The sequence below is a fragment of the Corynebacterium sp. 22-2729 genome, from assembly GCF_053479475.1.
Map to the genome: position 1 here is coordinate 56,353 of NZ_JBRBCA010000010.1, position 50,852 is coordinate 107,204.

Annotated in this window: 44 protein-coding genes and 1 tRNA gene (1 of these 45 running past the window's edge); 24 read left to right on the plus strand and 21 right to left on the minus strand. The window is 58.3% G+C overall.

Annotated elements, in window-relative coordinates:
• The 4 genes from recA to ACUY2T_RS08395 all read left to right on the plus strand — a co-directional run.
• Positions 1-902: the 3' portion of a recombinase RecA gene (recA, locus tag ACUY2T_RS08380; RefSeq protein WP_448308250.1), read on the plus strand. The gene continues 226 nt to the left of window position 1, outside the view; only the last 902 of its 1,128 coding nucleotides appear in the window; its start codon lies beyond the left edge, outside the window; its stop codon occupies positions 900-902.
• Entirely contained in the window at positions 886-1,482 is a 597-nt protein-coding gene (recX, locus tag ACUY2T_RS08385) for a recombination regulator RecX (protein ID WP_448308251.1), read from the plus strand. The genes recA and recX overlap by 17 nt, the downstream gene beginning before the upstream one ends.
• Positions 1,483-1,549: 67 nt before the next feature.
• Positions 1,550-3,076, plus strand: coding sequence for a tRNA (N6-isopentenyl adenosine(37)-C2)-methylthiotransferase MiaB (gene miaB / locus ACUY2T_RS08390; RefSeq protein ID WP_448308252.1), 1,527 nt, complete (start codon positions 1,550-1,552; stop codon positions 3,074-3,076).
• Complete coding sequence (locus ACUY2T_RS08395; RefSeq protein ID WP_448308253.1) at positions 3,069-3,779, plus strand: Rv2732c family membrane protein; 711 nt, start codon at positions 3,069-3,071, stop codon at positions 3,777-3,779. Before miaB ends, ACUY2T_RS08395 begins: the two co-directional genes overlap by 8 nt.
• Here the strand turns inward: ACUY2T_RS08395 and ACUY2T_RS08400 are convergent.
• Positions 3,776-5,095, minus strand: a complete 1,320-nt coding sequence (locus ACUY2T_RS08400) for a DUF349 domain-containing protein (RefSeq protein ID WP_448308254.1) — start codon at positions 5,093-5,095, stop codon at positions 3,776-3,778. The genes ACUY2T_RS08395 and ACUY2T_RS08400 overlap by 4 nt on opposite strands.
• A 96-nt stretch (positions 5,096-5,191) precedes the next feature.
• On the opposite strand from ACUY2T_RS08400, the gene miaA reads away from it, so the two are divergent.
• Together miaA and dapF are read left to right on the plus strand one after the other, a co-directional pair.
• The gene (gene miaA, locus ACUY2T_RS08405; RefSeq protein ID WP_448308255.1) at positions 5,192-6,118 is read left to right on the plus strand and encodes a tRNA (adenosine(37)-N6)-dimethylallyltransferase MiaA; all 927 of its coding nucleotides are present in this window, start codon (positions 5,192-5,194) and stop codon (positions 6,116-6,118) included.
• 15 nt (positions 6,119-6,133) lie between these two features.
• Positions 6,134-7,000 carry a diaminopimelate epimerase gene (dapF, locus tag ACUY2T_RS08410; RefSeq protein ID WP_448308256.1) on the plus strand — a complete coding sequence of 289 codons (867 nt, stop codon included), beginning with the start codon at positions 6,134-6,136 and terminating at the stop codon, positions 6,998-7,000.
• Here dapF and ACUY2T_RS08415 read toward each other — a convergent pair.
• Positions 6,997-7,782 (minus strand): hypothetical protein, encoded by a 786-nt coding sequence (locus ACUY2T_RS08415; RefSeq protein ID WP_448308257.1) that lies wholly within the window; start codon positions 7,780-7,782, stop codon positions 6,997-6,999. The genes dapF and ACUY2T_RS08415 overlap by 4 nt on opposite strands.
• 68 nt (positions 7,783-7,850) lie before the next feature.
• On the opposite strand from ACUY2T_RS08415, the gene hflX reads away from it, so the two are divergent.
• Positions 7,851-9,296, plus strand: coding sequence for a GTPase HflX (gene hflX, locus ACUY2T_RS08420; RefSeq protein ID WP_448308258.1), 1,446 nt, complete (start codon positions 7,851-7,853; stop codon positions 9,294-9,296).
• Here the strand turns inward: hflX and ACUY2T_RS08425 are convergent.
• Both ACUY2T_RS08425 and lexA read right to left on the minus strand, forming a co-directional pair.
• On the minus strand, positions 9,293-10,093 hold the full coding sequence (locus ACUY2T_RS08425; protein ID WP_448308259.1) for a DeoR/GlpR family DNA-binding transcription regulator: 801 nt from the start codon (positions 10,091-10,093) through the stop codon (positions 9,293-9,295). The genes hflX and ACUY2T_RS08425 overlap by 4 nt on opposite strands.
• 60 nt (positions 10,094-10,153) lie before the next feature.
• The gene (gene lexA / locus ACUY2T_RS08430) at positions 10,154-10,939 is read right to left on the minus strand and encodes a transcriptional repressor LexA (RefSeq protein ID WP_448308260.1); all 786 of its coding nucleotides are present in this window, start codon (positions 10,937-10,939) and stop codon (positions 10,154-10,156) included.
• 713 nt (positions 10,940-11,652) lie between these two features.
• On the opposite strand from lexA, the gene nrdR reads away from it, so the two are divergent.
• A complete protein-coding gene (gene nrdR / locus ACUY2T_RS08435) occupies positions 11,653-12,144 on the plus strand; it encodes a transcriptional regulator NrdR (RefSeq protein ID WP_293790228.1) in 492 nt (163 codons plus the stop codon).
• Here nrdR and hrpA read toward each other — a convergent pair.
• Positions 12,141-16,076 (minus strand): ATP-dependent RNA helicase HrpA, encoded by a 3,936-nt coding sequence (hrpA, locus tag ACUY2T_RS08440; RefSeq protein ID WP_448308261.1) that lies wholly within the window; start codon positions 16,074-16,076, stop codon positions 12,141-12,143. The two genes, nrdR and hrpA, sit on opposite strands and share 4 nt — an antisense overlap.
• A gap of 321 nt (positions 16,077-16,397) precedes the next feature.
• Between hrpA and ACUY2T_RS08445 the strand changes: the two genes are divergently transcribed.
• Both ACUY2T_RS08445 and ACUY2T_RS08450 read left to right on the plus strand, forming a co-directional pair.
• The gene (locus ACUY2T_RS08445) at positions 16,398-18,416 is read left to right on the plus strand and encodes a neutral/alkaline non-lysosomal ceramidase N-terminal domain-containing protein (RefSeq protein ID WP_448308262.1); all 2,019 of its coding nucleotides are present in this window, start codon (positions 16,398-16,400) and stop codon (positions 18,414-18,416) included.
• A gap of 71 nt (positions 18,417-18,487) precedes the next feature.
• Positions 18,488-19,450 carry a hydrogen peroxide-inducible genes activator gene (locus tag ACUY2T_RS08450; RefSeq protein WP_448308263.1) on the plus strand — a complete coding sequence of 321 codons (963 nt, stop codon included), beginning with the start codon at positions 18,488-18,490 and terminating at the stop codon, positions 19,448-19,450.
• 10 nt (positions 19,451-19,460) lie between these two features.
• Here ACUY2T_RS08450 and ACUY2T_RS08455 read toward each other — a convergent pair whose 3' ends face one another.
• Complete coding sequence (locus ACUY2T_RS08455) at positions 19,461-22,019, minus strand: DEAD/DEAH box helicase (protein WP_448308264.1); 2,559 nt, start codon at positions 22,017-22,019, stop codon at positions 19,461-19,463.
• 6 nt (positions 22,020-22,025) lie between these two features.
• Positions 22,026-23,099, minus strand: a complete 1,074-nt coding sequence (locus tag ACUY2T_RS08460; protein ID WP_293790243.1) for a PAC2 family protein — start codon at positions 23,097-23,099, stop codon at positions 22,026-22,028.
• A gap of 208 nt (positions 23,100-23,307) precedes the next feature.
• Between ACUY2T_RS08460 and ACUY2T_RS08465 the strand changes: the two genes are divergently transcribed.
• Positions 23,308-24,765: a DUF4192 domain-containing protein gene (locus ACUY2T_RS08465; RefSeq protein WP_448308265.1), complete on the plus strand. Its 1,458-nt coding sequence runs from the start codon at positions 23,308-23,310 to the stop codon at positions 24,763-24,765.
• On the opposite strand, the gene galE is transcribed toward ACUY2T_RS08465, so the two are convergent.
• From galE to ACUY2T_RS08495, 6 genes are all read right to left on the minus strand, one after another.
• The gene (galE, locus tag ACUY2T_RS08470) at positions 24,722-25,756 is read right to left on the minus strand and encodes a UDP-glucose 4-epimerase GalE (RefSeq protein WP_448308266.1); all 1,035 of its coding nucleotides are present in this window, start codon (positions 25,754-25,756) and stop codon (positions 24,722-24,724) included. The two genes, ACUY2T_RS08465 and galE, sit on opposite strands and share 44 nt — an antisense overlap.
• Positions 25,757-25,770: 14 nt before the next feature.
• On the minus strand, positions 25,771-26,493 hold the full coding sequence (locus tag ACUY2T_RS08475; protein ID WP_448308267.1) for an iron dependent repressor, metal binding and dimerization domain protein: 723 nt from the start codon (positions 26,491-26,493) through the stop codon (positions 25,771-25,773).
• A gap of 109 nt (positions 26,494-26,602) precedes the next feature.
• Positions 26,603-27,637 carry a sigma-70 family RNA polymerase sigma factor gene (locus ACUY2T_RS08480; RefSeq protein ID WP_293790254.1) on the minus strand — a complete coding sequence of 345 codons (1,035 nt, stop codon included), beginning with the start codon at positions 27,635-27,637 and terminating at the stop codon, positions 26,603-26,605.
• A gap of 231 nt (positions 27,638-27,868) precedes the next feature.
• Positions 27,869-28,321, minus strand: coding sequence for a D-aminoacyl-tRNA deacylase (gene dtd, locus ACUY2T_RS08485; protein WP_448308268.1), 453 nt, complete (start codon positions 28,319-28,321; stop codon positions 27,869-27,871).
• A 65-nt stretch (positions 28,322-28,386) separates the two neighbouring features.
• Positions 28,387-30,021: a DUF7782 domain-containing protein gene (locus ACUY2T_RS08490; protein WP_448308269.1), complete on the minus strand. Its 1,635-nt coding sequence runs from the start codon at positions 30,019-30,021 to the stop codon at positions 28,387-28,389.
• 12 nt (positions 30,022-30,033) lie between these two features.
• The gene (locus tag ACUY2T_RS08495; RefSeq protein WP_448308270.1) at positions 30,034-30,504 is read right to left on the minus strand and encodes a DUF3099 domain-containing protein; all 471 of its coding nucleotides are present in this window, start codon (positions 30,502-30,504) and stop codon (positions 30,034-30,036) included.
• 59 nt (positions 30,505-30,563) lie between these two features.
• On the opposite strand from ACUY2T_RS08495, the gene ACUY2T_RS08500 reads away from it, so the two are divergent.
• From ACUY2T_RS08500 to ACUY2T_RS08510, 3 genes are all read left to right on the plus strand, one after another.
• Positions 30,564-30,806 (plus strand): DUF3039 domain-containing protein, encoded by a 243-nt coding sequence (locus ACUY2T_RS08500; protein ID WP_005295046.1) that lies wholly within the window; start codon positions 30,564-30,566, stop codon positions 30,804-30,806.
• Positions 30,803-32,521, plus strand: coding sequence for a DEAD/DEAH box helicase (locus ACUY2T_RS08505; protein ID WP_448308271.1), 1,719 nt, complete (start codon positions 30,803-30,805; stop codon positions 32,519-32,521). Before ACUY2T_RS08500 ends, ACUY2T_RS08505 begins: the two co-directional genes overlap by 4 nt.
• Before the next feature lie 92 nt (positions 32,522-32,613).
• Positions 32,614-32,988, plus strand: a complete 375-nt coding sequence (locus tag ACUY2T_RS08510; protein ID WP_448308272.1) for a DUF308 domain-containing protein — start codon at positions 32,614-32,616, stop codon at positions 32,986-32,988.
• Positions 32,989-33,030: 42 nt separating this feature from the next.
• Here ACUY2T_RS08510 and ACUY2T_RS08515 read toward each other — a convergent pair whose 3' ends face one another.
• Together ACUY2T_RS08515 and ppgK are read right to left on the minus strand one after the other, a co-directional pair.
• Complete coding sequence (locus ACUY2T_RS08515) at positions 33,031-34,737, minus strand: RNA polymerase sigma factor (RefSeq protein ID WP_448308273.1); 1,707 nt, start codon at positions 34,735-34,737, stop codon at positions 33,031-33,033.
• A gap of 191 nt (positions 34,738-34,928) precedes the next feature.
• On the minus strand, positions 34,929-35,702 hold the full coding sequence (gene ppgK / locus ACUY2T_RS08520) for a polyphosphate--glucose phosphotransferase (protein WP_293790275.1): 774 nt from the start codon (positions 35,700-35,702) through the stop codon (positions 34,929-34,931).
• 62 nt (positions 35,703-35,764) lie between these two features.
• Here ppgK and ACUY2T_RS08525 point away from each other — a divergent pair, with 62 nt between their 5' ends.
• Positions 35,765-36,784 carry an inositol monophosphatase family protein gene (locus tag ACUY2T_RS08525; RefSeq protein ID WP_448308274.1) on the plus strand — a complete coding sequence of 340 codons (1,020 nt, stop codon included), beginning with the start codon at positions 35,765-35,767 and terminating at the stop codon, positions 36,782-36,784.
• 177 nt (positions 36,785-36,961) lie between these two features.
• Positions 36,962-37,261, plus strand: a complete 300-nt coding sequence (locus tag ACUY2T_RS08530) for a DUF4193 domain-containing protein (protein WP_293790281.1) — start codon at positions 36,962-36,964, stop codon at positions 37,259-37,261.
• Between the two features lie 60 nt (positions 37,262-37,321).
• Here ACUY2T_RS08530 and ACUY2T_RS08535 read toward each other — a convergent pair whose 3' ends face one another.
• Positions 37,322-37,807 carry a DUF3093 domain-containing protein gene (locus ACUY2T_RS08535; RefSeq protein ID WP_448308275.1) on the minus strand — a complete coding sequence of 162 codons (486 nt, stop codon included), beginning with the start codon at positions 37,805-37,807 and terminating at the stop codon, positions 37,322-37,324.
• A 163-nt stretch (positions 37,808-37,970) separates the two neighbouring features.
• Between ACUY2T_RS08535 and dut the strand changes: the two genes are divergently transcribed.
• From dut to dxs, 5 genes are all read left to right on the plus strand, one after another.
• A complete protein-coding gene (gene dut / locus ACUY2T_RS08540) occupies positions 37,971-38,405 on the plus strand; it encodes a dUTP diphosphatase (RefSeq protein WP_448308289.1) in 435 nt (144 codons plus the stop codon).
• 76 nt (positions 38,406-38,481) lie between these two features.
• Positions 38,482-39,213: a DUF3710 domain-containing protein gene (locus tag ACUY2T_RS08545; RefSeq protein WP_448308276.1), complete on the plus strand. Its 732-nt coding sequence runs from the start codon at positions 38,482-38,484 to the stop codon at positions 39,211-39,213.
• A 3-nt stretch (positions 39,214-39,216) separates the two neighbouring features.
• Positions 39,217-39,912 carry a DUF3159 domain-containing protein gene (locus ACUY2T_RS08550; protein WP_448308277.1) on the plus strand — a complete coding sequence of 232 codons (696 nt, stop codon included), beginning with the start codon at positions 39,217-39,219 and terminating at the stop codon, positions 39,910-39,912.
• Entirely contained in the window at positions 39,899-41,242 is a 1,344-nt protein-coding gene (locus ACUY2T_RS08555; protein ID WP_448308278.1) for a class I SAM-dependent RNA methyltransferase, read from the plus strand. The genes ACUY2T_RS08550 and ACUY2T_RS08555 overlap by 14 nt, the downstream gene beginning before the upstream one ends.
• 137 nt (positions 41,243-41,379) lie before the next feature.
• Entirely contained in the window at positions 41,380-43,290 is a 1,911-nt protein-coding gene (dxs, locus tag ACUY2T_RS08560; RefSeq protein WP_448308279.1) for a 1-deoxy-D-xylulose-5-phosphate synthase, read from the plus strand.
• Here dxs and ACUY2T_RS08565 read toward each other — a convergent pair.
• On the minus strand, positions 43,272-44,561 hold the full coding sequence (locus tag ACUY2T_RS08565; protein WP_448308280.1) for a ribonuclease D: 1,290 nt from the start codon (positions 44,559-44,561) through the stop codon (positions 43,272-43,274). The genes dxs and ACUY2T_RS08565 overlap by 19 nt on opposite strands.
• 57 nt (positions 44,562-44,618) lie before the next feature.
• Entirely contained in the window at positions 44,619-45,245 is a 627-nt protein-coding gene (locus ACUY2T_RS08570; protein ID WP_293790300.1) for a DUF3000 domain-containing protein, read from the minus strand.
• 129 nt (positions 45,246-45,374) lie between these two features.
• On the opposite strand from ACUY2T_RS08570, the gene hemE reads away from it, so the two are divergent.
• The 3 genes from hemE (at position 45,375) to hemQ (ending at position 48,824) form a co-directional block, all read left to right on the plus strand.
• Positions 45,375-46,532, plus strand: a complete 1,158-nt coding sequence (gene hemE / locus ACUY2T_RS08575; protein WP_448308281.1) for a uroporphyrinogen decarboxylase — start codon at positions 45,375-45,377, stop codon at positions 46,530-46,532.
• On the plus strand, positions 46,529-47,983 hold the full coding sequence (hemG, locus tag ACUY2T_RS08580; protein WP_448308282.1) for a protoporphyrinogen oxidase: 1,455 nt from the start codon (positions 46,529-46,531) through the stop codon (positions 47,981-47,983). Before hemE ends, hemG begins: the two co-directional genes overlap by 4 nt.
• A 124-nt stretch (positions 47,984-48,107) precedes the next feature.
• Complete coding sequence (hemQ, locus tag ACUY2T_RS08585; protein WP_448308283.1) at positions 48,108-48,824, plus strand: hydrogen peroxide-dependent heme synthase; 717 nt, start codon at positions 48,108-48,110, stop codon at positions 48,822-48,824.
• 81 nt (positions 48,825-48,905) lie between these two features.
• Here hemQ and msrB read toward each other — a convergent pair whose 3' ends face one another.
• From msrB to ACUY2T_RS08600, 3 genes are all read right to left on the minus strand, one after another.
• The gene (gene msrB, locus ACUY2T_RS08590) at positions 48,906-49,331 is read right to left on the minus strand and encodes a peptide-methionine (R)-S-oxide reductase MsrB (RefSeq protein WP_448308284.1); all 426 of its coding nucleotides are present in this window, start codon (positions 49,329-49,331) and stop codon (positions 48,906-48,908) included.
• A complete protein-coding gene (locus tag ACUY2T_RS08595; RefSeq protein WP_448308285.1) occupies positions 49,324-50,631 on the minus strand; it encodes a glycosyltransferase family 87 protein in 1,308 nt (435 codons plus the stop codon). Before ACUY2T_RS08595 ends, msrB begins: the two co-directional genes overlap by 8 nt.
• A 95-nt stretch (positions 50,632-50,726) precedes the next feature.
• Positions 50,727-50,802 (minus strand) — tRNA-Gly (locus ACUY2T_RS08600).
• Between the last annotated feature and the right edge of the window lie 50 nt (positions 50,803-50,852).

A 50,852-nucleotide genomic window follows, 5' to 3' on the forward strand; every position in this document is an offset into this window, starting at 1 on the left:
CAGAGTCCTCCGGTAAGACGACCGTGGCGCTGCATGCGATTGCGGAGGCACAGCGTGCAGGCGGCATTGCGGCTTTCGTCGATGCTGAGCATGCGCTCGATCCGGAATATGCTCGCGCTCTAGGTGTAGATACTGACGCGCTGCTGGTATCGCAGCCGGATACTGGCGAACAAGCGCTGGAGATTGCGGATATGCTGATCCGCTCCGGCGCGATCGACATTATTGTTGTGGACTCGGTAGCGGCATTGACGCCCAAGGCGGAGATCGATGGCGAGATGGGCGATTCTCACGTCGGATTGCAGGCTCGCCTTATGAGCCAGGCGCTGCGCAAGATGACCGGTGCGCTATACCAGACAGGCACGACGGCGATCTTTATCAACCAGCTACGCGAGAAGATCGGCGTTATGTTCGGCTCCCCGGAGACCACCACCGGCGGTAAGGCCCTGAAGTTCTACGCTTCCGTACGCTGTGACATTCGCCGTATCCAGGCGCTAAAGGACGGCCAGGACGTAGTGGGTAACCGCACCCGTTTGAAGATCGTGAAGAACAAGGTTTCACCGCCATTTAAGATTGCAGAGTTCGACATCCTCTACGGTGAGGGTATTTCGCGCGAGGGCTCGATCATTGACCTAGGCGTGGAGACCGGATTGATCAAGAAGTCCGGGTCTTGGTTTACCTATGACGGAGACCAACTGGGCCAGGGCAAGGAGAAGGCCCGTGAGTTCTTGAAGAACAACCCGGATCTTTCGACCGAGTTGGAAGATCGCATCGCCCGCGAGTTGAAGATCGGCCCGTACGCGAAAATGAAGGACGAGTCGGGCGAAGGTGCTACCGACGAGCAGTTGGATGAAGATAAGCCGATCGAACTGAGCCCGAATTTCGACGATGACGGCGAAGAGTAGCGAGCGCGAACAGAAGATCGATGCCCTACGGCAGGCAATTGCCAACTATTCGCCCAGCGAAGGCGGGGGATTGGTAGATGCCGCGGAAGAGGAAAGACTTGCGCCGATCAAAGCCAAGGCTGTTCGCCTAATAAACCACCGAGCCAGATCTACTGAGGAGCTACGACGTCGACTGCTGGATGCTGACTTCGAGCCTGAGGGCGTAGAGGAGGTCATCCGCCGCTGTACCGAAAGCCGCATGCTCGACGATGCTGCCTTCGCTTGCGAATGGGTGCGCCAGCGGGAGAGAAATCAGAAAAAGTCCGTCGCTGTGCTGCGCCGAGAGCTGCAGCGCAAGGGTATTGCCCCCGCTGTTATCGAGGAAGCGCTGGATCAGGTAGACGATGACTCCCAGGAACAGATCTTGCAGGAACTAGTGACGAAGAAGGCGGCCACCATCAAACACCCGCCCGCAGATCGCAAGGAATACGACAAGGCACTTCGCCGTGTGGTCGGGGTGGCGGCCAGGCGAGGGTTTCCGGAAGGCCTAGCTCTGCAGTTTGCGCGCCACGCGCTGGATGCCCGAGTGGCGGACCTGTAGCGCGGCGTCGCCAAGCGAGCATCTGCCCTTTCGTAATCGCAGTGATCAAAGGGGTAGGGTAATCCACGTGACTCAGACGATTCAGACGCAAACGAGCCAGCCTCGCACCTACGAAGTGCGCACTTTTGGCTGCCAGATGAACGTCCACGATTCCGAGCGGCTATCCGGACTGCTGGAGGACTCCGGATACGTCCCCGCAGACGAGGGCGCAACGCCGGACGTGGTGGTGTTTAATACCTGCGCCGTCCGCGAAAACGCAGACAAACGGCTCTACGGCACGCTCGGCCAGATGAAAGCCATTAAGGACGAGCATCCGGGGATGCAGATTGCGGTTGGCGGCTGCATGGCGCAAAAGGACAAGCAAACCGTCGTGGAGAAAGCCCCGTGGGTAGACGTAGTATTCGGCACCCATAACCTGGGATCGCTGCCGACCCTGCTGGAGCGTTCCGCGCACAATCACAAGGCAGAGGTCGAGATTTTCGACTCGCTGGAAGAATTCCCCTCTGTGCTGCCCGCTAAGCGCGAGTCCGCTTATGCCGGGTGGGTATCAGTCTCCGTGGGCTGCAACAACACCTGTACTTTCTGCATCGTTCCCTCACTGCGTGGCAAGGAGCAGGATCGCCGTCCGGGGGAGATCCTCGCAGAGGTTAAGGCTCTCGTGGACCAGGGCGTAAGTGAAGTTACGCTGCTCGGCCAAAACGTCAATGCTTATGGCGTTAATTTTGCCGACGAGACCCTCGAGCGCGACCGCACCGCATTCTCCAAGCTGCTGCGCGCCTGCGGAGAGATCGAAGGGCTCGAACGCCTACGCTTTACTAGCCCTCACCCAGCCGAGTTCACCGATGATGTCATCGATGCCATGGCCGAGACCCCGGTAGTATGCCCGCAGCTGCACATGCCGCTGCAATCCGGCTCGGACAAGGTGTTGAAGGACATGAAGCGCTCGTACCGATCCAAGAAGTTCCTAGCAATCCTGGATAAAGTGCGCGAACGAATCCCACATGCCGCGATCACCACCGACATCATCGTTGGCTTCCCAGGGGAAACTGAGGAGGACTTCCAGGCCACCATGGACGTGGTTGAAAAGGCGCGGTTCTCCAGTGCATTTACCTTCCAATACTCCCCGCGCCCTGGAACTCCAGCTGCAGAGATGGAGAACCAGGTGCCCAAGGCAGTTGTACAAGACCGCTACGAGCGCCTGCTCGCGCTGCAGGAGCGCATCAGCGAAGAGGAAAACCACAAGCTAATTGGCACTACACAAGAGCTGCTTGTGCAAGCCGATGGACGCAAGAATGACCGCACTCACCGTCGCTCGGGCCGTGCCCGCGATGGTCGACTCGTGCACTTCACCCCTGAGGGTGATATTCGTGCCGGTGACGTTGTGGAAGTCGTTATTAGTGACGCCGCGCCGCACTTCCTCATCGCCGACGGCGGAGTAGCGAACCATAGGCGCACCCGGGCAGGGGATATGACGGAGCTCGGCGAAACTCCGACGACGGCGCCGGTGGGCGTCGGACTAGGAATGCCGAGTCTGAAGAAGCCCGAGCCGACAACAGCGGGCGGATGCAACACAGGAGGATGCGGCTGTGAGTAGCCAAAACGAAAGCTCGAACACACCAGAGCAGGTGGATGAGCTGGCGCAGTACCGCGACGACTTGCGCGGTGCGGAACGTCGGATCGCAGGGCGAGTGGTGTTGGGAAGCTACCTTCCCATGATCATCTTTGGTTTCGTTGTGCCACTCGTAATGATCTTCCTGCCTCACGCAGGCGAGGCGCGCGGCTTCGACGTGCTTTTTAGCACCCCGGTGGCGCAGAATGAGCAGACGGCAATGCCGGAGATTATCTTCTCCTGGCTACGCCTCACTGCCATACTGCTGACCATCGGCACGATCGTTTCGAAGTCGTGGCTGGTGGCGTGGGCTAACTGGGCTTTTGCTGGCGTTGCCTGGTGGTACAACGTGTTTGCGGTGTGGGTACGCCAAACCCAGCCGCCAACTGCATCTGGCGAGGGGCCGGCTGTGCCATTGCTGTTTAGTCTGCTTGGCCTGACGGTACTGTTTATTGCACTATCCGCGGTGGTGTTTCAGAAGAACCCGCTACAGCGAGCTTTGGCAGCAGCTCGCCGCGAGGAAGCTCACAAGGACGAGGAATCTCGTCTTGCACAGCAGCGGTTGCGCATGGGAATTGAAGAACGCGAGGATGCAGTCATCGTGGATGATCGACGCGCCCGCGCGAAGGCTCGCCGCCAGCGCAAGGCGGAACAAGAATCCGCGCGGGAATCTGGGCAGGAAGACTAATCCTCTAAGGCAGCGGCAGCAGTGTCTGCCCACTCCTGCCACTGGGCAGCTTGGCCGCGGAGCTTTTCTGCCTTAGCGGACTTGCCGGCCTTGTCGGCTTCCTCGGCCTCGCGGTTGAACTGGTCGGCCTTCGCCTGGAACTGTGCTACGCGCGCCTGTGCCTCCGGGTCGGTGCGACGCCACTCGGCATCCGCGGCCTCCTTTACGCGCGATTCGAGGGACTTGATCTTGTCCTCAAACTCGCGGACGCGACCGCGGGGAACGTAGCCGATCTGCTCCCACTTCTCCTGTAGTTCGTGGAGAACCTTGCGAGCTTTGTCTAGACCGTGAGCCTGCGGATCGATCTTGGGGGAGTACTCGTCGATGAGCGACTGCTTGGCTTCCGCGTTTGCCTCGAATTCTTTGTCGCGCTCGGCACTGTCGGCCTTACGGGCGGCGAAGAATACGTCCTGAGCCTTGCGGAAACGCTCCCATAGCTGATCGTCGACGTTGCGGGGTGCACGGCCAGCGGCTTTCCACTGGCTCATGAGGTCCCGGAACTTGGCGCTGGTCGCACCCCACTCCGTGGAATCCTGTAGCGCCTCAGCCTGCTCAATGAGTTCTTCCTTCTTCAGCCGTGCTCGCTCGCGGTTGCGGTCCAGCTGATCGAAATGCGCCTGGCGATTGCGATTGAATTCGGAGCGAGCCTTGGAGAATCGCTTCCATAGTTCGTCATCGGTGGAGCGCTCGACGCCCTTGATGCCGCGCCATTGCTCAACGATGGCGCGGATGCGCTCACCGCTGCGCTTCCAATTCACAGTGGTCGGATCGGCCGCGGCAATGCCCTCGACCTCAGTGAGCAGCTCTTCCTTTTGCGCCAGGGCGGAATCGCGGCGCTGCTGTTTAGCTTCTGCAACCTGCTGTTCCGCGGTCTCGGTGCGCTGTGAAATTTTTTCCAGGCGTGCAAAGAGCGCCGGAATATCCCCGATGACTGCGGCAGTGCTGAGCGACTGCTGCAGGATCTTCGCGTCATGGCGAATGGTCTGAGCCTGTTCCGGGTGGCTTTCCAGACGAGCCTCAAGCATTTTGACCTCGGTGCTGAGGTCATCGTATCGGGCGCCGAAGTGCGCCAGCCCCTCCTGCGGAGTGCCTGCCTTATACTCACCAATCTGGCGTTCACCGTCGGCGGTCTTTACCCACGCCACACCATCCTGATCCACGCGGCCGAACTTCGCCGGATCGTTCTTGGGGATGGTGACGCCCCCAGCCGGAGCTCCCTTCGATCCGGGCTTCGGGCCGGGCTTGGGTGCCGGGCGAGAATTCGTGGGCTCAGTCATTGCGGAAACTCCTACCTCAAACCAAAACATGCCAATCGCCTTATGCAAGGCAATGAAGTAATTATTACATCAGCTGCACCGCTACACTATGTTTCTATGAGTTCTTCCGCTCAGATTCGCCCTGTCGCCGTCGTTGGCCCCACTGCTTCCGGCAAAACGGCAATCTCCTTGGACCTTGCACAGCAGCTGGACGGGGAGGTGGTGAACATCGACTCTATGCAGCTGTACCGGGGGATGGACATTGGTACCGCAAAGGTTCCAGTGGAAGAGCGACAGGGGATTCCGCACCATCAACTGGATATCTGGCCGGTCACTAAACCTGCGAGTGTGGCGGAGTACCGGGCGGGGGCAATCGAGACGGTGGAAGATATTCTGTCCCGGGGAAAAACACCCGTCATCGTCGGTGGATCCATGATGTATGTACAGGCATTGGTAGACGAGTGGGACTTCCCGCCGACGGATCCGGCTGTGCGTGAAAAATGGCAGCGCCGTTTGGATGAACGTGGCGTCGCCGCTATGCATCAACACCTCGCGACGATAGATCCCGAGGCGGCCCGCGTTATCGAAGACAACGATCCGCGACGCACGGTCCGCGCCTTGGAGGTCATCGAACTTACGGGCAAACCTTTTGCTGCTTCCCAGCCTCCGAAGGACTCGGTGCCCCGGTGGAACATGCGCCTGCTGGGGTTGAATGCCCCCGCTGAATGGCTTAATCCCCGCATCGAAATGCGCGTGCGCCAGATGTTTGACCACGGGCTGGTGGAAGAGGTTCGATCGCTGGTCGGCGAGGGGCTGATTCGCGAGTCCACAGCCGGACAGGCTATCGGCTATGCCCAGGTGTTGGACTACTTCTCCGGCGAGCTCACCTTAGAGGAGGCCATCGAGCGAACCATCACTGGCACCCGGCGCTATGCTCGACGGCAGCGTTCCTGGTTCCGTAGGGATCAAAGAATTTTTTGGATTGACGCCTTTTCTCCCGACCCCGTCCGCGAAGCCACCGAGGCATTGGGAATGAGCAGCTAATAAGGAGTGTTCTGCATGATCGACTTTTTTAAAGCCCACGGCACGGAAAACGACTTCGTTGTCCTCATGGATGAGTCCGTCGAGGTGGATCTCACGGAGAATCGTGTTCGACAGCTCGCCGATCGGCGAGCCGGAATTGGCGGTGATGGGGTGATCCGCATAGCCACTGGAGACGCGCTCATTGGTGCGGGTGTGCTGGATGCACTTCCGGAGGGTGTAAAAGGCGAGGAATGGTTTATGGATTATCGCAACGCCGACGGTTCCCTGGCCGAGATGTGCGGTAATGGAGTGCGAGTCTTTGCCCATGTGCTGTGCTCTCAGGGAAAGGTACAGGCCGGTGAGCAGTTCGGTATTGGCACTCGCGCCGGCCGCAAGCTCGTAGAGGTGCATGAAGTTAGCGGCGAAAAACAGGAACACGCCATTGTGAGCGTGGAGATGGGCTCCCCGGAGGTATTGGGTGTGTCCACCGCGCAGGTAGGCGACGTGAAGGTTGCGGGACTCGGAGTGGATATGGGCAATCCACACCTAGCCGCTGTGGTGCCGAACCTGACCGCGCAGAAGCTTAGAGAGCTGCCGATCGAACAGCGAGTGCAGTTCGACCCAGAGTTCTTCCCGAACGGCGTGAACCTAGAGGTGCTCACTCCGCTGGACGATGCGGGAGCAGTGCACATGCGCGTTCATGAACGAGGGGTAGGAGAGACTCGCTCGTGCGGAACCGGAACTGTCGCTGCCGCTGTGGCTGCCCTTGCCGACGCCGAACGGGCCACCGGTACCGTGATCGTGCACGTTCCAGGCGGTGAAGTGCAGGTAGAGATCTCCGCGGAAGGATCCGTGCTCCGCGGCCCTGCGGCGATCGTGGCTTGGGGCCAGACGATCCTTTAGTGGCCTCCGCAGCCACAGCTGCCGGAGCCACAGGCTCCGCCACACCCGGCGGCATCGACTGTGCTGGCGGTGAACTGCACGGTACCTGAGACGATCAGCGGTGACGTGGCGCTAGCGGGGTTTATGTCCTTACCTACGGCATCTGCTGGTAGCACGACGGTGAACTCAAAAGGCGAGCTTACAGTCGCAGTCCAGAACTCTTGCCTGGTCAACGCATTGACCTTCTTGACCCATTGGGAAGCTTCAACAGCAATCTCCGCCGTTGCGTGAGGAGGCGTAGCCGGAGAATTGATGTCTTTGAGGCCGCTTGAATCGACCACGCCGACCTTGAGGCCGCCGTCCTTGGCGAACTCCGTGGAATCCGCGTAGACCCGGACGGAGCTGGCCAAAGCCCCAATCTGGAACTGGTGGTACTCCAACGAAGGGGCGTCCACAAGTAACGGGCCCTGAGCGATCGTTGCTGTAAGGGAAGAGATAGTGGGAGCTTGCTGCCCAGCGATCTGCAACATCGGACTGTCGTCAACCACATCGAGTACTCCGATGATGTCATTCAGCATCGAGAGGTGAGCAGTGGTGGCAGCCCCGCCGGAGTAGCTGGCGAAGGAGCCGAAGGGCTCGACGGCCAGGACGACCATGCGGGCGCCTGAGGGGTCATCGAACTGCAGAACCTGGCCGCCGCGAACCTCGCCTGATACACCGAGGCTGCCGGAGCCGTAGGCGGCCTCCAGCGCTTCTTGCCACTTCGGGAAATCCATGCCAATGCTGCGAAGTTCAGGAATCATGCAAACCACTCTAGTCCGCTGCACCAAATTTCCTATTTAGTGCCCCTGACAGGTAAAAATAGTCCTTAATGACGGAACAGACCGAACACACTACACACTCCTTCGCCCCTATACCTGACCCCACAGTCGGCGAGCTCGATCTCGAAGCACGCTCTAGCCTGCGGCGGCTTTCCCGCGGCGTAAGCACCTACACCGACGAGCAATCGGACGGCTACGACGTTGAGTACCGAAAGCTCAGACTGGAGAAAGTCGTGCTGGTCGGCGTGTGGACCTCTGGCACGATTGCGCAGGTGGAAGCGAACCTAGAGGAGTTGCGCGCACTGGCGGAAACAGCGGGCTCCGAGGTGACGGAGATGCTGTACCAGCGGCGCGACAAGCCGGATTCTGGCACCTATATCGGGCGCGGCAAGGTCGAGGAACTGAAGGCTGTCGTATTGGAGACCGGCGCTGATACCGTCGTCTGCGATGGTGAGTTGAGCCCCGGCCAAATGATCGCGCTGGAAAAGGCGCTCGACGTCAAGGTTATTGACCGTACCATGTTGATCCTCGATATCTTCGCCCAGCACGCGAAGTCCAAAGAGGGCAAGGCACAGGTAGCGCTTGCGCAAATGGAGTACCTCATTACGCGCGTTCGTGGTTGGGGCGGTGCGCTTTCCCGCCAGGCCGGTGGACGCGCTGGCTCCAATGGCGGTGTAGGTCTGCGCGGTCCCGGTGAGACGAAGATCGAAGCCGACCGTCGCCGCCTGCGCTCCGAGATGGCGAAGCTGCGCAAAGAAATTGCTGCAATGAAAACCTCTCGAGAGGTAAAGCGCGAGCGACGCGATGCTTCTGCGATTCCGCAGATCGCGATCGCCGGGTACACCAATGCTGGTAAGTCTTCGCTCATCAACGCATTGACGGGTGCGGGAGTACTGGTAGAAGACGCACTATTTGCCACCCTGGATCCGACCACCAGGCGGGCAAACCTGGCTGATGGTCGGTCCGTGGTTTTTAGCGACACGGTTGGATTCGTGCGTCACCTCCCCACGCAGTTGGTTGAAGCTTTCCGCTCGACCTTGGAGGAGGTTCTGGCAGCCGACGTGGTTTTGCACGTTGTGGATGGTTCCGATCCTTTCCCACTGGAGCAGATCAAGGCTGTGAACACAGTGATCGGCGGGATCGTCGAGGAATCCGGACAGGAGGCGCCACCGGAAATTCTGGTGGTGAACAAGATCGATACCGCGGACCCACTGGTGCTCGCCGAACTACGTCACCGAGTGCCGGATGCCGTCTTTGTGTCGGCGAAAACAGGTGAAGGGATTGCCGAGCTGGAGGCTCAGCTGGAGTTGTTCCTGAATTCCCTGGATTCCCATGTCACGTTGCACGTGCCTTTTGACCGCGGCGATATCGTGGCCAAAGTCCACGAACTGGGAACGGTAATTGCAGAGGACTATGACGCAGAGGGAACGAAACTAGAGGTTCGTTTGCCGAATGTAGTGGCAGGGGAGTTGCAGGAGTTCAGAGCCGCAGACTAGCTGCCAAAGCTGACGTCGATACCGAGATTGCGCAGCTCGGAAACGTAGGGCTGCGGGGCGTCCTCGTCGGTCACGACGGCACTGATGTCCTGGATAGTTGCGAAGCTCACCAGATAGTCCAGGCCAAACTTCGTGGAATCGCACAGAGCGACTACGCGGTCGGAGTTTGCCACCATAGAGCGCTTGATTGCTCCTTCTTGGGCATCGGGAGTGGATAGCCCATGATCGATAGTAAGGGCATTGGTTCCAATGAATGCAACATCGGCATGGAGGACGCCGAGGGCGCGGGTGGCAAGGTCGCCAACGACGGCCTGAGACAGGGCGCGGACGTGCCCACCGATTAGTTGGACATCGCAACGGGGGGATTCCGCCAATGTGGTGGCAATAAAGAAAGAGTTCGTGACGATATTGAGCTTCGGTGCCATCAGCTTGGGATCGTTTGTGGCATTGGCTTCGGCGATGGCCTCGGCAAAGACGCCCGTGGTGGTACCTGCATCGATGAAGATGGTGCTGCCTGTTTCCGGAAGGAGCTTTACTGCAGCTTGGGCGATTGACCGCTTGGCTCCGAGAGATGCCTTTGAACGTGTGGCAAGAGTGGTGAAGTCTGTACGGAAATCCTGCGCCGGAACCGCTCCGCCGTGGATGCGGAAGAGCTCACCGCCGTCAGAGAGAATCGCGAGGTCGCGGCGAATTGTTTCCGCGGTGACGCCGAACTTCTCCGCCAGTTCATTCACAGTAACCCTGCCGTGAATGGCGGTGAGGGAGGCTATTTGACGGCGCCGTTCTGCTGATTCCATAGGCGCTACTTTAGTGCCAAGCGGGTCGGAGACGGCGGCGTCAGAACCAATAGGGGGGAGTTAAATCTTGCGCAGAACCGCTGCGACCTTACCTAGGATGGTTGCTTCCTCGGCAGGGATAGGTTCGAACAGGGGGTTGTGGGGGATAAGCCACAGTCCGTCGGCATCCTTTTGGAACTCCTTTACGGTGGCCTCACCGTCGATCATGGCGGCGACAAAATCGCCGAACTCGGCGACGGCCTGGGAGCGAACCACGACCCAGTCTCCGTTGAAGATGCCGGCATCATGCATAGACTCGCCCACGACCTGCAACAAGAAGAGCTCTCCGTTACCTACCAACTCCTGTGGTAGTGGGAAGTGAGCCTCAACATTTTGCTCTGCAAGGATCGGGGCGCCAGCGGCGATCTGCCCCACAACCGGGACGTAGGTGGCCTCTGGCATGAGCTCTCCCTCGTCGGAAGTCGGGGGCGGAGTAGCTGCTTGCGGCGTGGGTTTAGTCTGGGCCGGGAGTTGCACGCCGTCGAAGGAGCGCACATCAACCGCGCGAGGTCGCTTGCCATCGCGGCGTAGATGTCCGCGCTTCTCCAGCTGGGTGAGATGATAAGAAACCGATGACGTCGAGTGCAGTCCTACAGCATCGGCAATTTCGCGAATACTTGGCGGGTAACCGCGGATGACCGTCGAATCGCGAATGACTTCGAGAATGCGGCGCTGGCGAGTGCTTAGGGCTGGCTTCTTGCCGTCCTTCTGAGCTTGCTTCTCCGCACGCTTGTCAGCCTCGGACTTCGGAGGACGCCCAAGCTTAGGGCGAGGGGAAGGGCTTTCGGTGGGTTGGTCGGTGGACACGGTTATACCTCATTCCGGCGGGGTCTCTTTATCGGTATTTCGCGATCTGCATCCACACTACCCGAAATAGAACGCATTTCTAGTATATGTGTTCGAAAAAGTTTAGATTTGTCTAGACATGTTCGAACATGCGTGCTAAATTTTGTGCTGTGTTCGAGATTCGAACAGATGATCTAGAAACCAGAATTTTTGAAGTTCCCTGTCGGGCGTGAATGGTTCACTAGGGCAACAGCCAAGGGAATAAGACGTAGGCGCTAAGGCGCTTTGCTGATTGGCCTTACGTCGCATTGTAAAGGAGTAGCCACATGACCACCTCGATCATTCGTCCCGCAACTACTGTCCAGTCTGCATCGCATGTCCGTGTGCTTCCTGATGATCGGGTTGCGCCACTTCGTAGGCCTCAAGTTCTTAAGCCTAATTGGGAAGCACTGGATTCTAGGGGTAATTCGAACACCTTTGGGTATTCTTCTGCACCTGTTGCGCGTTCGATTCCGCGCCGCAAGATGGATCGCATCTCCGGCGCAAACGAATGCCTGTTCGACAATCAAATGGGATGGGTAGATAGAGTTCGCGCACGAACGGAGCGAATCATTCACTCGCCTGGTGGAACCGCGGTCTCCCTTGGAGTGATGTCCACGCTGCTTGGGTTTGCGCCTCTTCTCATCCCATAGTTCAGCTTCTGTGTCGGGGGAGGGGCGACTAAGCTGAGAAGGGTGTTGTGCCCCTCCTGTAGCTCAGATTCATCCCGCGTTGTTGATTCGCGATCCATTGAGATGGGTGTTTCTATCCGACGTCGTCGCGAATGCAGTCAATGCCAGACCCGCTTCACCACTATTGAAAGGTCTGTTCTGTTGGTAGTGAAGCGCAATGGAGTGACCGAGGAATTCAGTAGAGAAAAAGTTATCAAGGGCGTGCGTCGGGCATGTCAGGGGCGCGACGTCTCCGACGACGCATTAAAGCGTCTGGCACACGAAGTGGAACAAGCCGTTCGAGTGACACATGGCTCCCAAGTACCCGCAAACCAGATCGGCCTGGCGATCTTGGATCCACTCCGAACCTTGGACGAGGTGGCTTATCTGCGTTTCGCCTCCGTGTATAAGTCTTTTAATTGTGCCGAAGACTTCGAGCAGGAAATCGAATCGCTGCGTGCCCACCGCCAGTCTCTAGCCCAGCATCCTGAAGAGTCTGAAGGCGACGACAGCTAACGGATCTTCTCCAATTTCTTACGGATACGCTGCAGGGATACCGAATGCGCTGTGCCTAGGTTCTGCGCAAAGAGGCTGACTCGAAACTCCTCGATCATCCAGCGCACCTCCTTGATCTGTGGGGAGACAGCCCTCGCCGTTGGGAGCCGCTTCTTCGTCTTTTCCAAGAGATCAAAAGCCTCTTGAACCTCTTCGTCCAGATCCTCTTCCTTGTCTGGATCCGTCTTCATCATTTCCAATCGGGCGCGCATGGCCTCTACATAGCGCGGAACGTGGCGCATGTGCTCAATGCCATTGCGGGCGATGGCATGCTTGCCCAGGAAGAAATCGAGTTGCTTACGCATATCTTCAATGGCATCTCCCGACCAGCCCTTCAGTTCCGCTGACATGTCCGCAACGGCCAGCACAGCGGGTGCGAGGGCTACTACGTATTGCCGCACGCGTCCGGGTCCCTGAGAGCGAGCTACACCCACCACCTCTTCGCACTTTTCTGGGTCGCGCACCACCGGCCCCAGCTTCATAAGCATGTCTCGGCAGGCCAGAGCCACCACATCGCTGACTAGCCCATCGACGCCCCCGTCGATCTGCTCCATAGCCACACGTTGACGTAGCGGCAAGCCCTTGATCATTTGCTTTGGGGATATCGTACAAGCGTTGACCATCATGTTCAGCACGGTCGTAAACTGCTGCCCATCCGCAGCTTGCTTGGTGGGGAAGGCTTTCAACGTCACGCCACTGTGTGAAGCGACGATAGCGGGATAGGTGTGCAGAGTTTGCCCGTCGACCACCGTTTCCACTGTCTCGGGAAGCACTCCGATGCCGTCTACTGTCCATGCCTCGGCGGTAGCCAGCACACCGCTCGACGTGCCGCCACGCTTCTTTTGTCGCTGAGGTGAATGCTGTGCAGCATCGCTGGGAGCTGCAGGCTTCGTCCGAGCTGCCGCCTGAGCAATCGCAGAAGTGACCTGGCCAGAAAGTTTGTTCTGGAGATATTGCAGGTCACGAGACTTCTCGATCACCTTTCCCCGCCGGTCAATGGCGGCAAATTGCATACGCAAGTGCTCCGGGACTCGGTTCCAATCGAAGTCCTGAGCCGTGATGCCCCGGCCTCCTAATTCGCGTAAAGCCTCTGCAAGTGCAAAACCAAACTCGCCGTCGAAGGGAACCATCTTCTTAAGGGCAGCGGCAGCAAAATTGCTGGCTGGCACGACGCTGGTGCGCAGTGGCTTCGGCAAGGAGCGGATCAGTGCGACCGCGAGTTCCTCACGCATACCGGCGACCAGCCAGCGTGTTTCGGGTTCGGAGACATTCGCCAGCAGCGGCAGGGGTACGCGCATGGTTATTCCATCGTCGGGGTCTCCCGGCAAGAACACATAGGATAGCTCGAACTCCAAGCTGCCCTGGCGCCACGCATCAGGGAACTCGTCGGCGGCCTTGGCAGCCTCTTGCGAGTCGATTAGCGCCTCAAGGGTGAAGTCCAACTGGTGTGGATCCTTGTGGCGAGCTTTCTTCCACCAAGAATCGAAATGTCGAGAGGAGACGATCTTCTCGGGCAAGCGGGCGTCATAAAAATCAAAAAGAGCTTGATCGTCGACAACGATATCGCGACGACGAGCCTTATCCTCCAGATCAGTAGCTTCGGCCAGCAGATTTTGGTTGTGGGAGAAAAAGTGGTGGCGAGTCTTCCAATCTCCCTCCACGAGGGCATGGCGGATAAAAAGCTCGCGGGCCAAAGGCCGATCCACCTTGGAGGCATTAACCATCCTGTCCGCGACAATGGGTAGGCCCAAAAGCAGAACCTTTTCATGCACCATTGCCGCACCCCGCGAGGAGGACCACACCGGCTCGGAGTAGTTGTACTTCACCATGTGTGGAGCAATTGATTCGATCCAGCTGGGGTCAATCGGCCCCACTGTGCGGGCAAAGACCTGCGACGTTTCCACCAGCTCCGCGGCCATAAGCCACTGTGGGGGCTTCTTTGACACATGCGAGGAGGGGTGCACGACGAAATGTGAGCCGCGAGTTCCGGTGAACTGTTTGGAATTTCCCTCCCGCATTCCCACGTGGGTGATCAGGCCGGTAAGAATTGACTGGTGTACCAGGTCCTCGTCGATAGCTTCTGGTTCAAAGACGAGCTCGCGCACGTGGCGAATATTCGGAATCTTCCAGCCGAGATCTTGCACGACGGAGAGCATTTGGCGTACCAGATCCATCCATTCGCGCACGCGAACATAGTGAATGAACTCGCGCTGGCACAGCTTTCTAAACTTATTGGCCGAGAGATCCTGACGCTGTTCTTGCAGATAATTCCACAGCTTCAGCAGGCTAATAAAGTCGGAGTTCGCCTTGAAACGCGCGTGCATTTCATCGGCCTGTTGCTGCTTTTCCAAAGGTCTTTCGCGCACGTCCTGAATCGACAGTGCGGAGATAATAACCGCGATCGTCTCAATGATGTTCTGCGCATGCCCCGCAACCAACATGCGGGCTAGTCGCGGATCGGTGGGGATACGCGCCATGTCCCGGCCGATGTCTGTTAGCGTTGCTTCCTTTGTTGACGCCAACGCTCCAAGCTCCTGGAGTAGTGCTACACCGTCCCGGATCGACTTATTATCGGGTGCTTGAAGGAATGGGAAGCGTTGAATATCACCCAACCCAAGGGCGGCCATCGACAGGATGACGCTGGAAAGGTGAGTGCGCAGGATTTCCGGATCCGTGAACGCCGGACGAGCCTCGAAATCCTCCTCGGAGTACAAACGAATCGCGATGCCGTCGGCAATTCGACCCGAGCGACCCGAGCGTTGCTTGGCGCTGGCCTGGCTGATGGGCTCCACCGGCAAGCGCTGTACTTTTGTGCGGTGGGAGTAGCGGGAGATACGTGCAAAACCGGTGTCCACCACGTAATGAATACCCGGCACAGTCAGGGAGGTTTCCGCGATATTGGTCGCCAGGACGATGCGGCGGCGCGGGCCGGTACGGAAGACTCGATGCTGTTCTGCATTCGACAAACGGCCGAACAACGGCAGCACATCCACCTTGCGTGCCCCTGAGGCCCCGGCGAATTCACCTTCTAAGGCTTCAGCAGCATCCCGAATTTCGCGCTCGCCGGAGAAGAAGCAAAGAATGTCGCCGTCGCCGGCGCGCATTAGCTCCTTGCACGCCGCCACGATTCCGTCCAAGGGGTCGGTCTCGACTTCCGTGATTTCGCCTGTCTTCGGGTTTTCGCGCTCGGTGATCAGAGGACGATAGCGAATCTCTACGGGGTAGGTGCGGCCAGAGACTTCGATGATGGGCGCGGGGGAGCCGTCGGCGTCAGCAAAGTGCTTGGCGAAGCTTTCCGGGTCGATCGTGGCCGAGGTGATGATCACCTTTAGATCCGGTCGCTTCGGCAGAAGCTGCTTGAGGTAGCCGAGAAGGAAGTCGATATTGAGGCTGCGCTCGTGTGCCTCGTCCACGATGATTGTGTCGTATTCGCGGAGTAGCCGGTCGCGCTGGATCTCGTTGAGCAACACGCCGTCTGTCATGAGTTTGACCGCGGTGTGCTTGGAAATTGTGTCGTCGAAGCGGATTTTGTAACCGACCAGGGAAGAATCCTCGCCGATTGTTTGGTCGAGTTCCTCGGCGATGCGTTCGGCTACGCTACGAGCCGCAATGCGACGCGGCTGGGTGTGGCCGATGACCTTGGTGCGGCCGCGGCCGATCTCTAGACACATCTTCGGAATCTGCGTGGTCTTACCCGAACCGGTTTCACCGGCGATGATGACCACCTGGTTTTCCTCAATGGCCTTTTTGATGTCCGCGCGGCGTTCCGAGACAGGAAGGTCGGGGTAGGTGATCGGCGGGATCGTGCGGACAAACTTCGGACGTCGCTTGCGTGGACGTCGACGGGGGCGCCCCTTATGAGATGAGGAAGTCGGCCCTTTCGCGTCCGTCATTGTTAAAAATCACCCGTCTTGCTTGCCGGAGAAACCTGGAATGCCCATGTTTATATGGCTCGAAAAGGTTGATTTTAGCAGCGAGTGGGGTAGGGGAAGAACTCGATCTCTTGGGACGCTTGCACCCCCAAAAGAACTTAGATTGAGGTAAATGTTTGCTTAAAGTATGAAAACCATCACATTTTTCCACAGGGTTGAGTCTAAAGTTTCGTTCGTCAAAACCATTTATGGATATACGTAGTTTTCAGAAACGAGATACCTATGTGTGAACACGCCCATCACAGCATCACTGATAGCTCGCTCAACCCTTTGCAATCACAAGTGAGCCGTCGCAGCTTTTTCCGCGGCATGGCTGCGGTCACCGGCACCGTCGTGTGGGCGTCCGCCGCCACGTCGGGCGCAGGTGCCCAAGAGGGAACAACCTCTAGCGGAGGGGGCTTCCATGTAGGCCGAGGCTTGGCGGACATGACCGGCGAGCCCTGGGGAGCGGGCATGTTTGGATATGCCGTCGATGAGCAAAAGACCGTAGGCATTCAACGCCGCCAATACGCCCGGGCGTTTATTTTTGTCGATCCCTCCCGCGAGAATTCCCGCCTGGTGCACGTTACCTGCGATGTCGGGCTGATGTTCCAGTCGATCCATTTGGAGGTATTGCGCCGTCTGAAGGAAAAATACGGCGATCTCTACAACCAGTCCAATGTGCTACTCGCCGCCACTCACACACATGTGGCGCCGGGTGGTACGTCGCAGCACCTCATGGTTGATATCACGCACGGTGGATTCCGTCCGAAGACCTTCGAGGCAACGGTCGAGGGCATCGTGACCGCCATCATCCGAGCGCATGATGACATCCAGCCATCAGAGGTGACGGTGGCGGAATCTACGGTCGCTGATGCGGGCGTCAATAGATCCAAAACCTCGTGGGACCGCAACCCCGAAGAGGATAAGAATGAACTTCCGAATGGCGTGGATACCCGCAGCGTCACCTTGCACGTCTCGCGCGGTGGACAGCAGGTGGGATTGATTAACTGGTACTCGCTGCACCCGACGAGCTTTGGGCATAAGTACAAGCACATCGCTGGCGATAACAAGGGATACGCCGCATGGGCCACAGAGGAGGCTCACGGCGTGGTGCACCGCCACCCGGAAGAAGCCCCGTTTGTCGCGGCGTTTGCAAACATGACTCCGGGAGACATCACCCCGAATATGGGTTTGACGCCTAACTCTGGGCCGGGCGCAAGTGAGCGTGAATCCGCACAGATCCTGGGGGAGCGGATGATGGAAGCCACGAAGACTGATGGCAAGGATTGGTCGGCTGGTGGCATCGATGGACGGATGAGGTGGGTGGACTGTCCCAAACTGGTCGCAAGCTCACGCTTCACCCCGGATGGCAAGGAACACAAGCTCGGTCCGGCAATCTTGGGTGCCGCCTTCGCGGCGTCTTCTCAAGAAGATGGAGGTGGAGTGCCGCTGTTGGGATTCAACGAAGGAGAACGGGGCGGAAACCCTTGGGTGCGAGACCTCAATAAAGTGTTGGCGACACAGGAAGTTAAGGACATCCACGGTGCTAAAGAGTGCCTATTGCCGATGGGATACATCGACGGGATGATTCAGCAGGTGCACCCATTTGCGATTCACCGCCTCGGTGGCTTCATTCTCGTTTCGCTGGGATTTGAGCCAACGGTGACTAGTGGCCTGCGAATCAAGCGGACGGTGGCCGCGGCACTAGGCGTGTCTGAGAACTCGATTGTCGTGCAGGGCTACACCAACGCTTATGGCCACTACCTCACCACTCCGGAGGAGTACGAGGCCCAGAACTACGAGGGTGGGGCGACGATCTTCGGGCACTATCAACTCTCAGCTTTCCAGGATGTCTTTGATGAAATGGCGCGAGCCTTGAAGGAGGGCAAGGAAGTTGAGGTAGGAGAGCCTGCGGGAGATCTCACAGGCTTGATCCCGAATGTGCCCGGAAGTGATGGGTGGATGGATACCCCGCCTATGGGGAAGAAGTTCGGTGATGTGCTGGAGGCTCCCGCAGAGGTAAAGAGTGGTACGAATGCGCGGGTTATCTTCGTCGGGGCCAATCCCAATAACAACATGCGTCATGGAGAGGGCTATGTCACGATCGAGGATGGAAGTGGCAAGGTAGTGGCAGACGATTCCAGCGAAAACACGCTCATCACTTTCGAGAATAACTTTGGGCAGACCCGCACAACGATCGAGTGGGGTACACAGGACGTTCCGCCGGGGACTTACACCGTCCGCCTACGGGGAGATTCCAAGGCGTTCTTGGGGAACCTATCGCCCTTCGAAGGTACCGCTGAACTGCGCGTAAGCTGATTTATAGTCGCCTATATTTATTTTTCCAGGTGTAATTATGCTTTTCTAAGAATGTCTGTAGAATCGCAGATGTGGTTCAAAGAGAGTATCGCCCGACCGTTGCCCAATTGCGCACCTTTGTGACCATTGCCGAACATGGTCATTTTGGTACCGCAGCCTCCCATTTAGGTATCTCCCAACCTTCCCTTTCCCAAGCGCTCGCTGCGCTCGAGGCAGGTTTGGGAGTGCAGCTTATCGAACGATCCACTCGCAAGGTTATTGTCACCCCAGTGGGGCGAGGACTGCTGCCATTTGCACAAGCCACCCTGGAAAGCCTCGAAACTTTCGTCTCTCACGCACGGGGTGCTCACGGCGGCCTCGTGGGTTCGATGGCAATAGGAATGATCCCGACCGTCGCCCCGTATATCCTGCCGGAGGTTTTACACTCTGTACACGACGCAGCCCCGGAGCTCGAACCGCGCATTGTCGAAGAGAAGTCGCCACTTCTTATTGATGCGTTGCGACAGGGCAAGATCGACGTCGCCGTCCTTGGTATGCCGGGCGAAGGCGGCGGGCTCAACACGGTAGATCTCTACACCGAAGAGTTCGTGCTGGTGGTGCCTGAGGGGCACCCATTGGCCGGTCGCAAGGATTTGGCAGTCGACGAACTCAAGGATGTTGATCTGCTGCTGCTAGACGATGGGCACTGCCTGCGCGACCAGATTCTGGAACTGTGCCGGACGGTGGATATGGCCAATGATCCGCGCCATTCTGTCACCAGGGCGGCCAGCCTTTCCACCGTAATTCAGCTGGTGTCGGCGGGATTGGGCGCAACCTTGGTACCGCTGTCCGCAGTATCAGTCGAGTGTCAACGGCCGGGCATCGCCCTGGCGACGTTTGCCGGAGGGGCTGTGCGAGCGGGACGCACGATTGGCATGGCGTACCGCTCCAGTTCCACGCGGATCGACGACTATGCGTCGTTGGGGGAGATCGTCGCACAGTCCTTCAATCATGTGGCACAGGAAAGCCGTCGCGTTCTGGAGTCGTACTTCTAGAACCTGCCAGCTAGCCCTGAACGACGGTGAGCTCCGAGAGCCGGATCTCGCCGGCTTCATCCGTTGCAGCAAGGTCTACCACGCCCTCTAGCGCCCAGCCATGGTCGCCTTCGGGATCGTCGATGATCTGGCGCACGAACCAACTACCCGACTCGGGGCCTGTGCCGCGCTTGATGAGAATGTACCTATTTGAACGCGCGGCGGCGTCAACACCTATATCGGCATATTCCTCAAAGTAATCGTCCATCGCGGCAGGCCAGTCTGGTGGCGAATCCAGGTATTCGTCCATTTCCGCGAGCTCGCGCTCTTTTTCGAACGCGAAGAGTTCCACGTGGCGGAAGAAGTAGTTACGCACCATACGGGTCAGCGCCTGCGGGTTGGCAGAGAGCAGGTTTGTGTTTTCCACGCCGTAGGCATGCTCGGCCACCTGATCCTCGGTCAGCGGGGCATCCGGATCCGCCATCTGTACCCACTCATCAATGAGTGAGGAATCAACTTGGCGAATCAGCTCGCCCAACCACACAAGGATATCGTCGAACTCCTCCGAGCGGTAAGAATCGGGTACGGAGTGCTCCAGTGTGCGATATGCATCGGTGAGATAGCGCAGCACCACACCCTCGGAGCGTCCCAGCCCATACGCGGCCACGAAGTCGGAGAAGGTCATTGCCTTTTCCACCATGTCCCGCACAATGGACTTCGGGCTAATCTGAAAATCGCGAGCCCACGGGTTGCCCTCACAGAACGTGTCATAGGCCTGCTCTAGCTCGTCTGCCAGCGGCATGGGCCAGGTGATATCTTCGACGATGGCCATTCGCTCGGTGTAATCGACGCCCTCAGCCTTCAGCGCCGCAATCTCCTCGCCCCGTTCAGCCTTCTGCTGGGCGATAAGCACCTGTCGGGGGTCTTCCAAAACCGCCTCAAAAGTAGAGATCACGTCAAGCGCGAACGTGTCGGACTCCGGATCCAGTAGTTCCAGAGCTGCCAGGGCGAAGGGAGACAGTGGCTGATTGAGGGCAAAATCGCGGTTGAGGTCGGCGGTCAGGCGGGCATCCTTGCAACTAGGAGTTTGTGCCTGGAATTCTTCAACGACTTCAGCGTTGATAAGCCCCCGGTACAGCTCGATGGTGCGCAAGATGGCCTTGTTCTGTTTAGTGCGCGTGTCGTGATTGGTGCGCAAAAGATGCCGTAGCGCTTCAAAGGTCCACTGGTCACGAGCGATGACATTGAGCAGCATGGAGTTGCTCATGCGGAACTGGCTGGAAAGTTCCTCCGGCTCAGCATGGGTGAGGCGCTCATAGGTGGATTCACTCCACGTTGCCTGCCCCTCGGGGGCAGAGCGTTTGCGTAGCTTCTTGATCTTCTTCGGATCACTACCGGCTCGTTGGCGGAGGCGAAAGTTTTCAATCTCATGCTCGGGAGCCTGTACCACGACAGTCCCCTCCGTGTCATACCCTGCGCGACCCGCTCGACCCGCGATTTGATGGAACTCGCGGGATTTCAGCACGCGGTGCTTCACACCGTCGTACTTGGTCAGTCCCGTCATCAGTACTGTACGAATCGGCACATTGATACCTACTCCGAGAGTATCGGTACCACAAATAATTTTTAGAAGCCCTTTCTGCGACAATCGCTCGACGAGGCGACGGTACTTCGGCAGCAAGCCGGCATGGTGCACGCCGATTCCCTTGCGCAGCAGGCGGGAGAGAGTTTTGCCGAAGGCAGAGGTAAAGCGGAGATCACCGATCTCCTCGGCGATAGCAGCCTTGGCTTCGTCATTAACTAGCTTCATGCTGGTCAGAGCCTGGGCGCGCTCGATAGCTTCGCGCTGGGTGAAGTGAACAATGTAAATGGGCGATTTGCCGTCGCTTATTAGCTCCTCCACCGTTTCGTGGACGGGAGTGTAGACATAGTGAAAGTCGAGCGGCACTGGCCGTGTGCTGCCCGTCACCAATGTGGTTTGGCGACCAGTGCGTTCGCTTAGATCATCCTCCAACCACTTGGTGTTGCCCAGGGTGGCGCTCATCAGAAGAAATTGTGCCTTAGGGAGTTCCAAGAGCGGAACCTGCCAGGCCCAGCCACGGTCGGGTTCAGAGTAGTAGTGGAACTCGTCCATCACTACCTGATCAATTTTCGCGTTCGCTCCGTCGCGCAGGGCAATATTGGCAACGATTTCAGCAGTGGCGCAGATGATCGGTGCGCCGCCATTCACTGTGGCGTCACCCGTCATCATGCCCACATTTTCCGGGCCGAAGGTTTGGCACAGATCGAAGAATTTCTCACTGACCAGAGCTTTGATGGGCGCGGTGTAGAAACTGCGCTGCTTGCGAGCCATGGCAATGAAGTGGGCAGCGATGGCCACCATGGACTTACCGGAGCCCGTGGGCGTAGCAAGAATCACGTTGTCTTCAGCCACGAGGGCTGTGGCTGCCTCTTCCTGGGCAGGGTAGAGGGTAATGCCGCGGTCACGCGTCCAACCGAGAAAAGACTCTAGGATCGCGTCATCAATCAGAGATTCCGGTACCTCGTCCAGATCTGGCAACAGTTCCGCGAGTTCGGCAGCAATACCCACTGTGTTTTATTTGTCCTCTTGCTCGGTATCGGTTGGATCGTCGGCATTATCGGAGCCATCTGACATGTTCTGCAAGAATGCTTCGAACTCTGCGCCCAGCTCTTCGCCGGTTGGGATGTCCTGTCCCGGTTGCAGCAGGTTGTTCTCCCGCTTACGACGCATTCGTTCCATCTCGGCATCGTACTGGTGCTCCAATGCACTGACGACAGTAGCGATCTCCTGGGACTCCTCAACCTGGTCTTGCAGCTGGCGCTGTACGCGTTCCAACTCCTTTTCCAGAGCTTTAAGGGGCAGCTCGCGGTCTGCGACTTCGCTGAATGCCTCCAATAGGCGCAAGGTCGCCTCCGGGTAGTCGGAGGCCGCGATGTAGTGCGGCACATGGGCGGTAAAGCCAACCGTTTCGAACCCGTGGCGGTTTAACTTCTTTTCCGTTTCCAAAGCCGCGGCGCCGGGAACGATCATTCGCGAATCCCACGTGTGGTAGTCCTTGATCAGCGAAGATTCCGAGGCATGCGCAGAAATCACCAAACGGCGAGTGTGCGGCACCGTCATCGGCGCCGAGTACAGAGAGGCGACCATGCCGACCTGACCACGCCGGGCGAGATCCACCACAGCGTCGCTAAAGGCTCCCCACTTAAGGTCTGGCTCCAAGCCACTTAGCAGCAGGAAGGGGCGTCCCTGGGTGTCCTTTACCAGGTGTAGATCCAGGCGAATATCATCCGTATCCACAACCTTGGAGTTCTCGATGGTCACACCGGGGCGTCGCGAACGATAATCGATCAACTCATCGACCTTGAACGACGCAACCGGGCTATGCTCCAAGGCAGCCAGGATATGAGAGCTGGCGTTTGAGACAGCTTGTCCGGCATCCGCGTAGCCTTGCAATGCCACCAACATTGGCAGCTCCTCAGCACCCTCAGCACCCTCAGCATCGCTCAACCCCATGGGCTCGTCGGCAATCGAGGGGCGATCGAACTGGATCGGAGCCGGGTACTCCAGCTCGTACATCCGGCCGCCTAGCTGCCGCTCACGCCGCTCGCCATTGCCACGATGGTCGTTGTTGTCGAAGTGCTCATGCATAGTTTCGCTCTCCCTTCCGGCGGAACCTGTGTCCAACCAAGCACCGTCTGCCTAGCCTATCAGCCACTTCGGACAAGCCAGGTTGAGACGGCGCCATTTCTGGGACCCATATTCACAGTTTCAAGTTATCCACAGACCCCTGGGGCTTCGCCGCACCGTATGGGATTCGTCGCCGCGAAAAAACTTTGGTTCGGCAACGATCTGTGGCATGAGGAACTCACCAGAACACAACGAAAAGAAACCCCAGTCTATTCCCGCAGATTCCGCACTTAGTGCACCTACTACGCGCCCGCCATCCGTTCATTTGGGAGCAGACAAAGGCAAGCTGATCGCTGCCATTCCCTCCCTTCTTGGATTCCCACCCGTGGACTCGCTGGTCATCATCGGCCTAGTCGCTTCCACCGAGCACACCAGTTCCGCACCGCTGCCCGCGCATCACCGGCGCTTTCGAATCGGTCCGGTCCTACGATGCGACTTGCACCCAGCGGCTATTGACGAGGCAGTGCGGGGGATTACCAAGATTCTTTGCAACGCCCCAGCGGCGGAGGCAATCATTCTCACTATCGGCGACATGGATGAAGATCTGCGTGCCTGTGTGGCTTCTGCCGTCAGCCAACTGGAGGATGCATGTGTCGATGTTCAATCGGCCCTAGAAGTCGAAAGCATCACGACGGGAATGCCTTGGATCGACGTATTGGACGGCGAGACGGGCACGGTAGACAGCGTGGAGTCCAATGAGCTGGCCGATATCAGTGCGCTGAGTGGGGCTCGCCGTATGGGTAACCGGGAGGAAATGGAGCGCTGGCTGGATCCTGCCAACCTGAGCGAGCCGGAATGGATGCTCCAGGAACGTGCGGAGGCCACCACAGTCGATCTGATCCAAGTCCTGATTGGTATAGCCGCCGTAGCGGAGGGAACAAGGGTGTTGGAAGAGGAATGTGAAAACGAATACCTCATCGACAGCCTTGCCGCGATTTGCAGTGACGAGTTCCTTCATACGGTCGTTATTGCCTGGTCTTTGGGCACGAACAGCGCGATTCTACGCGAGATGCTTGCCAGTGCTGCGCGTCGAACGACGGGGTCGGTACGTCGACGGGTGATGTTGATCCTGGCACTGGTGGCGTCGGCTAACGACGAAGGAGTCCTGGCGTATCACACACTTACGCGACTGTTGGAGGAACTTGAAGCCGATCTATACACCGAGGATGCATGTGCGCGGCTCGATAGTATCGAGCGTGCTCAGGGGATAGGCACGGAGGATATGGAAGGCACAGAAGATCAGGTTGCGGAGGCAACGCTGGAGGAAATGCTTTCCGATATGGAGAAAATGGATGATTCTGCGGTCGAGCCGCAGCTGAGTGCATTCGATGAGTTCACTGCTGACATTGCGGTTACGGCGTTGGACGCCCATCAAAAAGGAAAGATCAAATTGCTTTTGGCTAAAGCAGTGCAATCCGCCTGCACCGTTATGGCAAATGTGCAGATGGATCTGGATGCCGCAGAAGACCCCACGGAGGAGGACAGGCTGCCGGAGCGAACCTATGTCACAGTCCGGGAATATGCGGGGCTCGATATCGCATGGGAGTACGAGCGACTCATGCAGATTGTGGACTGGGACGCAGTTAACGCTGTGCGGAATGCAACCTATCACCCAGTTGTCCGCTAAAGGCCCATGCGTCGGAGATAATGGTGTGCAAATCGGAGCGGGTGGGGTTCCATCCGAGCTCAGACTTAGCCTTCGCCGACGAAGCGATCAGAGTTGCAGGGTCGCCCGCGCGACGTGGCGATTCGATCGCGGGAATTGGGTGGCCGGTGACCTCGCGGCAGGTGTCGATGACTTGACGCACGCTAAAACCATCGCCGGAGCCGAGATTAAAGATGCGATGCTTGCCCGCAGTGTTCGACGCAGCGGCCAGCAGGTGGGCATCCGCCAGATCTCGAATATGGATGTAATCGCGGACGGCAGTGCCATCGGCAGTGGGGTAGTCAGTGCCGAAAATCGAGATGTGCTCTCGATGACCAAGGGCAACTTGTAGCACCAAGGGAATGAGGTGAGTTTCGACCTTGTGGTTTTCACCAATATTTCCGTGTGCGCCAGCGACGTTGAAGTATCGCAGGGAGGTAGCGGCCAGTCCATAGGCATTGGCGTACGAGGTGATCATGTGATCAATCGCCAGCTTGGAGGCGCCATAGGGGTTCGTCGGTGCCGTCGGCATGTCTTCAGTGATTGGAACCTGCTCTGGTTCGCCGTAGGTCGCAGCAGTGGAGGAGAACACGAGGTTATCTACCCCGTGCTCGCGCATCTGATCCAGGAGGTACAGACTGGTACCTACATTGTGGTGCCAGTAGATATCGGGATTCTCTACGGATTCGCCGACAAGCGAACGGGCGGCAAAGTGCATGACGGCTGCGACGTCGCCAGCGGCAAAGACATCGGAGATGACATCGCGGATGTCCCCCTCAATAAAGGTCGCGCCTTCTGGTACTGCATAACCATTGCCGGTTGATAAATCGTCCACCACCGTCACGCGGAAACCGTGTTCGAGAAGTACGCTGGCACAGACGCTACCGACATAGCCGGCGCCGCCAGTCACGACGATGTGGGCGGAAGGGGATAGGGCAGAGGAAGATAGATCGATGCTTGTCACAGCCCCCACGCTACCCCACGTCCTTAGTTGAGCTTTTCTACGCGTACGGCGTGGCCAAGCTCCTCCGGAACAACCATGGTGCCGTTGTCGTTGCCGAACTCCAAGCCGTCCTCGGTGGCCACCAGCGTTACGACGCTGCCTGGGCGCATGTCCAACGCGTGGAACTTCGCCATGAGCTTGTGCTCCACCTGCACGATTTCGTTGATACTGAGGATCTTTACCTCGATCGGCTCCGGCGATTCGATATCAGAGGCGCGCTGTGAGGAACCTGTCTGCAGAGAATAAATCTTTTCCTTCAGCTCCGTGCGCTCAGCCTCCGGCACGCTTTCTACCAACTCCTCCAGTCCCGGAATCGGATTGCCAAATGGGGAGGTGGCATATTCGCTGAGTACCTTTACCAGCTGAACCTCAACCTCGTCGCCCATGACGTGTTCCCAGCGACAGGCTTCGTCGTGAACCTTTTCCCAGGGAAGACCGATGACGTCGGTGAGCAAGCGCTCGGCCAGGCGGTGCTTGCGCATGACCGCGGTGGCTAAAGCTCGGCCTTGAGGACTGAGTTTAAGAGAACGATCCTTCTCAACCGTAAGTAGTTCGTCGCGCTCCATACGCGCAACGGTCTGGCTCACCGTAGGGCCGGACTGATCCAGTCTTTCTGCGATGCGGGCGCGGAGCGGCAGAATGCCTTCTTCTTCCAACTCATAAATCGTTCGGAGATACATCTCAGTGGTATCGACGAGATCCCTCACGTGCGCTACGCCCTTTCTTTGTTCATTGACTTGAAACGATTATAGCCCCGTCCGCAAAAGGAACGGGGCGGAAGCTTAAGTACTGATGCTATTTAGGGATGATGAGTCTCTAAACAGCGTATTCACGCAGCTTGTTGGCTCGGTCACCCTCGCGGAGCTTGGCCATAACCTCACGCTCGATTTGGCGGACGCGTTCGCGGGAAAGCCCGAAGCGGCGACCAATCTGATCCAGCGTGCGCGGCATGCCATCATCCAGGCCATAGCGCAGCTTGATGACGTCCTGCTCGCGCTCCTCCAGGGTGCCCAACACAGCGCGGACATCGGAGTGGCGCAGGGATGCAACCACAGCGGTTTCCGCATCCGTTGCCTCGGAGTCCTCGATAAAGTCGCCCAGCGGGGCTTCTTCGTCGCTACCGACGGGCATATCCAGGCTCACCGGATCGCGGGACTGCTTGAGCAGCATTTCGATCTTCGATTCCTCGATTCCGGATTCCTCAGCCAGCTCCTCGTTCGTCGCTTCGCGCCCAAGCTGCTGGTACATCTCGCGCTTGATACGGGAAAGCTTGTTCACCTGCTCTACCAGGTGGACGGGAAGGCGAATGGTGCGGGATTGGTCGGCCATGCCACGGGTAATGGCTTGGCGAATCCACCAAGTTGCATAGGTGGAGAATTTAAAGCCCTTGGTGTAATCGAACTTTTCCATTGCGCGGATCAAGCCCAGGTTGCCTTCTTGGATCAGGTCCAGCAGAGGCATGCCACGGCCGGTGTAGCGCTTCGCCAGCGATACAACGAGGCGCAGGTTGGCCTCCAGCAGGTGGCTCCGGGCTGCCTTGCCTTCACGTGCCAGTACCTTAAGATCGCGCTTCTTCGCACGGGTCAGCTTCTCTGCGGTGGCTAGAAGGTGCTCCGAGTACAGCCCGACTTCGATTCGCTTGGAGAGTTCTACCTCGTCCTCTGCAGTAAGCAGGGCGGTCTTACCGATGCCGTTGAGGTAGACGCGAACCAGATCTGCCGACGGGTTCTCGTTGTTTCCGCGGCGCCGCCCCTTGTCTTCTTTCTTATCGCTATCGTCGGCCGAATTGCCGGTACCCTCTTGACCGTGGCTGATGCCGTTGTATTCGTCATCAATCATGGAGTTACTCATAGTGCTGGTGTGCCTCCCATGGCTCGATAGCGTTCAAGCGCTTCAAGAATTTTCTCGTTGTGTGCCGAAGCTCTACGGGGTCAACGAATCTCTTGGAAGAATTGTTCCCCACCGAACCTGAAGAAGGAACTTGGTTCACCCCCGCACAGGGGTTAGCTATTTTTCTCTCTGTCGCGACTCTGCAGAGGGGAAGAGCTTTACCTGCAGTTTTTGTTGAACAAGCTCTCGTTCTTAGGTCTCCACAAGCACTGTGAATGGTCCCTCATTGACGCTGGCGACTTCCATCATGGCGCCGAATCGTCCTGTTTCTACAACTATGCCGCGCTCTCGGAGCAATTCTGCAATACGTTCGTACACCGGTTCGGCAGTTTCTCCCGGAGCCGCGTTAACCCACGAGGGACGTCGTCCCTTTTTCGTCTCGCCCATGAGTGTGAACTGACTTACCAACAGAACTTGCCCGTTTACTTCTTCTACGGAGTGATTGCGTGGACTATCCCATGGTTGCCCCGACGCGGGGAGCAAACGCAGTTCCGCAATTTTCCGCGCCATTTTCTCTGCGGCTTCGGGTTCATCGTTTACACCGACTCCCACGAGCGCTAAGAGTGCGGGTCCGGTTACTTCTCCCACCACTTCGTCTGCAACCGACACTGTGGCACTGCTGACGGTGCTAATCACTGCCTTCACTGGTTTTTCCTCATTCGTTTTCCCTTACTGGGTTGTCTTCATTGGTTTTCTCTAATCGCGCTGGCCTACATTTCGCCCTCGTACACCTCGCGCAGGTCTCGCGGCACAATCATCCCGTGCCTCACCAGAGCCACAGCTAGAGGAACAAGCTGATCTACAAGCTCTGCGGCATCCATTCCCAGATCTTCTCCATTAATTGCGTGGTAGAGCTCCGCTACGTCACGCAAGCAAAGTCCGTCCCAGCTAAGACCAGCCAGAATTGCCGCTAATGTCGCATCGATTTCGTGGGTCCAACCCGGCCCATCGGTCCGTGTCAACTGTATTGTTTCTTCGCCGAACCCCTGGTCGGTGGAAGTGGCGGCTTTTTCTAGGATGACGCCGTGTCGCAGTCGGTAGTGCGCATCCGCAATGGCTTCGGCGGCCGGGCGGCCGGGAACCTCCAGCTCCTCGAGCCAGCGGCAGCGTGCGAACCATTCGCCGACCTCTTGTCCCAAGAAGGCTCCATCGGGCAGGGCGTGTTCGAAAGTTTCGACTGTGAGCTCGGTGGCACCATCGATCTTCTCGATATGAATCCACCCGAGCCCGATCTGCGTGACATCGTGGTGATCGAAGAACTCGAGCCATTCTGTCGCCCGCTGCTGACCGCTGTCGCTGCGTGGGTCGATGCTCTCGTCGCGCAACCAGGTGGTGACATAGGTGGCCACATCCACCACATCACGCTGAAGAACCCATGCACGAGCTCCTTCGTCCGGCAACCAGCTCAAGATTCGTTCGGCGGCGGAATCCGCCGTACCTTCGCCGAGTGCCCAGCCGATTAACAGGTGCGCATGCCCTCCCGGTGCTAAGTGTTCAACGGCTTGTTGAACCACCAGCTTGCTGGCTGCGTCCAAGGGCAGACCGGAATCGCGATATACGTGCCCCTCGCGGGCATCGAGGTCGATGGAGGGGCCGATGACGAACGGCGGATTGGAGACGATCACGTCGAAAAGCTCGCTGGCGAAGGGATCAAACCAGGAGCCCTGAACCCACTTGACCTTAGGCGATTCCAATCCTTGCGCAGCGGCGGCAACTTGTGCATAGGCCAGCGCACGACTGTGAATGTCACTGCCGAAAAGTGTTGCCTCGCTGTTGGCTGCCAATAGCAACGCCAAGACTCCCGACCCAGTACCCAGGTCAAGAACTCGGGCGTTCGCTGACAGGCGGGGAATGGAATTCAGTAGGGATAGGGGTGCGTTTCCTATACCGGGAACGTGTTCCGGTCCGGGGATGCGCGGCTCCAGGGAAGCATCCGGGTCGGAGAGAACCAGCACCTCCGCGTTCCCATGCGCGGGGTGGTGGATCGGGCGGATGTCGAGGTTGAGCTGCAGCGTTTCATGTGAACCTTCTGACGGGATAAGAGCCTGTTCTGCTACGAGCTCGGAGGTGGACTCAGTCCCGACGAGAGATTGGAAGAAGGCGGCGGGCTGGGGGCGTCGTAAATAAACAGCGGCGACGAGCTGTGATGCCATAGAGTCCCGGCTCGTCAGGTGCCATTGAGCGGCTGCGGGAGAGCCGGATTGGGCGGCGGCGATACCTTCGACGCCGAGAGCCTCCATAATCAGCGATGAACCATAGCCTTGCGCGACGAGGGTACGGACGAGGTGCTCGGTGGCAACGCCAGGGGTGCAGAACGGACGGCCGGGCGGGGTAGAGGTAGGCATGTCGGTTCCTTGTTAGTCGGAGTGCTGATCGTTGTCGGTGCTGTCAGGCTGAGTGGGGGTGATGTCGATAACCTGCGGAGTGGATGCCCCGGGAGAATCTGACTCGAGCATCGGGCGAGATGTCTCGCCCGCAAGCGCGGCCCGTTCGGCACGGCGTTGTTCGCGGACGAGAGCAGGTTTGTACACCTTATTTGTGGTCTCATCGACCTGCCCGGTCTCGTTGGCAAGCAACACGGCTACCCACGGTAGCGGGAGGCTAATCAAAGCGATGCACACTGACAATGCTGCGTTGTGGGTAATGAGCATAACTACAGCGGCAAGGGCGAGGAGCGGGATGCGCAGCAGCTGCAGCACGGTGTACACCTTGCGGCGATGGTGCCAGCCTTGCAGTGGGGAGCTTTTTGCATCAGTGATGATCTCCACTTGCGAGGCGCGCTTGGCACGGGATTCACCTCCCGTTTTCCTTTTTCGTGCATCAGCCATAGAGCCAACGCTAGTACGCAGCTGGAAAACAGGCAGATTCAGGGGCATGATGGTGAACTGTGAGTAACCCAAGTACGACAACGATTGAGCGCCCAGAAGTCAATACGGACACGACGACGGACGATGATGTTCCGAAGTTCTTCCACTATGTGAAGAAGGATCAGATCGTCGAATCCGCTGTGATGGGCAAGCTTGTCGTGGCTCTCTGTGGGGAGACTTTCCCCGTACGCAAGCAGGCCAAGCCGGGGTCGCCCGTCTGCCCGGATTGTGAGCAGATCTACAAGGGGCTGCGCAAGAAGTGAAGCACCTCCGCCTATGGCAGCAGGAGGCACTGAACAAGTACGTCGAGGCCAGTCCGAAGGACTTCCTGGCTGTGGCGACGCCAGGCGCAGGAAAGACAACCTTCGCCCTGACGATCGCACGGCTGCTCTTGGATACCCGCGCGGTGGATCGCCTCATCATCGTTGTGCCCACCGAGCACCTAAAGGTGCAGTGGGCTCAGTCCGCAGCCGGACAGGGGATTGCGCTCGACGCAGAGTTCACAAACTCCTCGCCATTCAATAATTCCTACGACGGCGTGTGCGTAACCTACGCGCAGGTCGGTATGAAGCCGACTAAGCACTACCAGGTGGCCACGGCGAAGAAGACGCTGGTGATTCTGGATGAGATTCACCACGCAGGCGACGCAAAGAGCTGGGGCGATGGTGTGCGCATGGCCTATGAGCACGTCGAACGCCGCCTGGCGCTTACGGGTACGCCATTCCGTTCTGATGATTCGCAGATCCCCTTCGTGCGCTACGAGGCTGTAGACGGTGCTGAGGGAGCACTCGTCTCGTCCGCCGACTACACCTATGGATACGCGGATGCGCTGAAGGATGGTGTGGTTCGCCCGGTGGTTTTCTTGGCGTATTCGGGCCAAGCCCGGTGGCGCAACTCTGCCGGAGAGGAATTTGAGGCTCGCTTGGGCGAACCTCTTAACGCAGAACAAACCGCCAGGGCTTGGCGTACCGCGCTCGACCCGAAGGGCGATTGGATCCCAGCGGTGCTCAAAGCCGCACAGACGCGATTGCATCAGCTGCGTGAAACGACACCGGATGCAGGTGGTCTGGTGATCGCAACCGATAAAACGACGGCACGTGCCTACGCGCGCATCCTGGAAAGAATCAGTAACACTCCCGTTACCGTCGTGCTGTCCGATGAGGCCGGAGCCTCGGAGCGCATTAAAGAATTCTCCGCCAGTAGCGACGAGTGGATGGTGGCCGTGCGCATGGTGTCTGAGGGCGTGGACGTACCCCGCTTGGCTGTGGGCGTGTACGCCACATCATCCTCCACACCACTGTTCTTTGCGCAGGCCATCGGCCGTTTCGTGCGCTCGCGGCGCCCGGGGGAGTCGGCGTCAATCTTCCTCCCCAGTGTGTCTGTCCTCCTCGAGTTGGCCTCGAAGATGGAGCAACAACGCAACCACGTCCTCGGTAAACCCGACCGCCCAAATGAGGGCTGGGATGACGAGCTGTTGCGTCAGGCCAACAAGGAACAGAATGAAGTGGAGGACGACAAGGGGTATGAGTCTGTCGGTGCAGAGGCAGAACTCGACAGTCTGATTTTCGATGGCTCGACCTACGGTACGTCCACATTGAGCGGGTCCGAAGAAGAGCAGGCATACCTTGGCTTACCGGGGCTACTTGACGCCGACCAGATGCGTACGCTCCTGCGTCAAAGGCAAGCCGAGCAATTGGATGCGCGGGCGAAGCAGGAAGAGCAACGCCGTAAGAAGGAACAGCAGGCCACTGCCCCGGAGGGCAGCGGCGCGGATTTGCGCAATAAGCGCGTAGCCAGCGAAGAGATTCCAGCGCTGCGTAAAGAACTGAATGCGCTGGTGTCCATGAAATCAGCGCGGACGGGCAAGCCCCATGGGCAGATTCACAATGATGCGCGGCGGAACTGCGGCGGGCCGGCTACCGCGCTGTGTACAGCGCAACAGCTGCGGGATCGCATTGCCTATTTGAGAGACTGGTAAGCATGGAGCGGTGGGGTAATATACACCGCGACATGAGCATTGGGAGTGCACGTAGCTACAGTGCACACAGGATGAGGGAAGGCGGGCACACCGTGGCTCGAGAAGACTACACCGATCTGGATAAGTCGAACGCAGAGGAAACTGAGCTTCAAAAGGTTGCGCCCCGCAAGGTCAGCGGTTTGAGCATGGCTGCCCTAATCGTCGGAATCCTGGCCATTCCAGCGGCAATGTTCCCCTTGATTGGTCTGGTCGTCGCTGCGATTTCCATCATCGTAGGAATTTTTTCCGTCCTGAATGCGAATCGGAAGGGGACACAGCGTAGCTATGCGATTATTGGATTGGTTCTGGGGGTCGTCGCGATGGCGGTGGCAATTTTCTTCACCCAAGCGGCAATGCAGAGCGTAAAGGGGTGCGAGGATCTGCGCGGCACGGAGTTCCAGGACTGCGTGCAGAAAAACCAAAAATAGCCCGAAGCCTTCTTGGCCTCGGGCTATTCGTTTTCTTGGGGGCTAATCCAGGTAGTCGCGCAGCACCTGAGAGCGCGACGGGTGGCGTAGCTTGGACATCGTCTTCGACTCGATCTGGCGGATGCGTTCACGGGTCACACCATAAACCTGGCCAATCTCGTCTAAGGTGCGGGGCATTCCGTCGGTAAGGCCGAAGCGAAGCTTCACCACGCCAGCCTCGCGCTCCGACAGTGTGTGCAGAACATCTTGCAGCTGATCCTGCAGCAGAGTGAACGAGACCGCATCGACGGCAACGACGGCCTCGGAATCCTCGATAAAGTCGCCCAGCTGGGAATCTCCCTCATCGCCGATCGTCTGATCCAGCGAAATCGGCTCACGGGCGTACTGCTGGATTTCCAGTACCTTGTCGACGGTGATGTCCATCTCGCGTGCGAGCTCCTCCGGGGTGGGTTCGCGTCCTAGATCCTGCAGAAGCTCGCGCTGGATACGTCCCAGCTTGTTGATGACCTCCACCATGTGTACCGGAATGCGGATGGTACGAGCCTGGTCGGCCATTGCGCGGGTGATGGCCTGGCGGATCCACCACGTAGCGTAGGTGGAGAACTTGTAGCCCTTTACATAGTCGAACTTCTCCACCGCACGGATGAGACCCAAGTTGCCTTCCTGAATAAGGTCGAGGAAGGCCATGCCGCGTCCGGTATAGCGTTTCGCCAGCGACACCACTAGTCGCAGGTTTGCTTCCAGCAGGTGGTTCTTTGCGCGGCGCCCATCGCGCTCGATTTCGCGCAGGTCGCGACGGTTCATCGGGGAAAGTTTCTCGCCCGATTCCTTGATCTCCTGCAGACGATACGCCGCGTACAAGCCCGCCTCAATGCGCTTAGCCAGCGATACCTCCTGCTCAGCGTTGAGCAGTGCGACCTTACCGATTTGCTTGAGATACGCGCGAACGGAGTCGGCAGATGCCGTCAGCTCTGCGTCCTTGCGCGCCTGACGCAACGCTGCGGACTCGTCTTCGTCCCACACGAAGCTACCGTCGTTCTTATCGGTACCGTCTTCGTCGTCGTCCGAGTCATCGTCGTCATCGTCCTCGAGATCATCTTCGAGGTCGTCGTCTAGATCATCGTCATCGTCATCGTCGAGGTCATCCAGATCGTCTAGATCATCCAGGTCATCGTCCTCGTCAAGATCATCCAGATCGTCGAGATTGTCCGGTTCGCTGTCGAACTCGTCTGGCTCGTCGGGAGTCTCCTGAGCATTCTGGTCCGCTGAGGTTGCATCGACAGCAGCCTCATCAACCTCAAGCAGTTCCTCGGCTGCCTTTGCTGCCTTGGTGCCCCGCTTTGCAGTGGTCTTCTTAGCGCTGGTCTTCTTCGTGGTTTTGCGAGCTGCCTTTTTGGCAGTCTTCTTAGCTGTCTTGCGCGCCGTCTTATTGGCAGCCTTCTTGGCGGTCTTCTTCGCTGCCTTCTTCACCGGGGTGGACGCCTGCTCCTCCGGCTCAGCAGCAGTGTCAGAGACGTTGACGGCAACAACCTGCTTCGGAGCGGTCTTCTTTGCAGCAGTCTTTTTAGCGGCGGTTTTCTTTGCCGCGGTCTTCTTCGCCGTGGTCTTGCGAGCGGTTGCCTTCTTGGCAGTCGCCGACTTCTTTGCCACCTTTCGGGCAGTCTTCTTCGCTGCCGTCTTTTTAGCAACCTTTCGGACAACACCCTGGGCGTTGTCGTCGCTGGTGGTGGTCGAGTCGTTCGCTGCCACTGAAGCCCTTTCGCTCGTATCGCATGGTGCAACAAAATAGCCACATGACGTGGCCACATTCCGAAAAGGAATTGGATCGCACCGGGTTGCGTTAAGCCCGCAACCGTTGGTCTTTGGGGTTAGTCAAACCCTTTACGTGGGAATCGACCGCCCATTATAACTCAAAACGAAATGCGGTGTGGTTTGGATCCCTAGGGTTTGATGCCGTCGCGCACAGCCATAGCGGCTCCAATGATGCCCGCTTGATTGCGAAGCTTCGCCGGAATGACTTCCTGTTCCACGGTCAAAAGCGGTACCCACTTGTCGGCCTTGCGGGAGATGCCGCCACCCACGATGTATCGCTGCGGGCTAAATAGGGCGCTGTAGGCATGCAGTACCTCGTCCACGCGTGCCGCCCACTTCTTATAGGACAGCTCTTCGCGATCCTTTGCAGCGGAGCTGGCATACCGCTCCACGTCACCGTTTTCGTCGTGAGGCAGGTGCCCCAGCTCCGAGTTGGGGAATAGATGACCATCGCATAGCAGTGCCGAGCCAATCCCGGTGCCAAAAGTTAGCATCAGAACGGAACCCTGTTTCGCACTCGGATCGCCATACTCAACCTCGGCCAGGCCTGCCGCGTCGGCGTCATTCAATACGGCAATTTCGCGCTCGCCGAGATGGCGCTTGAACAGTTCCTGCATATCAGTGTCGATCCAGGACTTGTCGATATTAGCTGCAGTCCGCGCCTTCTGGTTCTTAACAACCGCGGGGACGGTCACTCCGACAGGACCATCCCACTCGGCCATTTCCATCAGTTTGCGTACGACCTCGGCGACCGCATCCGGGGTCGATGGCTTTGGAGTGAGGATCTTGAAGCGTTCTGTCACCAGCTCGCCAGTGTCAAGGTTAACGACTGCTCCCTTAACTCCGGAGCCGCCGATATCCACGCCAAAACTTAGGTTCTGTGCTGCTTTGTCCTCAGTCATGAACACAACCCTACCTTGACGCTGTGCGGTTTAGCTTGCCGAAAAGTGGCACAGTGGAGGGCATGCAAACTACGGTTAATCCACATGCAGGTAAGACGGCCCAGGCCGTCTCGGAGGTTTTTAACTCCCACTCGGGAAGCTCTGCGCTTTCCAAGCCGGTGCTACTGCGAGTGTTCGATGAGGCCTCGACAGCGGGGGAGGACGGGGCGTCACAAAGTAAAGAAAGGTTAACTCCTAAAGACCTGGAGGCCATCGCACTTGTGGTGGGGCGTGAGGCTGCGGGTTTAGTTCGACGCCGCCGTGGCGAACTAGCCGATGATCACGGGCACATTGGCGTGCTGGCGACGAAGACCTCCGAAGTAGATCCGGTAACGGAGGTGGATGAGGCTAGCGAGAGGCTGATTTCCCAACGACTTTTAGAGCACGTGCCGGGGTCGCGGATTCTTGGCGAAGAAGGTGGGTTCAGTGGGGTGTCCGATGAGCTAAGCTCCAGCGATGAAGTGCTGTGGATTGTTGATCCCATCGATGGCACCGTGAACTTCCTCTATGGAGTACCGGCCTATGCAGTCAGTATTGCCGCTGTAATAAACGGTGAGCCGGTGGCGGCTGTGGTCGTGGACGTAGCGGCACACGTTGCTTATGCGGCACATGCGGGCGGTGATGCACGGCGCCTAAGCTACGACGACCACGGGAAATTGGCGCAGGTCGAAACTTTGAGGGTCGTGCCTGAAGACAGCGATGAGGCATTGCACAAGGCTCTGGTAGCCACTGGATTTTCGTACGTGGCGGAGGATCGTCGTAGCCAAGCCGAGCGCCTAGTAAGGCTCTTGCCGAAGGTACGGGACATCCGGCGGATCGGGTCGGCAGCATTGGATCTCTGCCGGGTGGCAAGTGGAGAAGTGGATGCGTATTTTGAGCATGGTTTGGGGCCCTGGGATCATGCTGCGGGGTGTTTGATTGCCGCTCGCGCGGGGGCAGTTTCTGTAGCTCCTGACTATGACGTAATGAAGGAAGAAAAAGCCCTGGTCATGGCGGCGAAACCGGGGATTGCAGTAGAGCTTGCTCGGCTGCTTGGAGAATAGGTGCGGGGGGAGGTCAAATACCCCAAAAGGTAGCCATTGCGCGCGTGAAGGTGACAAGTGGCACACATGTGCTCTACGATCCGCGACAGCGAGACGTATTTAAGTGAATTTTAGCTAGTGGTTCGGCAGGGCTGCTGGCTCGAAGCGACTGCACAAGATCGACACGAAGGACCCCACATGGCGACTGACTACGACGCACCACGCCGACGCTCCGAGGACGACATCGAAACCGACTCCCTAGAGGGACTAAAGGCAGCGGAGAAGGCTGAGCCGGCTGTTTCCGATACGGACGATGGAGAGATCGTCGAGCCTTTTGACGTACCTATGGCGGATCTGTCGGGCGAAGAGCTCTCCGGTTCGGTAATCCCACGCCAGAGCGATGAGTTCACGTGCAGCGTCTGTTTCTTGGTGCAGCACCGCAGCTGCATCGGTGAGACCGTCGGTGACGGCGAGTACATCTGCAAGGATTGCGCATAAGTGGGCTTAATCGAGCCCAGAGGTTAAAAAGACTGTAACGTCTTACAAGGCTTCATTGTCTTAGTAGATTGGGCGACCGAGCTTTTCCAGAACCTCTTGCGGTTCCTTGGTGGAAATGAGCCAGTAGGGGGTGGGGTCGTCCGGATCATCGAGGACGAGCATCGCCATTGTGGGGATCCAACCCTTATGAACAACATAGGCAGCAGGGTCGAGCTGACGACCCATAGCGGCGCGCTTGGCGGTCGGGGGGATTACTAGGCTGCGGCTTACGACGTGAGCGGGAAGCTTTGCCGGCCCCACGTGGAGCCACCGTTCACCAGAACTATCCTCCGTAACTTCTACCTTGGTTCGGGAGAAGTAGATCAACGCCCACACTGCCAATGAGCCGGCGATAGCGAGGGCTACAAACGATGCCCACATCGGTCGGCCCATCTGCGCCTGCCACGAAATAATGGCTACCACTCCGGCGGCAAATAGCCACCAGACGAGGGGGACTCGCTGATGCTCCGTGTACAGCAGCTTTTCCTGCTGAGTGCCCGATGCCAATTCAAAACTCCTGTTTGCGTGTCTGCTTTGAGTGCTGCCTAGCAATTCTAGCCCTTGGCGGTTCGCACATCGTAACTTCGCCCGTGGACTTGTAGTCTTGGTGACCGTGACCCCTAATCAGACAGCAACAAATAACACTGATTCTTTTGGCAATGACTCCCCGCTGCGTATCGTTCGCCTGGACAAGGATCTGCCCTTGCCACGCCGTGCTCACCCAACGGATGCAGGCATTGATCTCTTTACGACCACGGATGTGACCATCGCTCCAGGCAATCGAGAATTGGTTGGCACTGGCATCGCCATCGCACTTCCCGTGGGAACCGTGGGGTTAGTACACCCACGCAGCGGATTGGCGCTGAAGAAGGGGCTTTCCATTGTGAATGCGCCAGGCACAATTGATGCTGACTATCGCGGAGAAATCAAGGTGTGCTTGATTAACCTGGATCCCGAGCAGCCGATCGAACTGACCCGTGGAGAAAGGATTGCGCAGCTGCTGGTGCAGGAAGTGAGCTTGTGTGAGGTCGAAGAGGTTGCCAGCGTAGAAGAGTTGGGAGCAACCGTCCGGGGAGAATCCGGTTACGGCTCGACTGGCGTGTAATCCAGCTGGACAGAGCAGTTCAGAAGACATAGCTCAGAAGACATAGGGTAGAAGATAAAAAAGACGGAGTTTGAGGATGTTTGGGCGCAAGAAGAACACAAGCAATACCAATAAGGATGCCCGTGATGCCGCGAAGGCTGCAGCGGAAGTACAAGAGCAGCCGACCGTGGCGAGCCAGGCGAATTCAGCCGACAATGACTTTGGTCCCTTTGATGGGGATACGGTGAATTCCCAAGACTTCGACTTCTCCGATTTCGCCAGAGGCTTCCTAAAACTGGGCTCCATGCGGGTTCCAGTACCCCACGGCGGCCATGTGAGTGTGGAAATGGGGCCGGAGGGGCCCCAGATGATCCACCTAGAGGTCGAAGGCGGTCGCTTCACCCCAGTGGCCTTTGCCGCCCCACGTAGCGGCAACCTGTGGGAAGAGTCCGTCGACGAAACCGTAGCGGGCATGACGAAGGATGGGCTCGAAGTCCACCTGGAAGACGGACCGTGGGGGCCGGAGATCTGCGCGGTCGCTGGTGAGGGCCAAATGCGTGTAATCGGTGTGAACGGTCCCCGCTGGATGTTCCGCGTCACTCTTGCGGGAGAGAAATCCCGCGCGGATGAGATTGCCAGGATCGGCCGGGAGATCATCGCTCGCAGCTTTATTTACCGCGGGAACGATCCGATCCCAGCTGGCCAGCCACTGCCTGTGCAGATGCCGCCGGAAATGTATGAGGAACTGCAGGAGCAACTGCAGCGCATGGCCGCCGAACAGAATGGCATACCGGAAAACAATCCGCAGGCGCCCGGCGAGAACCAGTAGAAAATGGCAGAAGTTAGCAAACAAGCTTCTCAAGGTAAGCCGGATGAGCAAGATACCTTGCTGGAGCAAATGGGAGGCCTCTCTGGCCTTGTCTCCTCGACCCTTCCCGTATTGGTTCTTGTACCAGTCAATAGCCAATGGGGGTTGACCCCCGCCCTCATCTCGGCTCTCGGAGTCGCGGTGCTCATTTTTGTATGGCGGTTGATCCGCAAGGAGAATCTGCAGCCTGCAATTTCTGGATTCCTGGGTGTAGCGCTATGCGCTGCCATCGCGTGGTTCATGGGAGACGCAAAGGGGTATTTCGCCTATGGAATCTGGTACTCCCTGGTGGCAGGCATCGCCTTCGTGATCTCAATCTTCGTCCGATGGCCACTTGTGGGTACAATTTGGCGCGGAATTAACGGGGATGACCACCGCTGGCGAACCAACCGACGGGCCGTGCGCGCATTCAACGTAGCAACAATTGCGTGGGCGCTGGTTTTCTTCGCTCGCTTTGGCGTGCAGCAATGGCTCTATGCCGCAGATAAGACTGACGCTTTGGGTTATACCCGAATTGCTATGGGTTGGCCTTTAACACTGGTCGTCGTTGCCGTGACCATCTGGGCTGTAAAGGCCGCGAATGAGGCCGAGGGGCGCCACTTGGAAAAGCAAGACATATCTGAAACTGGCGAAGAAGTTGGAGCCGATGAGCGTCACTAACAAAGAAGAAGTAGTGATGGACCTGGCCGGTCCAGCCAACGGCGGCACCGTGATCGGTCGGATGGACGGGCAGGTTGTGTTCGTACGAGGCGCGCTGCCCGGCGAAAAAGAGGTAACAGTAGAGCTGGATCCGGCGCGGAACACTAAAGCGAAGAAGGGATTCCGCAGCGGGGTGGCAACGAACATAGGCCAGCCTAACCCTCACCGAATAGCGCCGTTGTGTCCGGCAGCCAAGGTTGGCGCAGGATGCTGCAACCTGGACTTTGTCGACGCTGCTGGTTCGTTGCATTATAAAAAGCAAGTGGTGATGGATCAGCTGTCGCGCGTAGGAAAAATCAGCGCGGAGGCTCTGGAGAAGATCACTGTGACCGCCGAAAGCCTCCATCCTTTCGCAGGCTCTCGTACGCGAGTCCGGCTGGCGGTTGATGGCGAAGGGAAAGTTGGACAGCGTTCCCGGGGGTCCCACAATGTCGTGCCAGTGAACAACGAATGTGCCCAATGGAGCGCGGAGCTGAAGAACGGTCTGGCAGCAGATATTGAGCAGCTCAGGGAAGCGGGTTTGCTCACTCCACACTCGGAGATTGCCGTTGCTGTCGGCGACGATGGCGCGCGGCACATGGTGCAGTTGCAAGGCTCGCCAGCTAATCAGCGAGTGGCGGCCTTTGGAGACGAGGTACCTACGGTTACCCGCACCGTGCATTACGGGGCGGGGCTTGACCGGGAGTTCGATGTGCAATGGGAAAGCCAGGTACAAGACTTCTGGCAGGCTCACAGCGCGGCTCCGCAGTTCTATTCCTCGTGGATTGCGCGGCATATTCCACCGGTAGCGCAAGGAGAGAAGCTGCAGGGGGAGAGGGGCAAGCGAACTGTCGCTTGGGATCTCTACGGCGGCGCGGGCGTGTTCAGTGCTGCGCTTTCTCGCAAGGTCGATCATGTGGTGTGCGTGGACGTCGCGGGTAGCGCCAGCGAGTCGGGTAAGAAAGCACTTGCCACGGCCGGTATCGGCAATGTCGAATTCATTAGTGGCGATGTATCACGGCAAGTGCTGAGCCTGCCGCGGAGTGATGACGTACACGCTGTAGTACTTGACCCTCCGCGCACCGGTGCGGGAACGCAGACGGTTGCAGATATCGCAAAGGCTCGACCGCGGCACGTTGTGCACGTAGGGTGCGATCCTGCCACCGCCGCCCGCGATCTTGGGGCGTGGATCCGCAACGGCTATGAGATCAAGGAGTTGTGCGTAGTGGATGCCTTTGGGCTGAACCATCACGTTGAACTTCTTGCACACCTCGTTCCCGTACGTGGGTCACGCCGTGAGCGACGTAGCTGAGAACGCAACGAGCGACGTAGTGGACAACACGCAGGAACGTAACCCCGAAGGGGATTGTTTTAATTCGCTCACGCGCCGTTAGAATGGACTGAAAATACCATTCGGCGCGAGCATAGGACGGAGAAGAGTAGCTTCACATGGGAATTCTCGACAAGGTGTCCTCGCCCGCAGACCTTAAAGGCTTGGACGCGAACCAGCTAGAACAGTTGGCTTCGGAGATCCGCGAGTTTCTTGTCCAAAAGGTCTCCGCCACGGGTGGCCATCTAGGTCCGAACCTAGGTGTGGTGGAGCTGACTATCGCGATGCACCGGGTTTTTGACTCACCGTCGGATCCACTGATCTTTGACACTGGCCACCAGTCCTACGTGCATAAGATCCTCACTGGCCGTCGCGATCTCTTCGATACGCTGCGCCAAAAGGATGGACTGTCTGGCTACCCAGATCGGGCGGAGTCGCCCCATGACTGGACCGAATCCTCTCACGCTTCGGCCTCGTTGTCCTACGCCGATGGCTTGGCTAAGGCCTTCGAACTCACTGGACAGGTTCACCGGCATGTCGTCGCTCTCGTTGGCGATGGTGCTCTGACCGGTGGTATGACGTGGGAGGCGCTGAATAACATCGCAGCAGCCAAGAAGCGCAGCCTGGTGATCGTTGTCAATGACAACGGCCGTTCTTATTCGCCAACCATTGGTGGCCTTGCCGAAAACTTGGCGGCGCTGCGCCTGCAGCCAATGTATGACCGGGTTATGGATACCGGAAAGAACGCGCTGGGGCGCATGGGCTGGGTCGGTGATCGTGCGTTCCAGGTGATTCATGGCTTCAAGGAAGGCGTGAAGCACACCGTCATTCCGCACGAGATGTTCCCCGAACTCGGCTTGAAGTACATCGGTCCGGTGGATGGCCACGACCTAAACCAGGTGGAAAACGCGCTGCGCTATGCCAAGGACTATGGTGGGCCAGTCATTGTCCACACGGTCACTCAAAAGGGCAAGGGCTTCGACCCTGCCGAGCAGGACGAAGCCGACCAGATGCACTCCACCGGCGTGATCGATCCGATCACCGGTGAGTCCATGGCTAAGAAGACCGAGGGTGCGATCAGCTGGACCAAGGTGTTCTCCAACCACTTGATAGACATCGCCAACGAGCGCGAGGACATTGTCGCCATTACCGCCGCGATGGCTGGCCCCACTGGCTTGGCCGATTTCGCGAAGGTTCACCCCAGTCGTACCTATGACGTCGGAATTGCCGAACAACACGCAGTGACTTCCGCTGCCGGTTTGGCTCTCGGTGGTTTGCACCCGGTGGTCGCGGTCTACTCGACATTTCTTAACCGAGCATTCGACCAGCTCTTGATGGACGTTGCACTGTTGAAGCTGGGTGTGACTTTGGTTCTCGACCGTGCCGGCATTACGGGTTCCGATGGCGCCAGTCACAACGGCATGTGGGATCTTTCCATCACCGGCATCGTCCCTGGTATCCATGTTGCCGCCCCGCGCGATGCGCACACCCTCGAACGTGCACTCGATCGCGCAGTCGCCATCGACGATGCGCCGACGGTGGTGCGCTTTCCTAAGGGCAATGCCCCGGCAGATGTCCCAGCCATCCGCGAGGAAGCTGACTACGATGTGCTCTTTGAACAGGAGGGGGATGGTTCCGGAAGCGGTGAGGCTGCTCGCCGCAAGATACTCATCGTCTCTTTCGGAGCGTTGACGCAGCAGGCGCTGGGTGCTGCACAGGCTCTGTGCGACGCCGACTTCTCCGCTACCGTAGTAGACCCGCACTGGGTATTTCCCACCGCAGATAGCCTGCTGGAATTGGCTCGCGGTTACGACTTGGTAGTGACGATCGAGGACAACGGCGTGCACGGTGGTGCTGGCAGCCAGCTACACTACGACCTCTCTCAGGCAGGAATCGATGTGCCGGTCCGAAACCTCGGCGTACCGCAAGAGTTCCTGGCGCACGCTTCGCGTGGTGAAGTTCTAGAAGAGCTCGGCTTGGATGTAGACACGGTCGTAAAGACCGTCGTTGGCTACGCCGAGAAGCTATAGGAGCGGGCAAAGACATCGGCAACAGCCGGGACAGCTGCGTCGAGGAGAAGCTCCACTTGCCAAGGACGCAGGCCGAGGCCTGCCCACGAGTCGCCTAGGAGTTCTTCCCAACAGGCGATCGGGTCGGCTGCATTGGGGTATTCGCCAGAGTCCTCGAATAACCAGCAAGCCCAGGCTGCCTTGCGTAGATTTTTCCGCGTCGCGATCGTGTCTAGACGGATCTCAAGTGCGTCGGCGAGATCGAGGGCTGTGTTGAGGATCGCATCGGCGTAGGCCGCAGCGCGCGGAAACTCCTCTGGCCATAGCTTGTGGTCCGGGATCCGGGGGCCACAGTACTGCGGAGCACGGTATTGCTCCATTTCGAGGTCGGAGGGGGCGGAGCTGAGGGCGTCAGAAAAAGCTTCGATGAAGTGCTTATGGGTACGGGAAGGCAGGTGCGCGCGAGAGCGGCGCAGGGACATCTTCAGCTCCCGCAGGGCAGCGGCGCGATTGTCCTCGGCGCCTCCGGCGATAGATATGAGATCGCGACTGCGCAGAATCGATTCGGGGGAAATATCGCGCTGACGAGCGATCTGGTCACGCTTTTCCCACAGGTCGTGGGCGAGTTTGCGGGCGCTCGTCCGACGCACTGAATTCAGGCCTTTGAGACCGGTCCAATCATTGTATGCAAGGGGTGTGGCGGTTGCCAGAATGTGGGCGCATTCCTGGGTGTACCAGTCGATGCGACCTGCATCGGCAACGTCGTTCAATGCGGTTTCCGATAGTTCCACAAGCCATTCGACGTCCAGGGCCGCATAGTTCAACATGGCGGGGGACAGTGGACGACGCGACCAGTCGGCGTTTCCTTTGTCCTTTGGAACCACAATGTCGAAGTAATCCTCCAACATTGCAGAGAGGCCGATACGTTTTTTGCCTAGGATCTGGGCTGCGACTTGCGTGTCGTGGATAGCCGGTGGGGTCCAGCCGAGAGCCAGGAGACAAGGCAGATCGGTGTGCGCGGCGTGGAGCACCCACTCAGACTGGTTAACTACTTGCGACAAACGGCGCGTGGCAGAGGGCTCAGCCTCGGGGTCGATGAGGAAGGTTTCTGTACCTCGGCGCCGCAGCTGAATCACAAATGCGCGGTCATCATAGCGAAATGCTGATGCGCGTTCAGTGTCGATGGCGATGGGGCCGGTGCCCGCAGCCAGTGCGCGACCCGCCGCAGCTATGTGCTCTGGGGAGTCCAAGAGCACTGGGGTACCGGCGGCGGGAACGGACACAAAACTCACAGCAACAACGATACGTCAATAGCAATAAGTCGTTGCCTTAAAAGGCTGCGCGAGGCTTTAAGAGTCGTTTGCTGCGGCGGCGGTACCAGCGGTCCGGGTGCCGAAGGGTAATGCGGTGACGCCTTCTGGAGGCAGGCCAGCTACATTAGCCAGCACCTCTGCAAAGGCCTTGACATGTCCGGTGAGGTCAGATCCATTAGCGGTCCATGAGGCGCGAAGCTCAAGTTGGAAGGCTCGTGGAGGGCCGCCGATATCGCCGTAGCGGACGGACGCCGTGGAAGTCACCGTGCCACCGAGATCGGTGTATTCACACTCAGGGGAATCGAGCTGCTCCTTGAGCCAATCCCAGGCCACGTCGGGTAGCAATGGGTCAGAGGCGACGGCTGCATCCATGTCGGCTTGGATGTAGGCGACCATGCGCATCTTCTTGCCTTTCCACTGCTCATCGCCTTGCGGGTCATGCAGCAGAATCAGGCGGCCGAAAGCGTCACCGGCGGGGGTGCCGGTACCGTCTTCGGGGTCTTCTTCGGCGGGTAGCACCTCGAGGCCGATGGCGTGGCTGAGGGGTGCGAGGTTGCGGGGCGGGCGGATGTCTCCGACGCTAATGCCGCGACGCACTTGTGCTTCCGACATGGAGCGCACGGCTTCGTGGAAGTACTTTGGAATCTCAGTCTCTTGGCTCACAAGGCCTAAACCTAGCCTTTAAGGTTTGTCCCATTTGTGAGGCGCGCCGACAACGGTTGTGAATGTCTGCCGGCTATTGGTCGCAGGGGTGTCCCCGAGATTCCCGAGCTTTAGTGAGGCGCTGGCATAATGGCACTTATGACGAGTGAGCTTAGCGATTACACCATCCAGCCTGATATTGCTGCCGCGGAGGCGCGGCGTCGAGCCCACAAGGACGCACCGTTTCTCGCCGCCGCGCGGGGAGAGACCCCGAGCCGTCGTCCGATCTGGATGATGCGTCAAGCCGGACGCTCGCTGCCCGAATACCGTGAGATCCGCAAGAACCATGGAATGTTGGAATCCTGCTTTAACCCTGAGCTGCTGGCAGAAATTACTCTGCAGCCAGTGCGCAGGCACGATGCCGATGCAGCGATTCTGTTTTCCGACATTGTGGTGCCGCTGAAGGCCGCAGGCGTGGATCTAGACATCGTCGCCGGACGCGGGCCAGTCGTGGAACACCCGGTGCGTACCGCGGCGGAAGTTGACGCTTTTCCGATTGTTGAACCCGACCAATTAGAACAAATTGTTGAGGGCATTGGGGGCGTTCTGAACGGCTTGCGAGACGACCAGGTTCTCATTGGTTTCGCGGGTGCGCCTTTTACTTTGGCCTCCTACCTAGTTGAGGGCGGACCGTCCAAGAACCACGAGGTCACGAAGTCTCTGATGCACTCGAACCCCGATGTGTGGCATGCCTTAATGCGCCGATTGACGCCCACTATTATCCGCTTCCTCCAGGCTCAGGCGGAGGCCGGCGTGGATGCTTTGCAGCTCTTCGACTCCTGGGCTGGTTACCTTTCTGCACGTGACTATCGAGAGTTTGTGCGTCCTTACTCCACCCAGATTTTCGATGCGATGCGCCCCTATGGCATTCCGATGATTCATTTCGGTGTGGGGACGGGGGAGTTGCTGGGGGATATGGCGCTGGCGGGGCCGGATGTCGTGGGCGTGGATTGGCGAGTACCAATGGATTCCGCCGCTACCCGTATCAGCGCTGCATTGCAGGAAGCGGATCCGACCGCGGAACCCGGCAGTCGCGCCAAGGTTCTCCAGGGCAATTTGGACCCGGCGATGTTGTTCGCCGGACCAGAGGTGGTTGCCCGCGAGATCGCCCGCATTTGTGCCGAGGTTGACCGAGCCATCGAACGAGGTCAGGCGCGGGGCCACATCTTTAACCTCGGCCATGGAGTTCTGCCGAATACCGACCCCGATGCCATCACCCGTGCCTTTGAGGAGGTTCACAAGCGATGAAAGCCAATGAGTTTTCCAGCCACTTTGAAAAGCTAGATACGTCCGGGTTGGAGGGACTTCGAGTAGCTGTCATCGGCGGCGGCATCGCCGGGCTTTCCGCAGCCTGGGAGTTGCGACGCCAGTTGGGGCCGAACGCGCGAATCTTGCTTACTGAGGCCTACGACCGTCTGGGCGGCAAGCTGAAGACCGTGAATTATGCCAACGGTCCGGTGGATATGGGAGCTGAGGCGTATCTGGGTTTCCGTGGCGACTTTACGGAGCTGATTGAATCCGTGGGCTTGGGAGATCAGTTGTGCGTTCCCTCCGGCCTGCCCAGCGGCTTCTTTGTAGATGGGGCGCTGGTGGACATTCCACGTCGGACGCTAATGGGGATTCCCTCGCGTGGCGAGGATGTGGTGGAGGTAGTCGGTGCCGCCGGCGCTGCGCGCGTCGACGCGGAGCGCAATGGCCAACCGATGACGTGGACGCCGGGACAGGACACCTCTGTGGGGCAGCTTGTGGAGGCCCGTCTAGGCCGCATCGTGGTTGATCGTTTGGTGTCCCCTCTATTGGGCGGGGTGTACTCCTGCAATGCTTTTGACTTGGGTGTGCGCGCTACGTTGCCACAGCTGGCGGAGGAACTCGATAGGCGCGGTAGTGCCGGGGAATCCTTCTTCCTAGTCGACGCCGTCGACTCCATCCTGTCGCAGCGCCCAGCCCCGCAGAAGGAGGCGAATGGGACAAAGCCCAAGCCCGTTTTCCGCAGCCTCAAGGGTGGCTATGCCAGCCTGGTAGACGCGCTCGTGCGTCACGCCGACCCGGAGGTGCTGCGCAACACCGGCGTCGAATCCATTGGCCGAACCCGCAACGGCTATTACATCGACCCGATCGGAGAGTTCGACGCGGTGATCGTTGCCACTCCCGCCCCTACGGCATCGGCGATCCTGCAGTACATGGCGCCCACGGCCGCGGAAGTGTTGGGAGAAATCGATCTTGCCAGCAGCGTTGTCGTTGGCATGCGCATGGCATCTTCCCACGGCATTCCAGAACGCTCCGGTGTGCTGCTGGGCAATGATGCTCCCACTGAGGCAAAGGCTTTCACGTTCTCGTCTCGTAAGTGGCCGCACCTTGCCGAACGCGGGGGAGCCTTCGTTCGCGCAAGTTTCGGCAGCTTCGATAATCCCTGGCACTTAGACGTCGATAACCGTGCACTGCTCAGCTTCGCCGTGGAGGATTTAGAGCGGATTACCGGTGAGCGGAAGAACCCAGAAGAGTATTTCGTCCAGCGATGGTGGGGTGGCCTGCCACGCTACGGAGTGGGATATATGGAGGCTATCTCCCAGGCCTACGACGAGGTATTGGGCATTCGCGGACTGGCGCTGGCTGGCTCCATGCTTAACGGTGTGGGCGTTCCGGCGTCCGCAGCGTCCGGTGTGGAGGCCGCGCGGGAGATTATCCGCGAGATGGCATGACCCCGGCCACGGCCAAACCCTTGAGCCACAGAAGTGGCGTAAATTCGATTTCACATGCGTCTGTCCCGCGTCATGCGGGCAGCGCGCGAGCACATATCAAGAAAGGCTAAAGAGGCTAAACACCATGACTGAACTGAACGCGCAGGAAATCAAGCGTCTCAACGCCGTCGTTCGCTTCGCCACCTACTCGGTCTTCAAGATCGAGCCTGGCGTGCTGGGGGATCGCTCGGAGGTAGCTGCTGATTTTCAGGCATTCATTGATTCCTTTGAGGATGAGGACCTGGTGATCCGCGGCGTCTACGACCTGTCCGCACTGCGCGCCGAGGCTGACGTCATGATTTGGTGGCACGCAGAAAAGATGGAGGATCTGCAGGTTGCCTACCGTCGCTTCCTCAAGGAAACCAAGCTAGGACAGGCTTGCGAGCCGGTGTGGTCCAACACTTGTCTGCACCGCCCGAGCGAATTCAACAAGGCCCACCTGCCGTCCTTCATCATGGGCGAGGAGCCGGGCGATTGGATCTGCGTCTACCCATTCGTCCGCAGCTACGACTGGTACACCATGGAGCGCGCCGAGCGTTCCCGCCTACTGCGCGAGCACGGCAAGGCCGCTCTCGGCTTCGACGAGGTCCGTGCGAACACCGTCCCGGCCTTTGCACTGGGCGACTACGAGTGGATTCTGGCCTTTGAGTCTCCGACATTGGAGCGCATCGTCGAACTAATGCACAAGATGCGCTACACGGAGGCGCGCCACCACGTGCGCGAGGAAATCCCGTTCTTTACGGGACGTCGCATTAATGGCTCCAAGGAAGAGCTGGCAACCTTCGTGGAATCGCTGGCCTAAAGTCCACTGAGAAGAACCCGGTAGCCTGTGGCTAGATCGGATCGGCCTAGATTAGCCCAACCTGAACCAGGCTAGCCGGGACTAGTGCGCAGCTGGCTTCAGAGTCAGTGCGATGCTGTTAATGCAGTAGCGCAAATCGGTGGGGGTGGGGTAACCCTCACCTTCAAACACGTGACCTAGGTGGCTTTCGCACCGGGCACACAACACCTCAATGCGACGCATACCCAAGGAGTCGTCGACGCGGGTGATGACCGCGTCCGAGTCCTTTGGATCGAAGAAACTTGGCCAACCGCAGTGCGAGTGAAACTTCTCGGTCGAGCGGAAAAGCTCCGCGCCACAGCCCTTACAGGCATAGATACCTTCGGTTTCGGTATCCGTGTATTCGCCCTTGAAAGGCGCCTCTGTGCTGGCTTGGCGCAGTACTGCAAATTCCTCAGGGGAGAGACGATCGCGCCACTCCTCGTCGGTAAGAGCGCGGAAATCAGTGGTGGGGTTGAGTTCAACCATGAGTCTTTTCTTCTGCTTCCTTCTTGACTGAACCTGTGGCTTTTCTGTTGTGCTTTTTTACCGAGGTGCGGGGGGATCTATCCCGGTAGAAGAGGCCATTGGTGTGTAGATCTCCCAAGGGGTGGACGTTGTGGCGTCGATCCCCAATAAACCAGAGCACCGAAACCACCGCGGCAGTGAAGATCAATAGAGACCAACCAATTGTGCCGCGCGTGTATTCCGCCACGCGTCCGTAGTTCACCCAACGGTCGGAGGACCAGGTATCGAGGCTGAAGAAGAAATAAACGCCTACCCAGGCCATGGGGCTGTGCATGATGGAGCGGGAACACAGCACGGTGAAAATCATCGGAAGGAGCAGCATGGAGTAGTACATCTGTCCCAGGCCGCTGATAAGGAACACACCGGTAAGCAACACCCCAGCCGTAGTGGTCGCCCACATTACCGGCTCGCGATCGCGGAAGCGCAGCAGCATGGCGACGGCGACGACCACGCAGATAGCGGCGAGAATTCGCCACAACCAGATTGTCCAGTCGGGGAACCCGAAATACACGCCGACGCCGGGAATGGAGGAGTTCGCGAAATCGCGTACGCCACCGAGATAGGGCAGTAGCTTGTCGAAGTAATCGCCACCGTTATTGGTCAGAGGGAAAGCAACAACATTGAGAATGATCGGAATTACCACGCCACCTGTAATTGCAGAGAACTGACGCCGCATAAGCGGGATGAACAGTAGGGGCAAGAACTGTGGTTTCACGGTGATGGCCAATCCGATAACTAGCCCAGCCAGCAGACCGCGGTTGTTAAGTAGCAGCCACAGAAAAAGGGATTGTGCCAGAAGTAGTACGCCGTTGATATTGCCGAAGCTCAGGGTGTTGGAGATTGACTCGGTGCTAAAGAGAAAGAAGATGCCTACCGGCAGCACCCAGGAACTCCAGCGGAAATTAAACAACTTCGTGAGCACCATTACCGCCAGCACCGCCGCCACACCATTGGCGAAGACATACAGTGCACGCGCAGCATCGACGTTGGACACTATCGACAGCGGACTCAGTAGCAACGTAGCCCCGGGGGAGTAGAGGTAGTGCGGATCCGTTGACGAATAGTCCTGATCATAGATGGCCTCGTGGGCACGGAACTTGTACAGAGCCGAGATGACCGTCCCAAAGTCATCAGTTGCCCGCGCATTCCATGGGAGCACAAACACCCGGTGGATAAAAGTCATCACGGCCAAAGGCCAGAAGACCCAGCACAACAGCCGGGAAGTGTCTACGCGGGTGGAGCTTGTTTTTTCGGCGTTCATCGCCGGTAGATTTTAGCCTCGGATACTACACCAAGCTCCCTGCCACGCCGCAGGTAGTAAACGAAAAAAGGGGCTCGAGACCCCTTTTAAAAAAGTGGAGCGGATGACGAGACTCGAACTCGCGACCCTCACCTTGGCAAGGTGATGCGCTACCAACTGCGCTACATCCGCATTGATCAACCACCGTAACAGTACGGCGACTGCTCGTGCGCGATACTGGG

Coding starts and splice junctions, on each gene's coding strand:
- recX (WP_448308251.1), top strand. CDS start 886: ATGACGGCGAAGAGTAGCGAGCGCGAACAGAAGATCGATGCCCTACGG.
- ACUY2T_RS08400 (WP_448308254.1), bottom strand. CDS start 5,095: ATGACTGAGCCCACGAATTCTCGCCCGGCACCCAAGCCCGGCCCGAAG.
- miaA (WP_448308255.1), top strand. CDS start 5,192: ATGAGTTCTTCCGCTCAGATTCGCCCTGTCGCCGTCGTTGGCCCCACT.
- dapF (WP_448308256.1), top strand. CDS start 6,134: ATGATCGACTTTTTTAAAGCCCACGGCACGGAAAACGACTTCGTTGTC.
- ACUY2T_RS08415 (WP_448308257.1), bottom strand. CDS start 7,782: ATGATTCCTGAACTTCGCAGCATTGGCATGGATTTCCCGAAGTGGCAA.
- hflX (WP_448308258.1), top strand. CDS start 7,851: ATGACGGAACAGACCGAACACACTACACACTCCTTCGCCCCTATACCT.
- ACUY2T_RS08425 (WP_448308259.1), bottom strand. CDS start 10,093: ATGGAATCAGCAGAACGGCGCCGTCAAATAGCCTCCCTCACCGCCATT.
- hrpA (WP_448308261.1), bottom strand. CDS start 16,076: ATGACGGACGCGAAAGGGCCGACTTCCTCATCTCATAAGGGGCGCCCC.
- ACUY2T_RS08460 (WP_293790243.1), bottom strand. CDS start 23,099: ATGCATGAGCACTTCGACAACAACGACCATCGTGGCAATGGCGAGCGG.
- ACUY2T_RS08465 (WP_448308265.1), top strand. CDS start 23,308: ATGAGGAACTCACCAGAACACAACGAAAAGAAACCCCAGTCTATTCCC.
- ACUY2T_RS08480 (WP_293790254.1), bottom strand. CDS start 27,637: ATGAGTAACTCCATGATTGATGACGAATACAACGGCATCAGCCACGGT.
- ACUY2T_RS08490 (WP_448308269.1), bottom strand. CDS start 30,021: ATGCCTACCTCTACCCCGCCCGGCCGTCCGTTCTGCACCCCTGGCGTT.
- ACUY2T_RS08495 (WP_448308270.1), bottom strand. CDS start 30,504: ATGGCTGATGCACGAAAAAGGAAAACGGGAGGTGAATCCCGTGCCAAG.
- ppgK (WP_293790275.1), bottom strand. CDS start 35,702: ATGACTGAGGACAAAGCAGCACAGAACCTAAGTTTTGGCGTGGATATC.
- ACUY2T_RS08525 (WP_448308274.1), top strand. CDS start 35,765: ATGCAAACTACGGTTAATCCACATGCAGGTAAGACGGCCCAGGCCGTC.
- ACUY2T_RS08530 (WP_293790281.1), top strand. CDS start 36,962: ATGGCGACTGACTACGACGCACCACGCCGACGCTCCGAGGACGACATC.
- ACUY2T_RS08545 (WP_448308276.1), top strand. CDS start 38,482: ATGTTTGGGCGCAAGAAGAACACAAGCAATACCAATAAGGATGCCCGT.
- ACUY2T_RS08550 (WP_448308277.1), top strand. CDS start 39,217: ATGGCAGAAGTTAGCAAACAAGCTTCTCAAGGTAAGCCGGATGAGCAA.
- ACUY2T_RS08555 (WP_448308278.1), top strand. CDS start 39,899: ATGAGCGTCACTAACAAAGAAGAAGTAGTGATGGACCTGGCCGGTCCA.
- dxs (WP_448308279.1), top strand. CDS start 41,380: ATGGGAATTCTCGACAAGGTGTCCTCGCCCGCAGACCTTAAAGGCTTG.
- hemE (WP_448308281.1), top strand. CDS start 45,375: ATGGCACTTATGACGAGTGAGCTTAGCGATTACACCATCCAGCCTGAT.
- hemG (WP_448308282.1), top strand. CDS start 46,529: ATGAAAGCCAATGAGTTTTCCAGCCACTTTGAAAAGCTAGATACGTCC.
- hemQ (WP_448308283.1), top strand. CDS start 48,108: ATGACTGAACTGAACGCGCAGGAAATCAAGCGTCTCAACGCCGTCGTT.
- msrB (WP_448308284.1), bottom strand. CDS start 49,331: ATGGTTGAACTCAACCCCACCACTGATTTCCGCGCTCTTACCGACGAG.
- ACUY2T_RS08595 (WP_448308285.1), bottom strand. CDS start 50,631: ATGAACGCCGAAAAAACAAGCTCCACCCGCGTAGACACTTCCCGGCTG.